General features: G+C 70.7%; 43 protein-coding genes and 3 tRNA genes (1 of these 46 running past the window's edge). 21 read left to right on the top strand and 25 right to left on the bottom strand.

The genetic code is table 11. The annotated features are described in order from the left end of the window. Positions 1-94: 94 nt before the first annotated feature. On the bottom strand, positions 95-700 hold the full coding sequence (locus tag ACFYQ5_RS09295) for a hypothetical protein (RefSeq protein WP_389195339.1): 606 nt from the start codon (positions 698-700) through the stop codon (positions 95-97). Between the two features lie 394 nt (positions 701-1094). Here ACFYQ5_RS09295 and ACFYQ5_RS09290 point away from each other — a divergent pair, with 394 nt between their 5' ends. Next, on the top strand, positions 1095-1853 hold the full coding sequence (locus tag ACFYQ5_RS09290; protein WP_389195336.1) for a hypothetical protein: 759 nt from the start codon (positions 1095-1097) through the stop codon (positions 1851-1853). A 446-nt stretch (positions 1854-2299) separates the two neighbouring features. Here ACFYQ5_RS09290 and ACFYQ5_RS09285 read toward each other — a convergent pair whose 3' ends face one another. The 4 genes from ACFYQ5_RS09285 to ACFYQ5_RS09270 form a co-directional block, all read right to left on the bottom strand. Further along, positions 2300-3217: a NaeI family type II restriction endonuclease gene (locus tag ACFYQ5_RS09285; protein WP_389195334.1), complete on the bottom strand. Its 918-nt coding sequence runs from the start codon at positions 3215-3217 to the stop codon at positions 2300-2302. A 122-nt stretch (positions 3218-3339) separates the two neighbouring features. Continuing rightward, positions 3340-6264 (bottom strand): Z1 domain-containing protein, encoded by a 2925-nt coding sequence (locus ACFYQ5_RS09280; protein WP_389195331.1) that lies wholly within the window; start codon positions 6262-6264, stop codon positions 3340-3342. Positions 6265-6315: 51 nt separating this feature from the next. Continuing rightward, positions 6316-7845 (bottom strand): ATP-binding protein, encoded by a 1530-nt coding sequence (locus ACFYQ5_RS09275; protein ID WP_389195328.1) that lies wholly within the window; start codon positions 7843-7845, stop codon positions 6316-6318. 172 nt (positions 7846-8017) lie between these two features. Continuing rightward, positions 8018-8575 carry an SMI1/KNR4 family protein gene (locus tag ACFYQ5_RS09270; RefSeq protein ID WP_389195325.1) on the bottom strand — a complete coding sequence of 186 codons (558 nt, stop codon included), beginning with the start codon at positions 8573-8575 and terminating at the stop codon, positions 8018-8020. Positions 8576-8719: 144 nt separating this feature from the next. Here ACFYQ5_RS09270 and ACFYQ5_RS09265 point away from each other — a divergent pair, with 144 nt between their 5' ends. Continuing rightward, positions 8720-11035, top strand: a complete 2316-nt coding sequence (locus ACFYQ5_RS09265) for a SpoIIE family protein phosphatase (protein ID WP_389195322.1) — start codon at positions 8720-8722, stop codon at positions 11033-11035. Positions 11036-11084: 49 nt separating this feature from the next. On the opposite strand, the gene ACFYQ5_RS09260 is transcribed toward ACFYQ5_RS09265, so the two are convergent. Beyond that, entirely contained in the window at positions 11085-11291 is a 207-nt protein-coding gene (locus tag ACFYQ5_RS09260) for a DUF4287 domain-containing protein (RefSeq protein WP_389195319.1), read from the bottom strand. Between the two features lie 288 nt (positions 11292-11579). Here ACFYQ5_RS09260 and ACFYQ5_RS09255 point away from each other — a divergent pair, with 288 nt between their 5' ends. Genes ACFYQ5_RS09255 through ACFYQ5_RS09245 form a run of 3 tightly spaced genes read left to right on the top strand, consistent with a single transcriptional unit; the run spans position 11580 to position 16335 of the window. Then, a complete protein-coding gene (locus ACFYQ5_RS09255) occupies positions 11580-12146 on the top strand; it encodes a hypothetical protein (protein ID WP_389195316.1) in 567 nt (188 codons plus the stop codon). A gap of 5 nt (positions 12147-12151) precedes the next feature. Next, positions 12152-14881 carry a substrate-binding domain-containing protein gene (locus ACFYQ5_RS09250; RefSeq protein ID WP_389195314.1) on the top strand — a complete coding sequence of 910 codons (2730 nt, stop codon included), beginning with the start codon at positions 12152-12154 and terminating at the stop codon, positions 14879-14881. Next, entirely contained in the window at positions 14878-16335 is a 1458-nt protein-coding gene (locus tag ACFYQ5_RS09245) for an extracellular solute-binding protein (RefSeq protein ID WP_389195311.1), read from the top strand. The genes ACFYQ5_RS09250 and ACFYQ5_RS09245 overlap by 4 nt, the downstream gene beginning before the upstream one ends. A 42-nt stretch (positions 16336-16377) precedes the next feature. Here ACFYQ5_RS09245 and ACFYQ5_RS09240 read toward each other — a convergent pair whose 3' ends face one another. Together ACFYQ5_RS09240 and ACFYQ5_RS09235 are read right to left on the bottom strand one after the other, a co-directional pair. Next, positions 16378-17385 carry an SEC-C domain-containing protein gene (locus tag ACFYQ5_RS09240; protein WP_389195309.1) on the bottom strand — a complete coding sequence of 336 codons (1008 nt, stop codon included), beginning with the start codon at positions 17383-17385 and terminating at the stop codon, positions 16378-16380. 87 nt (positions 17386-17472) lie between these two features. Further along, positions 17473-18894, bottom strand: coding sequence for an MFS transporter (locus tag ACFYQ5_RS09235; RefSeq protein WP_389195306.1), 1422 nt, complete (start codon positions 18892-18894; stop codon positions 17473-17475). Positions 18895-19021: 127 nt separating this feature from the next. On the opposite strand from ACFYQ5_RS09235, the gene ACFYQ5_RS09230 reads away from it, so the two are divergent. From ACFYQ5_RS09230 to ACFYQ5_RS09215, 4 genes are all read left to right on the top strand, one after another. Further along, positions 19022-19555 (top strand): winged helix-turn-helix transcriptional regulator, encoded by a 534-nt coding sequence (locus ACFYQ5_RS09230; RefSeq protein ID WP_389195303.1) that lies wholly within the window; start codon positions 19022-19024, stop codon positions 19553-19555. A 44-nt stretch (positions 19556-19599) separates the two neighbouring features. Then, positions 19600-19932, top strand: coding sequence for a DUF6412 domain-containing protein (locus tag ACFYQ5_RS09225; protein WP_389195300.1), 333 nt, complete (start codon positions 19600-19602; stop codon positions 19930-19932). Positions 19933-20018: 86 nt separating this feature from the next. After that, complete coding sequence (locus ACFYQ5_RS09220) at positions 20019-20789, top strand: YidC/Oxa1 family membrane protein insertase (RefSeq protein WP_389195297.1); 771 nt, start codon at positions 20019-20021, stop codon at positions 20787-20789. Positions 20790-20915: 126 nt separating this feature from the next. Continuing rightward, positions 20916-21776, top strand: coding sequence for a fumarylacetoacetate hydrolase family protein (locus tag ACFYQ5_RS09215; protein ID WP_389195294.1), 861 nt, complete (start codon positions 20916-20918; stop codon positions 21774-21776). A gap of 46 nt (positions 21777-21822) precedes the next feature. Here the strand turns inward: ACFYQ5_RS09215 and ACFYQ5_RS09210 are convergent, their stop codons facing one another. Both ACFYQ5_RS09210 and ACFYQ5_RS09205 read right to left on the bottom strand, forming a co-directional pair. Beyond that, the gene (locus ACFYQ5_RS09210; RefSeq protein WP_389195291.1) at positions 21823-22302 is read right to left on the bottom strand and encodes a heme-degrading domain-containing protein; all 480 of its coding nucleotides are present in this window, start codon (positions 22300-22302) and stop codon (positions 21823-21825) included. After that, on the bottom strand, positions 22299-23405 hold the full coding sequence (locus ACFYQ5_RS09205; RefSeq protein ID WP_389195288.1) for a Gfo/Idh/MocA family oxidoreductase: 1107 nt from the start codon (positions 23403-23405) through the stop codon (positions 22299-22301). The genes ACFYQ5_RS09210 and ACFYQ5_RS09205 overlap by 4 nt, the downstream gene beginning before the upstream one ends. A 56-nt stretch (positions 23406-23461) precedes the next feature. Here ACFYQ5_RS09205 and ACFYQ5_RS09200 point away from each other — a divergent pair, with 56 nt between their 5' ends. The 6 genes from ACFYQ5_RS09200 (at position 23462) to ACFYQ5_RS09175 (ending at position 29240) form a co-directional block, all read left to right on the top strand. Then, complete coding sequence (locus tag ACFYQ5_RS09200) at positions 23462-24598, top strand: ROK family protein (RefSeq protein ID WP_389195285.1); 1137 nt, start codon at positions 23462-23464, stop codon at positions 24596-24598. A 138-nt stretch (positions 24599-24736) separates the two neighbouring features. After that, positions 24737-25603 (top strand): hypothetical protein, encoded by an 867-nt coding sequence (locus ACFYQ5_RS09195; protein ID WP_389195282.1) that lies wholly within the window; start codon positions 24737-24739, stop codon positions 25601-25603. 236 nt (positions 25604-25839) lie between these two features. Continuing rightward, a complete protein-coding gene (locus ACFYQ5_RS09190) occupies positions 25840-26634 on the top strand; it encodes an HAD-IIA family hydrolase (RefSeq protein WP_359464461.1) in 795 nt (264 codons plus the stop codon). 66 nt (positions 26635-26700) lie between these two features. Further along, positions 26701-27261, top strand: coding sequence for a hypothetical protein (locus ACFYQ5_RS09185; RefSeq protein ID WP_389195279.1), 561 nt, complete (start codon positions 26701-26703; stop codon positions 27259-27261). Position 27262: 1 nt separating this feature from the next. Beyond that, positions 27263-27937, top strand: coding sequence for a class F sortase (locus ACFYQ5_RS09180; RefSeq protein WP_389195277.1), 675 nt, complete (start codon positions 27263-27265; stop codon positions 27935-27937). 277 nt (positions 27938-28214) lie between these two features. Further along, positions 28215-29240: a glycoside hydrolase family 6 protein gene (locus ACFYQ5_RS09175; RefSeq protein ID WP_389195275.1), complete on the top strand. Its 1026-nt coding sequence runs from the start codon at positions 28215-28217 to the stop codon at positions 29238-29240. A gap of 89 nt (positions 29241-29329) precedes the next feature. On the opposite strand, the gene ACFYQ5_RS09170 is transcribed toward ACFYQ5_RS09175, so the two are convergent. From ACFYQ5_RS09170 to ACFYQ5_RS09160, 3 genes are all read right to left on the bottom strand, one after another. After that, positions 29330-31264 carry a galactose oxidase-like domain-containing protein gene (locus tag ACFYQ5_RS09170; protein WP_389195272.1) on the bottom strand — a complete coding sequence of 645 codons (1935 nt, stop codon included), beginning with the start codon at positions 31262-31264 and terminating at the stop codon, positions 29330-29332. Then, positions 31261-33180, bottom strand: a complete 1920-nt coding sequence (locus ACFYQ5_RS09165; RefSeq protein ID WP_389195270.1) for a glycosyltransferase — start codon at positions 33178-33180, stop codon at positions 31261-31263. The genes ACFYQ5_RS09170 and ACFYQ5_RS09165 overlap by 4 nt, the downstream gene beginning before the upstream one ends. 323 nt (positions 33181-33503) lie before the next feature. Then, positions 33504-33577: transfer RNA gene (locus ACFYQ5_RS09160), tRNA-Lys, on the bottom strand. 178 nt (positions 33578-33755) lie between these two features. Between ACFYQ5_RS09160 and ACFYQ5_RS09155 the strand changes: the two genes are divergently transcribed. The 3 genes from ACFYQ5_RS09155 to ACFYQ5_RS09145 all read left to right on the top strand — a co-directional run bounded on the left by ACFYQ5_RS09155 (position 33756) and on the right by ACFYQ5_RS09145 (position 37595). Then, positions 33756-35036, top strand: coding sequence for a peptidoglycan-binding protein (locus tag ACFYQ5_RS09155; protein ID WP_389195268.1), 1281 nt, complete (start codon positions 33756-33758; stop codon positions 35034-35036). A 37-nt stretch (positions 35037-35073) separates the two neighbouring features. Then, positions 35074-36837 carry an SPFH domain-containing protein gene (locus tag ACFYQ5_RS09150; RefSeq protein WP_389195265.1) on the top strand — a complete coding sequence of 588 codons (1764 nt, stop codon included), beginning with the start codon at positions 35074-35076 and terminating at the stop codon, positions 36835-36837. 167 nt (positions 36838-37004) lie between these two features. Continuing rightward, positions 37005-37595, top strand: a complete 591-nt coding sequence (locus tag ACFYQ5_RS09145; protein ID WP_389195262.1) for a lytic polysaccharide monooxygenase — start codon at positions 37005-37007, stop codon at positions 37593-37595. 61 nt (positions 37596-37656) lie between these two features. Here the strand turns inward: ACFYQ5_RS09145 and ACFYQ5_RS09140 are convergent. The 7 genes from ACFYQ5_RS09140 to ACFYQ5_RS09110 form a co-directional block, all read right to left on the bottom strand. Further along, positions 37657-37730 (bottom strand) — tRNA-Lys (locus tag ACFYQ5_RS09140). A gap of 113 nt (positions 37731-37843) precedes the next feature. Continuing rightward, positions 37844-38602, bottom strand: coding sequence for an IclR family transcriptional regulator (locus ACFYQ5_RS09135; protein ID WP_389195259.1), 759 nt, complete (start codon positions 38600-38602; stop codon positions 37844-37846). A gap of 177 nt (positions 38603-38779) precedes the next feature. Next, positions 38780-39613: an ectoine/hydroxyectoine ABC transporter ATP-binding protein EhuA gene (ehuA, locus tag ACFYQ5_RS09130; RefSeq protein WP_389195256.1), complete on the bottom strand. Its 834-nt coding sequence runs from the start codon at positions 39611-39613 to the stop codon at positions 38780-38782. Continuing rightward, the gene (gene ehuD / locus ACFYQ5_RS09125) at positions 39603-40244 is read right to left on the bottom strand and encodes an ectoine/hydroxyectoine ABC transporter permease subunit EhuD (RefSeq protein ID WP_389195254.1); all 642 of its coding nucleotides are present in this window, start codon (positions 40242-40244) and stop codon (positions 39603-39605) included. Before ehuD ends, ehuA begins: the two co-directional genes overlap by 11 nt. After that, complete coding sequence (gene ehuC / locus ACFYQ5_RS09120; RefSeq protein WP_389195251.1) at positions 40241-40975, bottom strand: ectoine/hydroxyectoine ABC transporter permease subunit EhuC; 735 nt, start codon at positions 40973-40975, stop codon at positions 40241-40243. The genes ehuD and ehuC overlap by 4 nt, the downstream gene beginning before the upstream one ends. Positions 40976-40994: 19 nt before the next feature. Continuing rightward, positions 40995-41897: an ectoine/hydroxyectoine ABC transporter substrate-binding protein EhuB gene (gene ehuB, locus ACFYQ5_RS09115; RefSeq protein WP_389195248.1), complete on the bottom strand. Its 903-nt coding sequence runs from the start codon at positions 41895-41897 to the stop codon at positions 40995-40997. 217 nt (positions 41898-42114) lie between these two features. Beyond that, positions 42115-43074: a D-2-hydroxyacid dehydrogenase gene (locus ACFYQ5_RS09110; RefSeq protein WP_389195245.1), complete on the bottom strand. Its 960-nt coding sequence runs from the start codon at positions 43072-43074 to the stop codon at positions 42115-42117. 176 nt (positions 43075-43250) lie between these two features. Between ACFYQ5_RS09110 and ACFYQ5_RS09105 the strand changes: the two genes are divergently transcribed. Together ACFYQ5_RS09105 and ACFYQ5_RS09100 are read left to right on the top strand one after the other, a co-directional pair. Continuing rightward, on the top strand, positions 43251-44015 hold the full coding sequence (locus tag ACFYQ5_RS09105; RefSeq protein ID WP_389195242.1) for a decarboxylase: 765 nt from the start codon (positions 43251-43253) through the stop codon (positions 44013-44015). Positions 44016-44117: 102 nt separating this feature from the next. Beyond that, positions 44118-45218 (top strand): LLM class flavin-dependent oxidoreductase, encoded by a 1101-nt coding sequence (locus tag ACFYQ5_RS09100; protein WP_389195239.1) that lies wholly within the window; start codon positions 44118-44120, stop codon positions 45216-45218. Between the two features lie 31 nt (positions 45219-45249). Here ACFYQ5_RS09100 and ACFYQ5_RS09095 read toward each other — a convergent pair whose 3' ends face one another. Further along, entirely contained in the window at positions 45250-47091 is a 1842-nt protein-coding gene (locus ACFYQ5_RS09095) for a putative bifunctional diguanylate cyclase/phosphodiesterase (protein WP_389195233.1), read from the bottom strand. A 436-nt stretch (positions 47092-47527) separates the two neighbouring features. On the opposite strand from ACFYQ5_RS09095, the gene ACFYQ5_RS09090 reads away from it, so the two are divergent. After that, entirely contained in the window at positions 47528-48769 is a 1242-nt protein-coding gene (locus tag ACFYQ5_RS09090) for a M6 family metalloprotease domain-containing protein (RefSeq protein WP_389195230.1), read from the top strand. A 57-nt stretch (positions 48770-48826) separates the two neighbouring features. On the opposite strand, the gene ACFYQ5_RS09085 is transcribed toward ACFYQ5_RS09090, so the two are convergent. The 4 genes from ACFYQ5_RS09085 to ACFYQ5_RS09070 form a co-directional block, all read right to left on the bottom strand. After that, a tRNA-Lys gene (locus ACFYQ5_RS09085) sits at positions 48827-48900 on the bottom strand. Beyond that, entirely contained in the window at positions 48891-49589 is a 699-nt protein-coding gene (locus ACFYQ5_RS09080) for a hypothetical protein (protein WP_389195226.1), read from the bottom strand. The genes ACFYQ5_RS09085 and ACFYQ5_RS09080 overlap by 10 nt, the downstream gene beginning before the upstream one ends. A 172-nt stretch (positions 49590-49761) precedes the next feature. Then, the gene (locus tag ACFYQ5_RS09075) at positions 49762-50103 is read right to left on the bottom strand and encodes a hypothetical protein (RefSeq protein ID WP_389195223.1); all 342 of its coding nucleotides are present in this window, start codon (positions 50101-50103) and stop codon (positions 49762-49764) included. 73 nt (positions 50104-50176) lie between these two features. Next, positions 50177-50392 carry the final stretch of an AAA domain-containing protein gene (locus ACFYQ5_RS09070; protein WP_389195220.1) on the bottom strand. The gene runs 1119 nt beyond the window's last position, so only the last 216 of its 1335 coding nucleotides appear in the window; its start codon lies beyond the right edge, outside the window; the stop codon is at positions 50177-50179.

Here is a 50392-nt window from a genome sequence, read left to right as displayed (position 1 = left end):
ACACCCGCTGCAAGCCGTTCACCTGGACCAAGACCGCCGACCAGATCCTCGACAAGATCAAGCGTAAATAGACTTCAAGCACGCGACACTAGTGCTACGCCGGCCCGACGGCTTCCCGGACTGCCATCCGGGACTCGGCAGGCAGGGTCCGGTACTCACCCCAGAGGCGTTCCATCATGCTGAAGTCCCGGCGGTCCATCGCCAGCCACTGGGAAAAATGATCCCGCTCGATCTGGCTCATCTGCCCCAAGCGGCCGAGGATTCCTGCCAGGTCCGCTTGGCCGCCGCGGCCACCGATCCTGCAGCGTCGGCATTCGGTGATCATCTCAGTCACCACCTTCGCGTCCGGCTTGATGACCTCCCGCCGTGCGACGTCGAGCTGCGCCGTCTCCACGCCACCCTCGTACACCTCGCCGGCCGCGATGCCGCAGATGCGGCACAGGTACTCATCCGCCTCGAAGATCTCACGTCGCTGCGTCGCCGTGATGCTGGTGGCCGGCGTCTTGGCCTTCGACTGGCCCGGCTTCCAGACCTCGGCTCCAATAGCGATGAAGCGGTGCTCACTTGACGCGAGCGTGGGATCGTCCCTATTTGTGGCGATTTTCCATCCGCGATCCCGGAGGTCCCGCATCCTGCGGTCAATCTGCGACGTTTCGGGAAAAGCGTCGCGGAGTTCGGCCTTCGTGAACACCTCGCCCATGCCTACCTCTGTGACGAGCCAGAGTGCGCACCGGACCATCGTCCCGCGGCCCGGATCCTGCCATGGGGGAATATCCTGAGACGTCACCATTTGCCCTTCGTGTCCAGGAGTGATTTCCGGGGGCGTGATCTGACGCGGCAATTACAGCCATGGCAGACGGTGCCCCACATCCCCCATTGGACGCGCACACAAGGTGTCAGGGCAAGTCTCTTCGGGTCTTTGCGGGTGAACGCAAACACGTCTGCCGAGGTCGGAGCCTAAGTGCAAACATCCGACTCTCATGTTCGAGCAACTGCAAACAAGTTGACGTGCGGAAGGGTTCGTTCCGGGTTGCGCTGACGCTAATCCAGGAAAGACTGGATGCTACTCAACACGACCCATGCGAGGGGGGCCCATGGCTGCCGCCGGCCATGTCAATGAGCACTACTGGAAGGGATGTGACGCCGACCGCATAGCGTTCGTCGACCGCCTCCGCCATCTGCTCAGAAGTAGTCCCTACTCGATACAGGGGGCTCGCGCCAGCTTCCTGGATATACCTCTGAGCAGTCTGTCCTGCTATTGGAGCGGCCGCCGGGTGCCAGGGCAGGTCAGGCTGAAGGAGATGTACCAGGCGCTCTGCGGGGTCATAGAACCGCAGAAGGCTACTGTCACGCTCTCCGAGCTTGAGCGGCTCCGCCGCTCCGCTGCGCGGAGGAGTCGAGATGTGACTGCGGCAGTGCGCGTGTCCAGCTCTGTTTCAGTGCCTCGTGTGGACGACAGGATGCCCGCTCCTGCTGTGCCCGGCAGGATTCGTCCGGCACTTCCGGCACGGGACCGGCGTAACGCCCCGAACAGTGCGGCCGCCCAGACGATTGGTGCACTTGTTGCTGCAGAAGCCGCTGGCGAGCGCCGGACACTGCTCGGCATCGCGTGGTCCGTTAGCAAGGCCATGGCGCCCGGCGAGATCAGCGCAATTGTGGCCGAGCTGCACGACATGGGCAGGGTGGATCTCGCTGAGGCCGTCATTCTGGGGGGACGCGAGCGTGTTCAGGCCGAGGCGATAGATCTTGCTCTTACGCTGATGGGCCGAGAACTCACCGTATACGCCGAGTTGGTCATGCGAGCAGCGCTTCCGTCGGCAGGCTCCGCAGCGGATACCCGCCACCGCGCATAGCCGCGATCGGCGCGTCCACGATCTGAATCCCGCAACACCCCCGTCGTTTGGCACGAGGTGTCGTCCCTGCGGTGCACTCATGTACGTACACCTGCCCCTTCAGCGAAGCGGAGAGAACCCCATGGACAGTGCCGATGACCAGTGGACCAGTTGGTCTGAGATCACAACCCGTGTTGAGAGGAAGCGTTCCGCGGCCCCTGCGGTGTACGAGGACGGCGCTTCCTGGTCCACCATTGAATCGGTGACAGTGACCGTCGTGCGCAGCGGGAGTTCCGACAGTATGCCTCCGGAGTCTGCGCCCTGATGCGTTCCGGGCGGGGTACCGGTCGGCGCTCGTTCAGGGGAGGCGTGCTGTATGAGCGTTGACCGACGCCGCTGCGGGAGGTGCCGGAAAACGGTGTCCTCCCGCGGTTGTGCTCGTCTACTGCGGGTATCTGCTGATCGCTTCAGTGGCCTCCTCGGCCGACTTGGGCCTCTGGGAGCCGCGGTGCTACGCCGCCAGTCTCGTCTGGTTTCGCCACTACCCAGTAAACTCCGTCGATTTCGGCCTGCGGGCGATCGCCGTGTTCAGGCGTGGCGCGAACGACGCGATATGCAACGAACTCGCCTTCCCTTGGGGTGGGTCCTCCGAGGGCGCGGGCTACTGCTTGGTGGGACTGGTAGTCACCGAGGATGATGATTCCCTCTGGGCGCAGCGCCGGACGCGCGCGCCCTTTGTCTCCCTCGCGGACACGTGCCATGTAGTCGAGTTGCTGAGCAGCAGTGCGAACTACGCCGCGCCCAATTCGTTTTCCGTGCACGGAACGGAATAGTTCGCGAACGCGGGCTTGGCCCTTCTGCTTTCCTGGGATCAGGATGCGTTCTCGCGTCGCATCATCGAGATGCAGGAGGATGTTCTCTGGGAGCGTCGCATCCTTCCAAAGCCAGGTGATCTTGCTGCGGTGCTCCGCCTTGACTGTGAACTTCATATCTCTGTTTGTTCCGCCGTTGAGCCACGCACGTTCTATGCGTAGCAGCCCAGCACTCCAGCGACTCTCGTAGTCGTCAGCCCAGACGAGCAAGCATAAATGCCCTTCTGCCTCTGGTGGGATCATCCAGGCGCCGAATGTTTGGGAGTACTTGCAGTCGACGTCGATACCCTCTATGCGGTAGTCCATATCGATTCCGTCGTCGAACTCGAATTCGCGCTGCAGGTTGATCTCGACGAGTGTGCCGGCATGCGTCTTCTCGGTCTTGAACAGGGTCTTCCAGTCGTACCTGCCTGTAGCTTCACCGTTGAGGAGCTGGTCGATGGTGTCGCGCAGTACTTGCGAGAAGCGTGCGCCATCCGGATCGAGCTTCTTGAGGTGTTGGTAGACCAGCATGAGCTCAGGGTCGTCCCAGACGCCCCGTGCCGGCCCTGGAAGGTCAAACAGTGTCACTCTGGCCTCTTTTCAACGGGGGAATGTTGTTTCTGTTCTGGACTGCGACAGTGATTGAGTATCTGTCACGGCGAACCCGTGGGTACGACGGAGTCGGTAGCGCGCTGGGAGTCCTTCGCCTGGAACCTGAGCAGTCGGTTCGACGAGTTGTTTGCGGACTTCGGCGGGACCAAAGTGAAAGCGATTGTGACCGCCGACGGTTCTGCGATGCCGTCAGGGGCCGCGGCGTGAATGTCAGCGTCGCTCTTCCCCTCCACGACTGGATACAGCAGGATGACTCCTGTAGTTGGTCCCACAGGCAGGCTGGTAGCAGCGGTTCGGTTGATCAGATGCAGCGCTGCACTCCGGTGTTCCACGCCAGCGATACGACTGAAAGCCGCCTTTCCGGCCTGGCGGCTGCGCCGCACGAGCGAGAGAGGAGGTGAGCCGAGGATGCTCGCCTCGACACGGTCAGACCGTGACAACTGTGGGGCGATTACCAGCCAGTCATCTACCTTTGCAAGCTTGCCGTCGAGCTGAGACAGGTAAACGAGGTGAGGTCGGAATAGCTCTGGGCGTTCCCATTCCAGCCGGCCCATAATGCTCATGAGCTCAGAGTGGGGAACGCTACAGGTGAGCGCGGGGAAGCTCCGGGACAGCGGGCTCCGCTTGTCCGGCGGATTGGTGACCGTGACGGGACCTGTTCGGAAGGAGTCCAGCAGAAGTCGCCAGCGTTCGGTGTTCCGGCGGGTCGCGAGTGCATCCGTTGGATAGGCCGCGGGCTCGATGGGATGCCCAGGTGACCGGATCTCCACCAGCTCCGCGTTGAACATCTTGTTTCGGGCCGCCGGCTTCAGCCAGGACAGGTGCTGCGACACCAGCGGCGGGATCTGCGCCGGCGTGACCTGTGGCTTGCCGTCCACCAGAGTCGCGTACCGGCTGAGCTGGGCGCGGAACATCTCCTCGTCGCGGCAGATCGCCTCGAAGGCTTCGTACAGGTCGACCGTCTTCTTCTTGCCCAGCGGCTCCTGGCGGCCGATGAACAGGCGGACCAGGTCGCGGTAGCCGGGGCGGAAGCCGAACCAGCGGCCCATCTGCATGAGGGTGTCGGACTGCTGGGTGGTGCGGCGGTAGTACGTGACGGTGAGGCCCTCGATCGTGAAGCCGCGGGAGAGTTTGGTGCCGCCGACCAGGATCTTCCACACGTGCGGCGTACGGTCGAAGTCGAGCTCGGGCTGTTCGTAGTCGCGCTCGGTGTCACCGTTGACGATGATCACGGGCTCGCCGCCCGAGTTGATGAGTTGGCGGGCCCGTGAGACGAACGGCTTCAGGTCGTCGTACGACATGGGCGTGGGCAGGTCTTCGTCCGCGAAGCGCTGGAAGTCGTCGGCGAGGAGGGCGGCGAGGCGGGCGTGCCCTTCCTGGCCGGTGTATGCCGACCGGTGCCACATCGAGTTGATGCGTAGGGCGAGGACCGCGTGCTCGCGCTGCCGTACGGACTCGTGGACGAGCATCGTGTGGTGGCGGAACGGGCCTTCGGGAACGCCGTGGGCCGCGCGGTACAGCTTCAGCGCGCCGGTGAGGACGAAGGCGTCCAGGGCATCCTGGAGGCGGTCGCCTGTGTCGTCGTGGATGCCGCGTACGTGCGTCTCCTCGGCGGTGCCCTCGGACTCCAGGTCGTGGAAGTCCTGTACGCCCATGTAACCGGTCGGGCGGGGCAGCGAGATCAGGAAGTCCCTGGGGAAGATGTCTTCCTCGTCGCCCGGGTCGACGAAGACGTTGGCGAAGGGCGTCGCTGTGTAGCCGACGTACTGCGCGCGCGGGAGAAGAGCGAGCAGCTGCGTGATCTGGCCGTTGATGGCCTTGCGGACGACCTTGCCGTCCTCCCACTTCTTCGGGTCCGTCGTGTTCACCGACGCCTGGTCGGACTCGTCGTCGATGATGAGCGCCGGGATCTCGGAGAGGATCGGACCGATCTTCTTCAGGTCCTTGATCAGCTTGGTCAGGACCGGCGAGTTCTTCTTCACGACCATCACGCGTGCCGCGGCGTGATGCAGGTTGTCCGGGACGTACAGGGGTTGCGTACGGTCCTGCTTGTCGAACTCGAGGGCTCGGATGCCGGTTTCCAGGCTCTTGTAGTCGTTGTCGCGCGTCGTGAGGCGCTCGATGTCGAAGGAGCCCAGTGTGGACGGGCGGCCGCCGTGGCTCACGAACTTCGCCGGCCAGTCCTCGTCGTCCTGGTAGTCGACGCCGACCAGCGCGTCCGTGTCCGCCGGGTCGGCTCCGCGCAGGATGTTCTCCCGGCCTATCAGCTCCATGTCCAGGCGGCGCTGGGTCTGGCCGCGGAGAAGGTTCAGGGTGCCGCCGAGGACGATGACCAGGCGGTAGCCCGCGTCGACCGCCTTGGCTGTGACGCCCGTGAAGTTGGCGGTCTTGCCCGACTGCACGTAGCCGACGACCAGGCCGCGCGCACCGTAGGCCTCGGTGCGTGTGGGGTCGGACAGGCGCTCGACCACGGCGTGGCTCGCCTCGTCCAGGCTCGAGACGGCCGCGTCCGACCAGCCCTTGCGGCGCAGCGTCTGTTCGTAGGAGTTCCAGTAGAAGGCGCGGGCTGCCGCCGTGTCCCTGGAGTACCAGGACGTGAACTCCCTGCTGATGACCGTCGCGCCCGGCTCCTTGAAGACCGGGACCGCCTCGTCGAGCGCCTTACGGAGATCGGCGCCGAACCCGAGGCGGTTGTAGATGTCGGTGCGCCGGGCGTCGGTGCGGGCCGGGGAGGAGGACCAGTCCACCTGCTCGGCGAGGTCCCAGGCGGTCAGGGTGCGGTGCCAGAGTGCGGTGAGTTCGTCCCCGTGGCCGGCACCGACGATCCGGTCGCGGAAGTGACCCACGTGGATGTCGGCCGGTTCGTCGGCGTCGGACAGCGCGAAGGCCAGTTTGGAGAACGCCTTGGGGCCCCGGCGCATGGCCGCCAGGACGTCGCCGTGGAGGTTGAACAGGTGGTCGGTCATAACGGATGCGGCTTCCTGCGAGGAGCGGTGGGGTGGGGCGGGGAAGGGCTGTCAGCGGGCCAGTTCGCAGCGGGCCGCTGACACCAGGACGCTGTTCCACAGAGCGACGTTGTCCGTGTGGACCGCCCGGACCCGCTCCTTCTGGAAGATCTCGTTCACCATCAGGTAGAGCATGCTCTTCACCACTGGGGCGTCGTTCAGACCACCGCGCCTGCCGCCGTTGAAGGCCTGCCGGTACTCCTTGTTGAGCCTGATCTCCCGCTCCTCCCGGTCGAGTTCGAAGAACACGTCCGACGGCAGCGACTCCCAGCGGAAGGCCACCGGGTCCTCACCCTCCAGTTCCGGCAGTTCGTCCCGGAGCGTGCGCTTCAGCCGGGGGTCGAGCCCCTTGCCCGCCGGGATCACCGCCTTGCGCTGCGGCTCGGACGCGCGCCTGGCGGCCTCCCGGTACGTCGTCTGCGCCTCCTGGACGTACTCCGAGAAGGTGTGGCCTGCCGCGTCCGTTGCCTCTTCGAGCCCTCGGGCGAAGGCCGGGGTGACCGTCACCCCGTCCTTCTTGACCGTGAGGCTGAAGACGTCGTTCGTCTCGGCCGGAAGGTCGATCGCGATACGGGCCAGTACGAGGTGCCCCTCGGCGCTGCGGGTGCTGTTCCAGCCACCGGCCTGCACCAGCCGGTTGTTGCGGTAGATGTAGAAGCCCTGCCGCTCAGCGAGCGGTCCGATCCCGCGGAAGCTGACCAGCGGGGACTTCGGCTGCCAGATGTGCGCGGTCAGAGCCACGTCGCCGACGCCCTCGACGGCAGCGGTGTACGTACGCGGGTAGCCGGCCCGGCCGGGGATGCGGTAGCCGAACGGGTCGATCGGTTCCACGCCGCGGTGATCGAGCTCCTCCTTGGTCGTGACGTCCTCGACGACGATGTCGACGTTGAAGGCGCCGTCGGCCAGGAAGCGGTGCAGGTGGAGGCCGAGGTGGGTCTCCAGCTTCTCGATCGCGTCGTCGAGATAGCGGTCGGCCTGGCCGGCGGTGACGGTGTCGAACGCCCGGACCTTGTCCCAGCGGACGACGGTGCCGTGCCACTCGATCAGTCCGTCGTAACGGTCGACGAGGTCCTGGCAGTAGCCGGGGTCCACGATGTCGCAGGTGAAGTCGGCCTGGGCGCGGGACGTCAGCCACCGGCGGCCGGTGGACGGGCTGCGCTTGGTGCGGCTGATCACCGTGAGCGAATCGGCGTGCGAGAGGGACGCGGCCTTGAGGCCCGCGCCGAAGTGGCCGAGCGAGTTCTCCCCGTACTCCTGCCGGCCGCCCACGGTCATCGCGGTGTCGAGCGTCTCGTCGTTCATGCCCCGGCCGTCGTCGACGACCAGGAGGCTGACCAGACGGTCCTCGTCCCGCAGAAAGCTGATGACGACGTTGCGCGCACCCGCGTCGATGGAGTTGTCGACGAGGTCGGCTATCGCCGCCTCGAATCCGTACCCCTGGTGCGTCAGTGATTCGACGTAACGGGCGTGGGGCGGCAGCCGCTTGCTGCCGGCCGTGGGGATCTCGTACTGCCAGTCCGAGGACGGCTGGTAGGGCGGCATGGGTGTCCTCGCACAGACGGAACGGGGCCTGTGTGGGGGTGAGCGGCCCGGAGTTGGTTGTTGAATGTGATCGTATTGCAAAGGTGAGACATAGGGGAATCTCCGGTGGATTCGTCCGACAGCTGGTATATGACCGCTGCTCGGGAGCGATGGGGACCGGAGCCGCGCCGGCTCACCGGCACAGCGCGGCGATGTCCTCCTCGAAGGTGGGGAACTCCGCCCGGGCCTCGGTGACGATCTCCGCCGCCGTCCGGCGCGGTGTCGTCGCGTGGCGCTCGGCGATGCGGGTCAGGGGAGCGTCGGGGGTGGACTCGAACGTGTGGGCCAGGGCGGCCTCCATCGGGCCGTAGCCGTCGGCGAGGACCCAGAGGAAGTCGGAGAGGCTGCCCGCCACCACGCCGCGCTCGCCCTCCGAGCCCAGGAACACGACCGGCTGGTCGGTGAGGGGGCGGCCGGGGCGGGTGCGCCAGACCATGGCCCGGCCGCCCGCGCCGTCCTGGCCGAAGACGAGGTAGTCCTTGCCGTCCGCCTCGGCGTTCCCCGTCCAGCTCCGGAACAGCTCGGCCGTCCACTCGGCGGACTTGAAGTCCGTGTCCGGCTCGAAGTCGAAACAGTGGTCCTCGTCCCCGTCCTCGTCGACGACGAGGTAGTGATCGTCGTAGAAGTCCACCTTCGCCACCTCGGCCAGGGCGGCGGGAAAACGGCGGTCGTACGCGTCCGTGTCGTTCATGGCCGCAGGCTATGCGGCGCCGCTGACAACGCCCGGACTCTCCGGTAGCGGGCGGCGGACCGGGGGCCGATGCTGGTTGCGTACGTGTCCACGTGTGCGGCGGCTCGGTACCGGGCCCCGTGAGGGGGCGAAGGAGCTGGGTTCATGGCTGACGCGCCCTTGATGGTCGTGGACGGCGCCGGGGTGGTCACCGGGTGGAGCCGGGCGGCCGAGCGGCGCTTCGGGCCCGCGACCGCCGACGCGCTGGGGCTGCGCCTGATGGACGTACTGGCGAACGACAGCAGCCGGCAGGTGCGCGGGGGCGGTGAGGCGGCTGCGGGGCTGCGGCTGGAGCCCCTCGCGGGGGCGAGTTGGGCCGTCTGGGAGGCCGGCGGGGGTGCCGGGCCCGGTACGGACGGCGATGTCGTCAGCACGGCGCTGCTGGACGTGCTGTTCACGCAGGCACGCGTACGCGTCCACGTGCTCGATCCGGAGCTCCGCCTCCTGCGGATCAGCGACCCCTCCGCCGACCCCGGAACCGACGAGAGCGAGCGGTTGCGCGGACGGCCGTTCCGTGACGTGTGCGCCTTCGAGGAACCCGAGCGGGTGGAGGCCTTCGTGCGGGAGGTCCTGCGCACCGGTGTGCCCGGGGTCGAGCGGCCGTTCCGCGCCCGCTCCGACGACGTGCCCGGCATACGGCGCACCTTCGCCCTGACGGCGTTCCGGCTCCAGGAGGGGCACGGGGCGCGGCAGGGGGACGAGGGCACGGTCCTGGGGGCCGCCGTCTCGGTGGTCGATGTCAGCGAGCAGGTCAGGCGCCGGGGCCGGGACGCGGCGCTCGCGGCGGTCCGCGACAGTGTGGGCCAGACCCTGGACGTCGACGCCACCTGCCGTGACCTGGTGGAGGCGCTGGTTCCGGGTTACGTGGACGTCGGCGTCGTCGAGGTCGTCGACGCGGTCCTGCGCGGCGAGACTCCCGAGCCCGGGCCGCTCGCCCCCGACGTCCCGCTGCGGCGTGCCGCGTACGCGGGCGGCAACCAGACGGCCCACCCGGTCGGAGACGTACGGGCGGTGCCCTCCGGGACCCCCTACCAGCGGGCCCTCAACGACCTGCGGGTCCGCGTCCTCCCGCTGGAGGACGCCCCGTGGGCCGACGCCGACGCCGCGCGTGTGGGGTCCATCCGGAAGATCGGGGCGCACACGCTGCTGGTGGCGCCGCTGACGCTGCGCGGGGCGGTCCTCGGGCTGGTGAGCCTCTACCGGTGCGGTGACTCCGAGCCGTTCACCGAGGCGGACATCCCCGTGGTGGAGGCGATGGCGTCCCGGGTCGCCCTCGGCATCGACAACGCCCGGCGGTACGTGCACGAGTACACCATCGCCAGCGCGCTCCAGCGCCGGCTGCTGCCGCAGAGCCCCTCTCCCCAGCCCGCCGTCGAGACGGACCACCTGCTGCTGCCCGGCGGAGGCGCCGGCACCTGGTTCGACACGATCGCCCTGTCCGGGGCCCGTACCGCCCTCGTCATCGGGGAAGTGGCCGAGGGCGGCATCCACGCGGCCACCACCATGGGGCAGTTGCGCACCGTCGTGCACGCTCTCGCCGCGCTGGACCTGGAGCCCGACGAGCTGCTCGCCCGCCTCTACGACACGGCGGCACGGCTGGCCGAGGAACGCGCCCACCTGCCCAAGAGTGACCCGCTGCACCTGGAACCACTGGCCGCGACCTGCGCGTACGCCGTGTACGACCCGTTCACCGAGACGTGCACGGTGGCCTCCGCGGGCCATCCCGCCCCCCTCGTCGTCGAACCGTTCGGTGACGCCTTCGTGGTCGGCCTGCCCGTGGGGCCGCCGCTGGGGGCCGCGGACCGGGCCCCCGTCGCCGAGGTCTCCGTCGCGCTCCGGGAGGGCAGCCTGCTCGCGCTCCACAGCAACGTGCTGCGGGGCCACGCCCAGCACTCCTCGGGTGCGCTGCGCCAGGCGCTCAGGCCGACGGGCCGGCCGATGCGGGAACTCTGCGACGCGGTCGCCTACGCCCTGCCGGACGCCGCCGAGTTCCAGGGCGCCGCGCTGCTGCTGGCCCGGACCCACGCCATGCCCGAGGACCGGTACGCCTCCTGGGAGCTCCCCTACGACAGGACGGCCCCGGCGACCGCGCGCCGCCTGACCTCCAAGAGGCTGGCCGACTGGCACCTCGAAGGCGACACCGGCGACGCGACCGAGCTGATCGTCAGCGAACTGGTGACCAACGCCGTGCGCTACGGCCGTCCGCCGGTGGAGCTGCGCCTCATCCTCGACCGGGGCCTGACCTGCGAGATCCGGGACGGCAGCACCACCGCCCCGTACATGAAGTACGCCGGAGCGGTGGACGAGGGCGGGCGGGGCCTCTTCATCATTTCCCAGCTCGCCTCCCTGTGGGGCACCCGGTACGCCGCCGAGGGCAAGACCGTCTGGTCGGAGCAGGTGATTCCCGAGCACGGCCGCTGAGGACGGCTCCCCTGGGCGGGGCGCCTGGGCGCGCCGCCCAGGAGAGGACCTACTTGTCCTCGGCGAGGGTGTGGGCGACCAGGGCGTTGGCGTGGCCGTGGCCAAGGCCGTGTTCGGTCTTGAGCCAGGAGACGAGCTGCATGTGCGTGGTCAGGGGCGAGGAACGGATCAGGTCCTTCCACTCCGTGACCGGGCGGCCGTACTTCTTCTCGATCGCCGGGAAATAGCTTGCCGGGCCCTTGACCGCGTCGGTCATGTCCGCGTCCCCTCCGTGGAATCCCTCAGGGTGAGCACCGTGAGGTGATCGTGAGTCTCTCAGGGCTTCTGACTGCCGGCGGGCGCGAAAGTGATCGGCGGGCGCGAAAGTGATGGGTGGGCGTGGAAGTGATGGGTGGCGCGAAAGTGTCCGATGGGGCGCACAACAACCTCCAGACGGAGCTGAACAGACGGGTGTCGTGCGTCAACTGCCGTGCAATGATTCTGTGTTCAGTGAGCAGCCCCGCGCGGGCGAGGGGCTGGGACCGACGGGCCGATGGGGGCGGGCATGGCGGACGGGGCGGACACGGGCGCGCGGGTACGGCAACAGGGGCAGGAGAGAGTCGAGTTACGGATCAGCCTCATCGGGACGCATACCCGGCGTGACGACCTCGAGGCCCTGAACACCTGGCTGAAGAACGCTCCGGTCCTCGAGGACGCGCTGGCGCGGGACGAACTCGTCCTGACCCGTGAGGACTCGCTCACCCAGACCGAGGCGATGGGCGGGGAGCTGATCCAGGACATCATCCTCGTCGTCTCCGTCGAGCTGGCCCGCAGCGTGTCCGAGAACGCGTGGCGCTCCGTGGAGACCTGGCTGCGCAACCGGCGCCGCTTCGCCGACCCCGAGGAGACGCCCCGCGTGACCCTCGACGGGCCGCCCGAGGGGCCGGGCTCCGACCTGAGCCGTGACACCGGTCCCGACCCCGACCCCGACACCGACACCGGTCCCGACCCCGACACCGGCACCGGCCCTGCTCCCGAATCCGGAACCGGCCGGCCCGGGGGCCCGGAGGCCGGGCCCCCGGCCGGTGGGCACGACCGAACGCGCGGCGGCGACGAGCCCGGAGAGGTCTAGCGGCCGTGCCGCCGTACGACGCGCGCGGCGAGGAGAACAGAGCCAAGCGGCACAGAGCCGTCCTCATCGGGGTCGAGCACTACACGGGCACCCGGAACGACCTTCCGGCCGTCGCCACGAACCTCCGCCTCATGCGCGAGGCCCTGACCGCCGGCACCACCGGGGTGCTCGGCCCCGAGGACCTCGTCGTCGTCCCCACGGACGGCGGCCCGACGACCACCGTCGATCCGCTCCGGGTGCGTGCCGTGCTGACCGCTGCCCGCAAGGAGGTGACCGGGCTGCTGGTCGTCTACTTCGCCGGGCACGGCATCGTGCGCACCGACGGCAGCGACCTCAACCTCATGTTCACCGACTCCCGGGTCACCAGGGACCGGCGCCACCCCTTCGTGGACACCCTGTCCTGGCGTGACGACATCATGCCGGAGCTGCGCCGCGCCGACGCGGACTGGGTCGTCGTCATCCTGGACTGCTGCTTCGCCGGCAACGCCCTCTGGTCCTTCAGCCCCGCCGTCGGACAGAACTTCGCCCTGCTCACCGCGGCGGAGCCGGGCGTGGAGATCCCACCCGGCGACCCCGCCACCGGTACGGAGTTCACGGCCGCCCTGCACCGGCTGCTGACCACGGGAGAGGGGGAGCCGGTCACCTTCACCCGGATCGTCACCGGGATCCGCCGGGCGATGGCTCCGCTCAAGGCGGTCGACGGGCACCCGTGGATCCCGGACGAGCTGCGGCACGGCGACGACGTGGTGCTCGCACGCGCGGCGGACTCCGGGCCGCCGCCGTCTCCTCCGCCCCCACCGCCACCTCCGGAGGCCGTCCCGCAGACGGTGCCCACGACGGGGCGGAAGCGGTGGACGGCCTTTCCGCGCCGCGTGCTTCCTGCCCTGGTCCGCCGCATGACTCGGACAACGAGCCTCGTCCTGGCGGGTGTTGTCGCGCTCGCCGGGGCCGGGGCGTGGTACTTCCTGGGGCCCGAGCCGGGCGGTCACTGCGCCTCGCCACTGGAGCTGCGTGTGCTCACCGACCCTGATCTGCGGGCCACCGTGAAGAAGGCAGCCGACACCTACCTCGAGCGGGACAGCGCCGACTGCCGGACCGTCGGCATCAATGTGTACGACGCCAAGGCCACCGACGCCGTGGCGGCCCTCAGGTCCTCCTCGCTCTGGCAGGAACCGCCCGCCGACTGCCCGCCCTCCGGCGACTGCCTGCGGCCCCAACGGGACGTAGGCGCACAGCCGGACATCTGGATCCCGGCGGCCGGCAGCGCGTGGCAGCGGGCGACGGCCGAAGGCGCGGGCGGCGGCACCGCCGCCGCGACCGGCAACGGCACCGCCCCCGCGACAGGGGCCGGCGAGTCCGGCGCGGACGCGGCGAAGAGCGTCGTCGACCTCGACCGGCTGGGGTCCGTCGCCTACACACCGATGGTCCTCGGCGTGCCGGACACCATGGCGCTGGCGCAGTCCCTGCAGACCGACGACCCCCTCGACGCGATCATCTCCGGGCTCAAGAAGGGCCAGAAGGTCGACATCCTGCGCCCCGACCCCGAGGGGACCGAAGGCGCGCTGCTGGCCACCGACGCGCTCTACGCCGCCTCCGGTGCCGGGCGCGCGGCCACGGTCGAACAGGGCATGGCGCAGGTCCTGCGGCCCATGCCCTCCACCGCGCGGGAACTGATGTGCGTCCTGGCCGACGGTACGCACAACCCCCTGGAGGACCGGGCCGCGGTGCTCGTACCGGAGCAGACCCTGGCGCAGTTCAACCTGTCGGCGGGCGAGGCCGGCCGTCCCGACTGCGCGACGGAGGCGCTGGCGCACCGGGTGGCCCACTACCCCTCCGACGTGCCGATGCTCGACCTGCCCTTCGTCCGGGTCACCTGGGCCGGGGCCGACCGGGACGACGACGAGCGCAAGGCGGCCGTCGAGGACTTCTACGACTGGCTGGTCACGGACCCGGACGCGCGGAAGTGCTTCACCGACGACGGTTTCCGGGGCGTCGACACGAGCGGCCCGGCACCACCGGGCCCCGATTCGGTGCTGCGGTCCCAGGACAACACCACGGCCGTACGCGAACAGATCCCGGCGACCGGCGAGGGCACCGACGTGTCCGCGTCACTGACCGACACCCTGAGCCGCTACCGGGGAGCGCTCGGGCCCGGCCGGGTGCTCTACCTCCTCGACAACTCGACCTCGACGGCGGACGAACGGGTCTGGGACGGCACCGGCGGCGCCAAGGAGCTCGTGGCCCGCTCGATGCGCTCCCTGGGCGCCAAGGACGCGTACGGGGTGTGGATGACGGCCGTGAAGGACGGAGAACCCGCCACGGACCTCGTGCCGTTCGGCCCGCAGACCAGGGCCGGGGCGGCGCAGAAGGCCGTCACCGGTGCGCGGACCGCCGCCTTCGACGCCCGCATCGCGCCGGGCGTGAAGGAGGCGCTCGACACCCTGCGCGACGAGCCCACGGCGGTGGAACAGCCACGGCTCCTCGTCCTGGTCACCGACGGCGAGGACTTCGAGGCCGTCAAGGAGGCCGAGCGGAGGGAACTGGTCGCGAAGGCGGCGCAGTCGCCGCACGTGAGGATCGTGACGGTGTCACTGCAGAACGGGGCCTGCGCACCCGGCCGGTTCGGCGACCGGCTCGCCGACGCGAGCGGCGGACGCTGCCTGGACCCGGCCGACGACATCGCGGTCGAACTGGCGGCGGAGGTCGCCAGGACCGGTACGGGGGACGCGGAATGACCTACGGGCACCGGCACACCGGCCCTCGCCCTCGACCGGCCAGGGCGGCCGTCGTCCTCGGCGGTCTGCTCGCGCTCCTCTGCGCCGCCTGTACGGGAGGATCCGGGGGCACGCGACAGCCCGGCCAGGACGAGCAGACGGCCGAAGGGCCCATCGTCGTCGCCAGCGGGCTCGACGTCACCGGCTCCGGCAGCGTGCGCCAGCAGCTCATAGAGGAGTGGAACCGTCTGCACGCCGGGTCGGAAGCCGAGCAGGCCAAGCTCGTCGAGCTGCCCGGCGCCGCCGACCAGCAGCGCAGCCAGCTGCTCGGCGCCCTCCAGTCCGGCAGCGCACGCTACGACGTGGTGAACCTCGACATCACCTGGATCCCCGAGTTCGCCGAGGCCGGACTCATCAGCCCCCTGACCGTCGCGGAGACCGGGACCGCCGCCGACGACGAGCGCGACTTCATCCGGCAGGTCCACGCCACGACCGTCTGGAAGGACCGCTCCTACGCCCGGCCGTTCAACACCGACGTGGGGCTCCTCTACTACCGGCCCGACCTGCTGACGCGGGCCGACATCGCGGTGGACAAGCAGCCCAACGCCAACTGGACGTGGGACCAGCTCTACGCCTCCGTCAAGACCCTCGGGCTGAACCCGGTCCGCAGCGAGGACCTGTCGGGCTGGACCTCACAGCTCGAGCGCTACGAGGGGCTGACCGTCAACACCGTCGAGGCGTTCGCCGACGCCGGGGTCGAACTCACCGACAGCGAGGGGACGTACAGCTCCAGCAAGGGAGAGCTGAAGAAGGGCCTGGACACGCTCCTCGACCGGGTCGGCCGGGGCCGCGTCCAGCCCGCCGCGATCCGTTCCCACGAGACGAAGTCCCTCACCGACTTCGCCGAGGGCCGCGCCGTCTTCCTGCGCCACTGGCCGTACGCGTACGGGGCCCTGGAGGACCTGATGGACCCGGAGGAGTACGCCGTGAACCGGCTGCCGGGGAAGGCCGTGCTCGGCGGGCAGAACCTCGCCGTCACCTCGGTCACCGGCGACTCGCCCCGCGCCGGTAACGCCCGCGCCCTCATCACCTTCCTGACCTCGCGGGAGAGCGAACGCTGCCTGCTCGACGCGGGCTTCGCGGCGACCAGGGCCTCGGTGTACGGCAGCACCGCGAAGCCCTGCTGGCCCCGTGTCGCCGCCGCGCTCCGGCCCGCCGGGGACGCGCCGAAGGCGGCCGCCACGGGGGAGGGCGCGCCGCAGGGGCAGGGGCCGGAGGCGCGTGCCGCGTACATCCGGCTCCTCGGCGCGGCGCTGACCGAGGCGGTGCAGCGGCCGCGCACCCCGTACTACGGCGCGTTCACACAGGTGCTGCAGACCCATGTGCACGCGCTGCTGGCCGCGCAGAGGCCCGACACCGCCGAGGCCGCCGGGAGGCTCGACAAGGATCTGCGGGACGTGTTCGCGGGCAGGTGAGGGCAGGCCGCCCGCGAGGTCTCAGGCCGCCCGCGCGCGGTCTCAGGCCGCTCCGTGGCACTCCCGGTACGCACGCTCCGAGCCGCACCAGCACGACGCGCTGCGCGCCGGGGGCCACGGGACGGCGCGGCCCCGGGCCGCCAGCGTCGTCGCGTACTGGGGGAGCAGGTCGGGGTCGGACGGTGACGCGGCCTCCGACGCGGCGAACGCCTCGTAGGAGGGGACCGTGCCCGTCACGATGCCGAGATTCGGTGTGCCCGTGGCATGCAGATCCCGCAACGCCGCTTCCAGGCGCGCCAGATGGTCCTCGTGCGAGACGTACTCCTGAGCCAGCTCCGGGTAGGCGGTGAGGAGTTCGCGCAGCTCGTCCTCGGGCCAGAGCAGCACCGCGACCGGGAACGGGCGGGACAACGCGCTGCGGTAGGTGCCCAGTTCGGCGCGGATCCGGTTGATCTCCGCCCGCAGCTCGCCCGGGTCCGAGGAGCCGAGCGCCCACAGACGCTTCGGGTCGTGCAGCTCGTCGAGGGGGACGGCGGCCGTGTGCAGGGTGTCGGCCAGCTCGTCCCACGCGTCATGGGCGGTGCCCCGCAGCCTGCGCACCCGGTGCCGCCCGATCAGCAGCGACTGGGTGGCGTACGGGACCTCCTCGCCCGGCGTGAGGAGCAGTGTCAGCGCGGCCGAGAAGAAGTCATGGGCGGCCTCCAGCTCGTCGTGCGCCTCGAGCGTCTCCGCGGCGATCTCCCACGATGCCGCGTCGAGCGGGCCCGCGACGCGGATGCCGTCGATGATCGCGCGGGCCTCCGCCTCGTGGCCGAACTCCCACAGATTGGCCGCTTTGAGCGCTTTGACCAGGTGCGGGCGCTCGATGGTGATGTCGGTGGAGCCGAGTAGTTCGTCGTAGAGGGTGCTCGCGCGGGCGCGCTCACCGGCGAGCTCCAGATGGGCCGCGGCCTGGAGGAACAGCGGTTCGTGGTCCTCGGGGTACTGCGCCGCGGTGCGCAGCAGGCGCTCGGCTTCGGTGATGTGGTCGGCAGGCGTGTCGGGGCGCATGGACCACACGGTACTGCGGGTCGGGGGGAAGGTGAGAGGGAGCGGACCGGAGTGCTCATGAAGGCCAGGGGACGGCGGGGAGAACACTCAGCGCTCCCGCAGGAACAGCACGCCCACCGTGGCCGCGAGTGCCATGGCGGCCGACAGCAGCACCGCCCCGTCGGCGCCCGCCGGGGTCGTCGCCACCGCGATCGTCACGGCCACACCGGCCGAGGAGCCGAGGTAGCGGGCGGTGTTGTTGGCGCCGGACCCCATGGCCGCACGCTCCGGCGGCACGGACTCGACCGCGAGACGGGGCAGCGCCGCGTTGATCAGGCCGCTGCCCGCACCGGCCACGCCCAGCGCCGGGGCCAGGCGCAGCCACACCGCCGCGTCCGCGCCGCCCGGGGCACCGGTCAGGAGCCCCAGCATCGGCAGGACCGCCACCGCGTGGAGCACGAAGCCGGCCGCCAGCTGGTGCCTGGCCGTGACCCGGCCGGTCAGCCGCCGGGACTGCAGCGCCACGACGAACGACGTACCGGACCACAGGAGGAACAGCCAGGCCGCGTCGAGCGACGACAGCGAGAGCGCGTGCTGGAGCAGGGTCGGCAGATAGCTGAACAGGCCGATCACCGAGAGCCCGGTGAACAGGCCGCCCACCGCCGATGCCAGGAAGGCGCGGCTGCGCAGCAGCGACAGGTCGATCAGCGGGGCCGCCGCCCGGCGCTCGACCACGGCGAACACCGCGGTCAGTGCCAGGGCCGCGAGCAGCAGCAGGCCGACGGGAGCGCGCAGCCAGCCGTCCCGGCCGAGTGTCAGGGCCGTCAGCAACGCGGTCATCGCCAGGCCGAGCGCGGCGGCGCCGGCCAGGTCGGGGCGGCCGGCGCGGGGTGCGCGGGACTCGGTGAGCGCACGGAAGGCGAAGGCCCCGGTGACGAGGGCGCCGAGGCCCAGGGCGAGATACGTCAGCCGCCAGTCGAGGGAGCCGAGGGAACCCGCGAGCAGCGGGCCGAGCGCGATCCCGGCGCTCACGAACGCTCCCCACACCCCCATCGCCTTGATCCGGGCGTGGCCGACGGGATACGCGCCGACCAGCAGCCCGAGGCTGGTGGCCAGGATCGCCGCACTCGCGGCGCCCTGTCCGGCCCGGGCGAGGGTGAAGGTGACGGTGTCCGTGGCGAGGGCGCCGAGTGCGGCTGTGACGCCGAGGCCGAAGGTGCCGATGAGGAAGAGCCTGCGGCGGCCGAAGTCGTCGGCGAGGCTGCCCGCGACCAGCAGCAGCACGGCCAGGCCGAGCGGGGCTCCGTTGAGCAGCCAGGCCTGGGCGGCGGGCGGTGTGGCGAAGGCGGCGGAGAGGGCGGGGAGCGTCCCCATCGGCGCGGTGTAGTTCATCAGCGCGACGGTGGTGGCCGCGCTGGTGACGGCGAGGGTCGCCCCCGGCCGGTGCGGCCGGGGCAGCCGGGGCAGCCGGGCCCGCGGGGCCCGCGGGGGTATCGGGGCCGTGACGGTCTGTACGGGGTGCTGGGTCATGACGTCCCTCCGGGGATCGGCCCGCCTGGGCCCAGGCGCATCGTAGGTTCGGTGAATGAACCTACTGGGTGCGTCACGCTAGCACGAGTAGGTTCATTCACTGAACCGAAGGAGTAAAGTGATGCCCATGGCTCTCGGCAAGGACTACGCGGCACAGCAGTGCTCGATCGCCCGCGCACTCGAAGTGATCGGCGAGCGCTGGACCCTGCTCGTCGTGCGCGACGCCTGCTACGGCGTACGCCGCTACAACGACTTCCTCACCCACCTCGGCATCCCGCGCGCCGTCCTGGCCTCCCGCCTCCAGGCGCTCACCGAGGCGGGCGTCCTGACCAGACGGCGCTACCAGGAGTCACCCCCGCGCGACGAGTACGTCCTCACCGACAGCGGCAAGGCGCTCTGGCCCACCCTGCGCTCCCTCGGCCTCTGGGGCCGCGAGCACATCGAGGGGACGCTCCCCATGCGGTTCTTCTTCCACGCCACGTGCGGCACCGAACTGGGGGCGTACGGACAGTGCCCGGCCTGCGGTCACATCGGCGTACCGCTCGAGGACGTGGAGATGCGGCCCGGCCCCGGACTCGACCCCGACCCCGACGACCCCGTCAGCCGCGCGCTGCTCGGCCCCCGCCGGCTCCTTCAGCCGCTGGACACCGATCGTGTATAACGGCTGAAGGACACGTACGCGCGCGAAGCGAAGGGGGAGGGCCGATGAACGACGACATGAACCGTGTACGCCGTGCGGTCGCCCGCCTCTTCCGCCCCGCCGCCTTCCTCGTCCTGTTCCTCACCGAGGTCCTGCTCACCGAAGGCGGCAGCCTCTCCGCCGCCGTCGCGCTCGCCGCCACCGCGGCCGCCGGCTCGGCGCTCCTCGTCTGCTCCGTCATCAGCGCCCGCTGCGCCGCCCCCGTACCCCGTACGAGAGTGCGCACCGCCATCCGCGACCGCGAGAAGCGCACCGCGTTCCTCCCGCAACGGGACCCCGACGCCCGGGGACGCACCAGGCCCCGAGCACCCGGCCACGCCCTCCTGACGGCCGCGTAGAGGGCGCACCTTCCACGACCCTCTGCGCGGGTCGTCCTGCCGAGTTCCCACTCCCCGGCACGACGAGACCCCCGGAGGGCTCACCCATGTCCGCATTCATGTCCGCCTTCGCGAGCCTGGTCGGCGCATTCGCCGACCTGCTCCAGCCGTTCTTCCAGCACGCGTCCACCGCCGCCGCGATCGTCCTCTTCACCGCCCTCGTACGGCTCGCCGTGCACCCCCTGTCACGGGCGGCGGCGCGCGGGCAGAAGGCCCGCACCAAGCTCCAGCCGCAGATCGCCGAACTGCGCAAGAAGCACGCCAAGAACCCCGACCGGATGCAGAAGGCGCTCATGGAGCTCCACGCGAAGGAGAAGGTCTCACCCCTCTCCGGCTGCCTGCCGAGCCTGCTCCAGATGCCCGCCTTCTTCCTCCTCTACCACCTCTTCTCCAGCCAGAGGATCGGCGGCGACCCCAACTCGCTGCTCGGTCACGAACTCTTCGGCGCCCCGCTCGGCGAACGCTGGCACAACGCGCTCGCCGACGGCGGCCCCTTCGGCGAGCAGGGGCTGGTCTACCTCGCGCTCTTCGTGATCGTCGCCGCCGTCGCCACCTTCAACTACGGCCGCACCAAGCGGCAGATGGCGGCGAACCCGATGACACCGGCCACCGGCCCGGACGGACAGCCCGTGCCCGGCATGGGCGCGATGACGAAGGTCATGCCGCTGATGTCCTTCCTGACGCTCTTCTCCGTGGCCTTCGTGCCGCTCGCCGCCGCGCTGTACATCGTCACCAGCACCACCTGGACGGCGCTCGAGCGTGCCTACCTCTACCGGGAGACCCCGGCCACCGAGGCCGTCGTCGCGCCCGCCGTGTAGAGGGCGACGGGTCCAGTGTGTGAACAGGGTCTTGCGGAGTGATCCGATGTCTTGGAGGATCGGCCAAGCCTTTCGCTGGCCGCAACCCATCGACGGGCTCGATCTCGACCAAGGGGAGATGGACCGTTGAAGCTTCTTCGCGTGGGTACGGCGGGCTCGGAGCGCCCCGCACTGCTGGACCGTAACGGGATCTTGCGTGACCTTTCGGGCCTCGTCACCGACATCGACGGCGAGCTCCTCGCCGACGCCTCGGCGCTGGCCCGGGTGAGGGAAGCGGCCCAGACGCCCGACGTCCTGCCTCCGCTCGACGCGGACGGACTGCGGGTCGGGCCGCCCCTCGGCCGGATCGGCAAGGTCGTGTGCATCGGGCTGAACTACCACGACCACGCCGCCGAGACCGGGGCGGCGATCCCGGAGGAGCCGATCCTGTTCTTCAAGGCCCCCGACACCGTCGTCGGCCCCGAGGACACGGTGCTGGTGCCGCGCCGCAGCCGGAAGACCGACTGGGAGGTCGAACTCGCCGTCGTCATCGGCCGCACCGCCCGCTACCTCGACTCGGCCGAGGAGGCGCTCGGGCACGTCGCCGGCTACGCCGTCTCGCACGACGTCTCCGAGCGGGAGTTCCAGATCGAGCGCGGCGGCACCTGGGACAAGGGAAAGAACTGCGAGACCTTCAACCCGCTGGGCCCCTGGCTCGTCACCACCGACGAGGTGCCCGACCCGCAGGCGCTGCCGCTGAGGCTGTGGGTCAACGGGGAGCTGAAGCAGGACGGCACGACGGCCGAGCAGATCTTCCCGGTCGGCGAGGTCGTGCGCTACCTGAGCCACTTCATGACGCTCTACCCGGGTGACGTCATCAACACCGGCACCCCGGCGGGCGTGGCCATGGGCCGGCCCGAGCCGAAGCCCTACCTCCGCGCGGGGGACGTCGTGGAGCTGGAGATCGAGGGACTGGGACGCCAGCGCCAGGAGCTCAAGGACGCCTGAGACGAACGCGGCACGGCCGCCGGGACACCCGGCGGCCGCACCGCCCTCAGTCCCGGGGGCGCGCCGTGAACTGCTCCAGCGCCTCCACCACCAGCGCGTGGTCCTCCGCCTGCGGCAGGCCCGAGACGGTGACCGAGCCGATCACGCCCGCGCCCTCCACGGCGATCGGGAACGAGCCGCCGTGCGCCGCGTACGTGTCCAGGTCCAGTCGCGAGGACTCCTCGAACGTGGTGCCCTTCGCCCGGAACCGCGTACCGACCAGGTAGGAGCTCTCGCCGTACCGCTCCACCACCTTCCGCTTCCGCTCGATCCAGGCGTCGTTGTCCGCGCTCGAACCCGGCAGCGCGGCATGGAACAGCTGCTGGCCGCCCCGCCGGATGTCGATCGCCACGGGGGCGTGCCGCTCACGGGCCAGCGCGACCAGCAGGCCGCCCAGCGCGTACGCGTCGTCGTAGCCGAAACGCGGCAGCGTCAGCCGCCGCTCCTGCGCGATCAGCTCGGAGATGGTCGGCGCGCCGGTGCTCATGCGTGCTGCTCCTCGTCGTGGTGGGGAAGGAGGGTCACGGACACACCCTCACGGGCCGAACGCCGCGCCGCCTCCAGGACATCCAGTGCGGCGGCGGCCTGCAGCGCCGTCACCGGGTTCTCGCCCTCGCCGCGCAGGGCGGAGGCGACGGCCGCGTAGTACGCGGGGTAGTCACCCGGGAGCGTACGCACCGGGTCGCCGCCGCCGGTCTGCGGAGACTCACCGGAACCGATCCGGCCCCACAGCTGGTCCGGCTCCTCGCCCCACGGCACACCGGCCGCCGGACGCGCGCCCTCGCGCAGGGCGGCCTCCTGCGGGTCCAGGCCGTACTTCACATAGCCCGCCTTCGAGCCGAGCACCCGGAAACGCGGTCCGAGCTGCGCCGTGGTGGCGCTCACGTACAGATGTGAGCGCACCCCGCCGACGTGTGTGATCGCGATGAAGGTGTCGTCGTCGGCCGCCGCACCCGGGCGGCGCACGTCGGACTCCGCGTACACCTGCACCGCGGGCCCGAACAGGGTGAGCGCCTGGTCGACGACATGGCTGCCCAGGTCGTACAGCAGCCCGCCGATCTCCTCCGGGTCCCCCGACTCGCGCCAGCCGCCCTTCAGCTGCGGACGCCACCGCTCGAAACGGGACTCGAAACGCTGCACCTCACCGAGCTCGCCGTCCTCGATCAGACCGGTCAGCGTGAGGAAGTCGTTGTCCCAGCGGCGGTTCTGGAACACCGAGAGCAGCAGTCCGCGCCCGGCGGCGAGCGCCGCCAGCTCGCGGGCCTCGGTGGCCGTACCGGCGAGCGGCTTGTCCACGACCACCGGAAGCCCCGCCTCCAGCGCCGTCCTCGCGAGCGGGACATGGGTCCTGTTCGGCGAGGCGATCACGATCAGGTCCAGCTCGCCCGCACGCGGCCACAGCTCGTCCGCCGAGGCCGCCAGGCGCACGCCGGGGAACTCGGCGCGGGCCTGCGCCTGCCGCTCCTCGTTCGACGTGACGACCGTGTCGAGGACGAGGCCCTCGGTCGCGGAGACCAGCGGGGCGTGGAAGACGGAACCCGCCAGGCCGTAGCCGACGAGCCCGACGCGGAGAGGAACGTTGGCAGTCATGCCGACCACTTAAGCAACGCTGTTGCCAAAGTGCAAGCGATGGAGACAATGGTGCGGTGAACAGGAGCAACAGCAGGAGCGGCGGGGCGAACCTGCCGGCCCTGCGCCACCACAACGCGTCGCTCGTCCTCGACCTGCTGCGCGTGGCCGGTGAGCGGGGCATCAGCCGGCTGGAACTCGCCGAGCACACCGGACTCACCCCGCAGGCCGTCAGCAAGATCACCGCCAGACTCCGCGCGGAGGGCCTCGCCGCCGAAGCGGGCCGGCTCGCCTCCACGGGCGGCAAGCCCCGCACCGTCCTGCGACTGGTCCCGGACGCCGGATACGCCGTCGGGCTCCACCTGGACCGCGACGAGCTCACCACCGTCCTGGCCGACCTCGCCGGCACCACGATCGCGACCCGGACCTTCCCGCTCGACCTCGGAGCGCCGGCCGCCGAGGTCCTCGCCACGGCCGCCCACGCGGTGCAGACGGTACGGGCAGACGCCCCCCGGGCCGAGGACCGGCAGGTCTTCGGCGTGGGAGCCGCCCTGCCGGGGCCGCTGGACCACCGCGCCGGGGTGCTGCACCGGGTCACCGGCTTCCCCCAGTGGGACGGCTACCCGCTGCGCGACGCCCTCGCCGAACGCACCGGGCTGCCCGTCGTCCTCGACAAGGACACCAACGCCGCCGCCCTCGGCCTCGCACTGCGCGAACGCGCCGAGGCCGACTTCGCCTATCTCCACCTGGGCACCGGCCTCGGCGCCGGGCTCGTACTCGGCGGGGCCGTGCATCGCGGAGCCCGTACCGGCGCCGGAGAGTTCGGCCACCAGACCCTCCAGCTGGACGGCCCCCCGTGCGACTGCGGCGGGCGCGGCTGCATCGAGGCGCTCTGCCTCACCGCCGCCGCCCGCGGCGACATCGCCGAGGCGGCCCGAGTCCTCGGGGCGGGCGCCGCCAACCTCGTCGGACTGCTCGACATCGACCGGGTCGTCCTCGGCGGCCGTACCGTCGCCGCCCACGAGGACGCCTATGTGAGCGGGGTCTGCGCCGTCATCGAGGAGCGCGCCCGGCGGGAGGGCGTCACCACCGCCGTTCCCGTCACCGTGGCCGGCGGCGGCGACCGCCCCGTCGCCGAGGGAGCCGCCCAGCTCGTCCTCGCCCCGCTCTTCGGCCGGGCCGGCGAGGCCGAGGAACGGGGCGAACAGGGCTGATCGGGCGGATTCCTGCGACCGAACGGGCGGTGTCCACCGGTCGGCGGTGGCCTCTCCCGCGCGCGCGTGACAGCGTCGTCCGCGGCAGCCGGCAGCCCTCCGCGCCGGTCGTTCGCGAGCAGCGAAGGGTGTTCTCCGATGGGTCCCAAACCCCCCGTACGGCCACGCGACAGCCGTGTCTTCTCCACCCTCGGGACGTTCGGGCTGGCGGCCGGATTCGCCGTACCGGCCGTCCTCCTCGCCGGTACCCAGGCAAGTGCCGCACCGGCGGCCCCCACCGCCGTCGTCGTCGCCGACGACCAGCCGCCCACCTGCGGTGAGCCGGAGGCCGAGCGCTTCCCGATCGAGACCCGGATCCACGGCGGCCCGGACACCTACGCCTCCGGCGGCGGTTACGGGACCTGGTACCTCGACCTCACCAACACCACGTCCGAGCGGTGCGCGGCCATCCACCCGGTGCTGGTGCTCACCGACGAGGACCGCACGCTCACCCCCTCCCGGATCCAGCTGGAGTTCTCCGAGCGGACCGATCCGGACACCCGGCACCGCGTCGCCTGGGAGACCACGGAACGGCACGAACAGATCGGCGTCTTCGGCGGCGGCGAGGACGACGACTTCCCCGGCTTCACCGTGCCGGCGGGGGACACCGTCACCGTCCAGGTCCGGATGGCCTTCACCTCGGACACCGAGCCCGTGCGGGTCACGGCCAACGCGGCCGTCGTACAGCGACTGGCGGCGGCGGAGGAGGGTGACGGCGACTGGGTGGGGGAGTCGGACGACTACACCTTCGACATCGTCGAGGGAGCCCCCGACGGCGGTACGGACCTGGAACTCACCGGCCCCGGGACGGACACCGGCGAGGACAGCGACCCGGGAGCCTCCGAACTGGCCCGCACCGGGCAGGAGGACCAGGCGGCCGCCGCCGGCCTCGCGTCCGGTGTGCTGCTCGCCGGCGGTGTGGCCGCGCTGGCGGGGGCCCGGAGGATCCGCCGCGTACGGGACTGACTGGCAGGGCCTCCCGCGCAGCGCCACGTTCCATGCGTGTGTATCTGCCACCGTCACGTCGTGGACCTTCCGACGAACGCCGCAGGTGACCGGCCGGTGAAGATCAGCTGTCTGCGTCCGGCCGGTTCCGCCGACCGAGGCGGTCAGCCTAAAATCAGGGCGTCGGCGCTGCACAACGCGGTGTCGCCGGCGTCCAGCACCTCGAGTGCACAGCGCGTACGGCAGGAGCCCGTCACATGGCAGAGCGCAAGCCGATCGAATCCTGGCTGACCGACATGGACGGTGTCCTCATCCACGAGGGCACGCCGATCCCCGGGGCCGACGCCTTCATCAAGCGGCTGCGGGATTCCGGGCTGCCGTTCCTGGTCCTCACCAACAACTCCATCTACACCGCCCGCGACCTGCACGCGCGCCTCAAGCGCATGGGCCTGGACGTGCCCGTGGAGAACATCTGGACCTCCGCCCTGGCCACCGCGCAGTTCCTGGACGACCAGCGGCCGCGCGGCACGGCGTACGTCATCGGCGAGGCCGGACTCACCACCGCGCTCCACGACATCGGCTACGTCCTGACCGACCACGAGCCCGATTACGTCGTCCTGGGAGAGACCCGGACCTACAGCTTCGAAGCGCTCACCAAGGCGATCCGGCTGATCAACGGCGGCGCCCGCTTCATCTGCACCAACCCGGACGAGACCGGCCCGTCCGCCGAGGGCCCGCTGCCCGCGACCGGTTCGGTCGCCGCGCTGATCACCAAGGCCACCGGGAAGGCGCCGTACTTCGCCGGCAAGCCCAACCCGCTGATGATGCGGACCGGGCTCAACGCCATCGGCGCCCACTCCGAGACCTCCGCCATGATCGGCGACCGGATGGACACCGACGTGCTCGCCGGTCTGGAAGCGGGGATGCAGACCTTCCTGGTCCTCACCGGCCTGACCACGGAGGCCGACATGGACCGCTACCCCTTCCGGCCCTCCACGGTCGTCGACTCGATCGCGGACCTCGTCGACCTGGTCGACCTGCCCGTGGAGTAACCCGACCGGTCTCCAGCGGATGCGGGACGCCGCCCCACGCGTGAACCTTCCCTCAGGAGGTTTACGATGCGTTCACTGCACCTCACGTTCTGTGCCGCGGTGGTGGCCGGGACGATAGCCCTTCCCGCGTCCGCCGCACTGGCCGAATCCGAAGCAGACCCCAGGGACGAGAAACGTTCCGGAACGGTCTCCGTCAGCCCGTCCCGGGTGTCCCCCGGCGGGGAGGTGGAGCTCCGGGTCGACGTCTGCGGCAAGGGCAGGTCGGCCCGCGGCAACTCCGAGGCCTTCGCTTCCGAAGCGCGCTTCGAGCCGGCCGACGGCAAGGGCCTCGTCGCCGAGGCCCGGATCCGCTCCGACGCCGCACCCGACGACTACGAGATCTGGGTGACCTGCAAGGACGGCCACGGCAAGGCCACCGGCACGGTCACCGTCGTCCACCACGGCCGTCCCTCGCCCGTCGCCCCCGTGCGGGCCGGCGGCGGAGGCGCCGCGCTGCTCGCCGAGAAGGCCGCGGCCGATGAGGGCCCCGGTACCCGGCACGCGGTGATCGGCCTCGGACTGGGCGCCGTCGCGGCCGTCGCCGTCGCGTTCCGCAGCGCGCGACGCCGCCGCCCGGCGCAGCACTGACATGTCCGCCCCGGACCGTCCCGCCGGAACCGGACGCCTGCTGACCGGTGTCGCCTGGGCCGTACTCCTGCTCGGACTGTGGCTGTGGGGCCGTGCGGCCACCGCCGGCAACTCGGCCCCGACGACCGGTGACGTCGCGGCGGTCGGACGCCCCCTGGGCGTACCGCTGCCGCCGGCCCACGATCCGCTCGACGGCGCCGCGCCGCAGCGGGTCGAGATCCCCTCCATCGGCATCGAGGCGACCGTCGTACGGCGCGGGCTGGACGACGAAGGGGCGATCGAGCCCCCGCCGTTCGCGACGCCGGGCGCCGTCGGCTGGTACGCCGAGGGCACCGAGCCCGGTACGGAGGGCGCCGCGCTCTTCGTCGGTCATGTCGACACCGAGACGAAGCCCGCCGTGTTCTACGGGCTCAGCGCCGCGAGACCGGGAGAGAAGGTCCGGGTGAGCCGGTCCGACGGGAAGGTCGCCGAATTCACCATCGACGACGTCCAGGTCTTCACCCGGGAACGCTTCGACGCGCAGAAGGCGTACGGGCCGCGCGAGGACGGGCGGGCCGAGCTCCGGCTGATCACCTGTGGCGGTACGTACGACCACAAGACCCGTGCGTACACGGCCAATGTCGTCGTCTCCGCGTACCTGACGGCGGAGCACAGCCCGGAGAAGGACCAGCTCTGACGTCTGCCCCACAGGGCACCCCGGCCCGGTCGGCGCTCGATCCCTCTCGGAGCGCCGACCGGGCCGGTCCTCGACCGCGGTGTCCGGACCGCGGGAGTGATCCGGTCACGACGCGGGAGGTCGGGGTGTTCGTACTGAGACGACACTGTAGGCCGACGCTGTGTGGCCTCCGGCGAGTTTTCGGCAAGATGTCCTGATCCGGGCGGGAGCGTCCGGGGCCCGGATCGCTGTGCCAGGATGGATTCGACCGGCAGTGCATCGGCGCAAGGGGGAGTGGATGTACGGCAGTTACACCGGACGGATACCGGGTGCGGTGGCCGGGGCGGCCGCGATTCTGCTGCTGGCAGGGTGTTCCTCGTCCGGCGACGGCTCGTCCGACGACGGAGGGAAGGACGCACCGGCCACGGTCGATCAGCAGCCCAAGGGCGGCGACCCGTACTGGGTCAACCCCGACGGCAGCGCCGCGCGGCAGGTCGCCGCGTACGTGAAGGACGGCGAGAAGGCGAACGCCGAGCTGATCCGGAAGATCGCCGAGCAGCCCGTGGGGGAGTGGATCAGGCCGGAGAACCCGCAGGAGGCCGCGAAGGGCTTCACCGAGGCGGCCGAGCGGGTCGGCAGGGACGCGCTGCTCGTCCTCTACAACATCCCGCACCGGGACTGCGGCCAGTTCTCCCAGGGTGGGGCAGCGGACGGCGACGAGTACCGGGCATGGCTGGACGGTGTCGCCCAGGGCATCGGTGACCGCCGGGCCACGGTGATCCTGGAGCCGGACGCCCTGCTGCACCTGGTGGACGGGTGCACCCCGCAGGAGTTCCACGAGGAGCGGTACGACCTGCTCAAGGGCGCGGTCGAGCGCCTGAAGCAGCAGCCGGGGACCACGGTGTACGTGGACGCGGGCAACGCGGGATGGCAGTCGCCCGACGCACTGTTCGAGCCCCTGCAGCGGGCCGGGATCGCGGCGGCGGACGGCTTCGCGGTGAACGTGTCCAACTTCCGGACCACGGCCGCCAGCACGGACTTCGGGAAGCAGCTGTCGGCGAAGGTCGGCGGCAAGCCGTTCGTGATCGACACCAGTCGTAACGGCAACGGCCCGTACGACGGGGGCGACCCCGCGGAGAACTGGTGCAACCCGCCGGGCCGCGCGCTCGGCGAACCTCCGACGACCCGGACCGGCGAGGAGCTCGTGGACGCCTACCTGTGGATCAAGCGTCCGGGGGAGTCCGACGGTGACTGCAAGGGCGGCCCCAAGGCCGGGGACTGGTGGCCGGAATACGCGCTGGGGCTGGCCCGCGCCACGAAGTAGGCGGGCCGGCCCGGGGGTGGAGATCCGCGCCGGAGGATCAGGATCCAGGGATCCAGGGATCCAGGGATCCAGGGATCAGGGGACCAGGATCAGGGGATCTCCACCCACATGCCCTCCGAGGGTGTGCCCTCGGCGTCGGTGACGAAGAGCATGTACCAGCCGGACGGCACCAGGGCCCGGTTCTTCGGGACGGTCACGGTGATGCTGCCGGCGGACTTCTCCACGTCCAGGGCGATCGACCGCTGGTCGGTGTCCGTGACGTGTGTGACCGCACTCGGGCGCATCAGCTTCGCCGAGGCGATCGAGGGGGCGTGCCGGGTCGTGAACAGACCCGTCCCGCCACGGGAGACGCGCTTCGGCCCCGCCGTCAGTTCCGGACGCCCGTCGCGGTACAGATACGGCGGCGTGTAGATCTCGATGCGCTGCTCGAACGTGCCGGGCCGGGTGTTCGCCTCGTCGGAGTACAGCGAGTCGGAGCCGAAGATCATGACCCGGCCGTCGGGGAGGAGCACGGACCCCGAGTGGTAGTTGCGGCCCACCGCCGGGTCCGCGACCCGCCGGTAGGTGTCCGACTCCGCGTCGTACAGCCTGGCCTGCAGGATGTCCGAACCGCCGCGCCCCCGGTAGTCGTTGGAGCCGCCGGTGACCAGCAGGGAGTCGTCCGGGAGGAGCGAGGCGCTCGGATAGCGGGTGCCTTCGGAGAGGCCGGCGCCGTCTGTGAAGCGCGGGTCGTCCTCCGTCAGGTCGACCAGCCGTGACTTCTCGCTGGACCTGTCGGACTCACCGACCCCGCCCCCGCCGATCACCAGGTACCTCTCGTCCTGTGCGGGGGGCAGCCGTACGGTCGCCGAGGTCTCCATCCTGTCCGGGTCGCTGAGCCCGGGGATCTTCTCGAAGGTGTTCGACTCCAGGTCCCAGACGCCCGGGTCGCGGCCCACGTCGGCGGGCCCGTAACCGGCGTTGGAGCCGGAGTAGAAGAGCTTGCCGTTGTTCATGAGGAAGACGGCGGGATAGGTGGGGAACCTCCGGACGATGCCGGTGTACTCCCACTTCCGGGTCTCCGGGTCGTAGATCTCGTCCTTGCCCGGCACGATCTGCCCGATCTCGTCCAGCCCGGACAGGGAGAGGACCCTGCCGTCCTCCAGGGTGGTGAGCGTCGGGTACCAGCGGGCCTCGTTCATCGGGTCGACGCTGATGTACTTCTCGGCCACCGGGTCGAATTCGTAGGCCTCCTTGACGCCCTGGAAGTCCTTCTTGTCGAGGGCCAGCTTCTGCGCGATCCCGTAGACGTTGCGGCTGTCGGAGCCCGTGAGTCCCGAGATCCGGTAGTTGTCCTCGGTGCCCGTCTCGTACTTCGTACCGGACTTCTGCGCCTCGACGTAGATCCGGCCGAGCCCCGGGTCGTTCCGCAGGAACGCCCCGGTCTCCCTGTCGAAGACCTTGGTGGCCTTCTCCACCAGCACCGGGTCCTTGGAACGGTACGTCTTGCCGTTGTCCCGGCCGGTGAAGCTGGTGCCCGCGGGCAGCGTGATCGGCTTGTCCGGGTTCTCGTTGTGGACGATCATCAGGCCGCCGGCCTTGGTGACATCGCCCTCGAGCTTCTCGTACCGCTTCGTGCCTCCGGCTATGAGGAGCTTCCCGTCCGGCAGTTGGGTGTGCCCGGCGCAGAACATGTCCTTCGGTGTGGCGATGTTCTTGTAGGTGTTCTCCGCCGGGTCCCACAGCACCGACCGGAAGCTCTTCGCGTCGAAGTTCTTCTGGTTGTTGCCGGAGCCCGCGACGAGCAGCACCTTGCCGGTGTGCAGCAGTGCGGCGTGGATCGTGTTGATCCGGAATTCGGACGGGACGTCGAGGAAGTCCCAGTGACCGTTCTCCGCCTTGTAGTCCTGCTGGTTGATGGCGTACTCGTGGTAGCGCTCGGTGCTGAAGCGGTACAGCCACGGCCCGTTCGCCCCCGCGAGCGCCAGAACCACCGCCGTGCCGATCGCCAGGCGGCGGGTACGGCGGCTCGGACGGTACTTCATCGGCTACGTCCCCCAAGGGCGATCTGCACGGTGTCTTCGTTGCTCGCCCATGAGGGCTCGGCCCGAGGAGTGGGCTCGGGGGCCGGTACCGGTGGCGGCGAGGGCGGTCCCGCGCGGCGCATCTTCCGCTCGGCGCGGACCGTGTACCGCCAGCCGATGATGGGCGCGGCGGTGATCAGCAGCGCCAGACAGGCCCAGGTGAGCATCGCCGGGTGGCTGTGCCCGAGGACGAAGGACGCGGCGATCGATCCGCCGAAGACCAGGATGAAGAAGAGGTGGATCCGGAAGGTGCCCAAGAGGGTGTCCGGGCTGGACGAGTCGCCCTTGGGCGTCACCACGAACGAGCTCTTGCGTCGCAGCACCGCGTCCATCAGAGAGCGGGCGTAGACGGGTGCGGAGAGCGCGGACATCGCCATGCCGGCGAGGCCGCCGGAGCCCTCGGGCTCGTGCGGCGAGACGTTGTGGCGGCGGTTCCAGATGTAGAGGCCGATCTGGAGCGCCGAGGCGTTGCCGTACAGCATCATCCAGATCACCGGGTCGATCTGGACACCGGAGGCCCCCATGCCGAGGAACAGGGCGCAGCTCAGGGCGGCGAGGATCCAGTTCATGGCGGACATCGGGTAGAAGATGATCATCATCGTGTAGTTGAAGAGCTTGCCCGCAGGGAGCGAGAACCAGCCCTTCCAGTACTGCTTGAGGATCGTCTCGTACGTGCCCCGGGACCAGCGCAGTTGCTGGGTGAAGAAGTCGGTCCACGCGGTCGGCCCCTCGCCGACGGCCAGGACGTCGGGGGTGTAGACCGAGCGCCACTTCCTGCCGGTGAGCGGGTTGCGGTGGCGGTGGATCTCGAAGCCGGTGGCCATGTCCTCGGTGATCGAGTCGTAGAGGCCGCCGATCTGCTTGAGGGCCGAGATGCGCACGGCGTTGCTCGTGCCGACGAACATCGGGGCGCCGTAGCGGTTGCCCGCCCGCTGGATCAGTGCGTGGAAGAGGAACTGCTGGGACTCGGCGGCCTTCGTGACGAAGGTGTCGTAGTTGCCGTAGACCTGCGGGCCGATGACGAAGCCGATGTCCGGATCGCGGAAGTAACCGAGCATCCGCTCCAGGTAGTTGGGCAGCGGGATGTGGTCGGTGTCGACCGAGGCGAAGAAGTCGTACGCGTCACCGTGCGCGTCGAGCCAGGCGTTGTAGTTACCGTGCTTGGTCTTCGCCCGGTGCGGGCCCTCAGCCTGGTTCCAGTGGGCGACGCCCTTGCGGGAGAAGTGGTGCACGCCCAGCCGGGCGCAGACCTCCTTCACGGCGGAGTCGTCGCCCTCGTCGAGGAGCCAGACGTGCATCTGTCCACGGTGCCGGATCCGCACGGCGGCCTCGAGTGTCTTCGTCACCATCTCCAGGGGCTCCTTGCCCGGGACGAAGGAGGTGAGGAAGGCGACCCTCGTGCCGCTCTCCGGGATGACGGGCACCGGGTCGCGGGCCACCAGTGTGGCGTGCGCGTTCGACAGGACGTTGAGTGTGCGGAAGAGCTCGATGAGGCCGATCGACACCAGCATCACGATGTCGAGGACGAGCAGGGTGTCGTTCTGGAGGTTCGGGTCGCGTTCCGTCCAGTGCTCGGGCTGCATGAGCCACGCGAAGAGGCCCAGCGAGACGAGCGGTGCGGCGCCCAGCAGCAGGGCGGCGCGAATGCGGTGGGTCTCCTGCGAGAGGAGCGAGCGGTAGCGCACCGTGTAGGGCCGGTCGGGGTCGGGCTGGGTCAGAGGCCCGGCGAGCCGGCTGTAGTGCTCGTAGTCGTAGCGCGGCAGCGCCTGCTTCGGCTGCCGTCTCGGCCTCCCGGCGCGCGGCTGCGGAGGTAACCGCAGCTGGACCGTCCGGGCAGGGTCGTTGTGCTGCCGGTCGCCTGACGGCGTCGACGTCATGGTCATCCCCCCGCACGCAGGTCACCCTGCGTGAATTCTGCCTGTGCGTACGTCAGCGGGGTCCCCACCCCGCCCTGAAGCAGATCTTCGCTCCCCCCGGCCGGAGGACCCGTGGATCCCTCGGACGACACCAGGTCAGGTTGTCCGATACGCGGCGTGAACGCAAGGGTGAAACAGGCTGTTTACCAGCCATACGTGCGATTTGATGGAATACCGTGAAGGAGGCGCACAGGCGTGACGGAAGGCGCCCCGGGGGCGCTTCTGGGGCGGAACGGACGCAAGCGAGGCCCCTTCACGCGTGGTGAAGGGGCCTCGCTGTTGCGTGCGCCGTCAGGGACTCGAACCCCGGACCCGCTGATTAAGAGTCAGCTGCTCTAACCAACTGAGCTAACGGCGCCTGCTGACCTGGAGAACTTTACCCGACGTGCGGAGGTGTTCCTGACCAATCCCCCTCTCGCGCGGCCTGTCGGATGGTCGTTTTTTCCCTTTAGTCCGTCACCATGAGATATGTCGGGAAGGTTGAGAACGCTGAGTCACGGAAGATCTGGACGACCGCCGTGGGGAAGAGGAGTCGCATGACTGTGCCGGTCTTCGAGGAGTACGAACCCGCGGCCGACTGCGGTTGTCCGGGCTGCGCCCGACGGCGTCGTACGGCAGCCGCGCTGCCCGTCCGCCACGGCGGGCACCCGGCGGCGCACGGTGCGCGGCGGGTGCTCGTCCTGGTCACCGCGGCGGGGGTGGTCCTGTCCTGCGGGGCCGGCCAGGCCGCCGCCACCGGGCGCGACGCCCGTGCCGACACGGTGGCCGACCCCCAGCCGGGCACCCCGCAAGGCACGGTGGGGCCCCTGAACAGCGGCGGAGCCACGGGGTCGGCCGCCCCCACGGACACGGCGCAGCGCACGACGACCCGGGCCGACATCATCACCCGTGCCAAGAAGTGGGTGACGGCGAAGGTCCCGTACGACATGGCGGCGTACTGGTCGGACGGCTACCGGCAGGACTGCTCCGGCTTCGTGTCGATGGCCTGGAACCTCGGCACCAACGAGTGGACCGGCAGCCTCGCCGCCTTCGGGACGAAGATCGCCCGGGCCGACCTGCAGCCCGGCGACATCCTCCTCTTCCACAACCTGGCCGACCCCTCGGTGGGGTCGCACGTGACGGTCTTCGGCGGCTGGACCGACCACACGCACAGTCACTACCTGGCGTACGAGCAGGCCCGCCCGAACGCGCGTGAGGCGACGACGCCGATGGCGTACTGGACCAACTCCTCGCAGTACGTGGCCTACCGCTACAAGGGCATCGTCAGCGGCGCGAGCGGCAGTGGCTCGGCCACCGCGTTCCCCGGGTCCGGGACGTTCGGTCCCGGGGTGGACAACGCGTACGTCACCCGGCTCGGGCAGCTGCTCATCGCCCAGGGCGGCAAGCGCTTCTACGAGCAGGGCGCGGGGCCGCGCTGGAGCGACGCGGATAAGAGGGCGACGCAGGCGTTCCAGCTGGCGCAGGGCTGGAAGGGCGAGGACGCGGACGGCATCCCCGGTCCGGGCACCTGGAGCCTGCTAATCCAGGGCACCGGGCACAAGATCCCCGCCGCCGGGTCCGGCGGCACCCCGAGCGGGACCGTGGCGTACCCGGGGAAGGGCTTCTTCGGACCCGGGCTGTCCAACGGCCACGTCCAGCGGCTCGGTGCCCAGTTGCTGAGCAAGGGATACGGAGAGCACTACGCGACGGGCCCCGGCCCGCGCTGGACGGAGGCGGACCGCCGCAATGTCGAGGCGTTCCAGCGGGCGCAGGGCTGGAGCGGGAGCGCGGCCGACGGATACCCGGGGCCGGAGACATGGCGACGGCTCTTCGCGTGACGGCTGAAGTGACGGAACGGACATGACGGAGGCGGGAATGCGATCCACGGAGAACGTACGGGGCGAGTGGGACGAGCTGGGCGAGCGGGACGCGCGGGTGGTCCTGCCCGGGCCCGGTGCGGGGGACGCGCAGCGAGAGGCGCCGGCCGGGGTGCCGCCGGTGGCGGAGCCGGAAGAGGCGAGGGCGCCTGTCGGGGCCGCGGTGGAGGTGCCCGCGGTGGGGGACGACGACATCCCGGCGGATCTGGGGCCGGCCCTGGACGCGGTGGCCGTGGTGGGCCCGACCGCCCCGGCCGTCGGCAGGGTCCCGGCTCACATGGGCCTGGATATGGACCTGGACGTGGGTTCGGACCCGGCGCCTGCCCCGGCCTTGCCGGACCTGGAGCCGGCTCCACGCCTGGAGGTGCCGGCTCTGGAGCAGGAGCAGGTGGACCCGGAACCGGACCCGGCGCCCGGCCCAAAGCCGCTTGACGTGGACCCGGTGTCCGCCCCGGGGCCGGCCCCGGAGGAGGTCGCCGACGCGGTCCCGGAGGCGGAGCCCGTCCCGGCGGGGCTCGGGAGCGGGCCGGAGGACGGGCCGCCGGATCTCCGGAAGCCCGTGTCCGGCGGGGTCCCGCTGTCCACCGGCGAGGGGCGCGCCCCGGCGGCGCTCACCGGCGGGGCCGCGAAACCGGGCGCCTGGTGGGGTGCCGGTCCCAGGCGGCCCGTCATCGCCACCGAGACCACCGCGCCCATCCCCGTACACCTGCTCTTCCGCGACGACGGCCACGACGGCGAGCCCGCCGGTACGGGCGGCACCGCTGCGGGGAGCGGCGTCGAGCGGAGGCCCGCCGACCGCCGTCCGCCGCCGCCGCGTTCCCCTCGGGTGCAGGGACCCACCCGGCCCGCACCCCTCGCCGACCCCCGGCTCACCGAGCGGCCGGGACCCGTCCTGCCCGGCTGGTCCGCGCTGCTCACCTCGGCGGCGGGGGCGGTCGCCGTGCTCGCCGTACTGGGGTGGCACGGCGCGCTGCCCGCCGCCGTGACCGGCCGCCTCGGACTGGGCGCGCGTCCGTACCACGGCATCGGCACCGGGACCTGGGCGCTGCTCGCGCTGCTGGCGGCCGTGGCGCTGTTCGCGCTCTGCGGTCTCGGGCGGGGCCGGGCCGGACACGCCTCCGTGCTGACGCTCTTCGGCGACTACCGGGGCAGCGCCCGGCGCACCGGCCTCCTGTGGATCTCCCCGCTCCTGCGGCGCCGTCGGATCGACGTACGCCTGCGGCACTGGCGCAGTGAGCCGCTGCCCGCCGTGGACGCGAGCGGCACCGCACTGCGGGCCGTGGTCCTCGTCGTCTGGCGGGTGAAGGACACCGCCCGGGCCACGCTCGGTGTCGCGGACCACGAGAGGTATCTGGGCGACCAGGTGGAGGCGGCGCTGGCCCGAGTGCTCTCGCAGCTGCCCGCAGACGCCTTCCACGAGGACACCCGCACCCTGCGCGACGCGGAGGCGGTGGGGGACGCGCTGACCCGGATGGTGAAGGCGGACTGCGTGCCCGTGGGCATCGAGGTGTACTCCGCGCAGCCGACCAGGATCGAGTACGCCCCCGAGGTCGCGGCGGTGATGCAGCGGTGCCGGGTGGCCGCCATCGACGCCAGGCACCGTGACGGAGTGCTGACCTCCGTGGTCGACGCGGTCGACGACACGGTCGGCCGGCTGACCGCGCGCGGCATCGTCGAGCTCGACGCCTACGAACACAAGGCCCTGGTCAGGGATTTGACCGTGGCCTTCTACACCGGCCGGAGCGGCGGAGAAGGGGTCTGACCGCTACCGGTCGCACGGGGGACGCGCCGAAACCCGGTGCACATGGGGATGGACATGTACATGCCTTGTCAATAATCTGGACTTGGTCTAGACCGCAAAGGTGCGCGCGCATCACAGCTCGGATCATCCCCAGAACATCCCCCCACGTTCTCGAGGAGCGACACAGCATGCGGAAAAGGGCAAGCGCGGCCGTCATCGGCCTGGCGATAGCGGGCGTCTCCATGTTCGCGACCGGCAGTGCCAGCAGCCACGGCTACACGGACTCACCCATCAGCCGTCAGAAGCTCTGCGCCGACGGCGCCGTCACCGGCTGCGGCAACATCCAGTGGGAACCGCAGAGCGTCGAGGGCCCCAAGGGCTTCCCGGCGGCAGGACCGGCGGACGGCGCGATCTGCGCCGGCGGCAACAGTGGTTTCGCTCAGCTCGACGACCCGCGCGGCGGCAACTGGCCCGCCACCCAGGTCACCGCCGGGCAGGGCTACAGCTTCCGCTGGCAGTTCACCGCCCGGCACTCCACGAGTGACTTCCGCTACTACATCACCAAGGACGGCTGGGACTCCACCAAGCCGCTCACCAGGGCCGCCCTGGAATCGCAGCCCTTCATGACGGTGCCGTACGGGAACCAGCAGCCCCCGGCCACCCTCACGCACCAGGGCGCCATGCCGACCCAGAAGACCGGGAAGCACGTCATCCTGGCCGTCTGGAACGTCGCGGACACCGGCAACGCGTTCTACGCGTGCTCCGACGTGAAGTTCTGATTCGCGGCACAACGCACAGTGGGTGGTCTCCCCGGAGGGAGACCACCCACTGTGGTGTCTGTGCGCCGTCAGGGACTCGAACCCCGGACCCGCTGATTAAGAGTCAGCTGCTCTAACCAACTGAGCTAACGGCGCCTGCTGACTCGAAAATAATACCTGGTGCTCAGGGGTGCTGATGACACGTGCCCGCCGGACCGGCGGTATCCACGCGTGGCGTAGGCCACAGAGCCGGGCTCACGCGTCGCGGCTCAGAGGGCCAGTGACAGGAGGACCGGTGCCGCGCGCCGGTTCAGTGTGGCGGCCGCGGCCCGCAGCCGGTGCGCGTGCTCGATCGGCAGGGAGAGGGCCAGGCATCCGGCCGACGAGCCCGCCGTCAGCGGAACGGCGGCGCACACCGTGCCCACGGCGTACTCCTGCAGATCGAGCACCGGTACCGTCGCCGGCTGGCTGTCCAGCTTCGAGAACAGCACCTTCTCGTTCGTGATCGTCCGCGAGGTGAGCCGGGCGATCCGGTGCCGGGCCAGATGGTCACGCCGGCCGTTCTGGTCCAGCTGGGTCAGCAGGCACTTGCCGATCGCGCTGGCGTGCGCCGCGGAACGGAAGTCCACCCACTCGTTGACGGCGGGCGTACGGGGGCCGTCGGCCACCTGCGTCACCCGGATCTCCCCGTCGACGTAACGGCTGACGTAGACCGCCGCGCCGACCGAATCCCGCAGCTGTACCAGCGACTGCTGGAGCTTCGCTTCCACGGCCCGTCTGCGGGCGGCGCCCGAGCCGAGCTCCAGGAGCGAGGAGCCGATGATGTACGCGCCGTCGGCGACCTGCTCGACGTATCCCTCGCGGCGCAGCATCAGCAGGAGGGGCCTGAGGTGCCCGGTCGGCAGCCCCGCTTCGCGGGAGATCTGGGTGTCGGTCACCCCGCTGCCGTGGGTGGACACGGATTCGAGCACACGTAAGGCGTACTGCACCGAATGGAACGGCGCCTTCGGCTCGGGCTTCAACGCCACGGTTCCCCCCTTTAGGGCATGTGCCAGGTCGTGACCGTAAGCTCACGACCCACGATAGTCGCCACGTGGCCGATATGAAGGGGCTGTCGGGGAGTTGGCGGTGCGCCCCGGCTCCGCGAGCCGGGGCGCACCCGATCGGCATATGCCTAGGGCACGAGCGCTACGCCGAAGGTGAGGTCACAGCACCGCGTGGAGGAAATCGCGCGTGCGTTCGTGCGCGGGATCGGTGAATATCTTCTCCGGAGAACCGGACTCCACGACCCGCCCCGCGTCGAACATCAGGACCTTTTTCGACACGTCCCGGGCGAAGTTCATCTCGTGGGTCACGCAGAGCATCGTGATGTCGGTGTTCCGCGCGATGTCGCTGAGGAGCTCCAGCACGCCCGCCACCAGTTCCGGGTCCAGCGCCGACGTCACCTCGTCGAGCAGCAGGATCTCCGGCTGCATCGCCAGCGCGCGGGCGATGGCGACGCGCTGCTGCTGTCCGCCGGAGAGCTGGGAGGGGTGGGCGTCGACCTTGCCGGAGAGCCCGACCAGGTCGAGCAGCTCCCGGGCCCGGGCCTCCGCCTCGTCGCGGTCCGTCCCCAGGACGTTGACCGGCGCCTCGGTGATGTTCTGGAGGACCTTCATGTTCGGGAAGAGATTGAACTGCTGGAAGACCATCCCGATCTTCTTCCGGGACCTGCGCAGTTCCTTCTCGCCCGCGGGCTTCAGCGAGCCGTCCGGCTTGCGCACGTGCGACAGCGGCGAGCCGTCCACCCAGATCACGCCGTCGCTGACCTTCTCCAGCGTCATCAGCAGCCGCAGGATGGTGGTCTTCCCCGAGCCGCTCGGTCCGATCAGGGTGACGTGCTCGCCGCGCCGCACGGTGAAGTCCAGCTCGTCCAGGACCACATGGTCGCCGTACCGCTTGACGACCTTGTCGAAGCGGACCAGTGGCTCCACTCCGGCCGCCTTGCCGGTGGGTACGGCGTCCGCGGGCTCCTTCAGGGGGGCAGAGTCAGTGGCCAAGGCGCTTCTCCAGCTTTCTCATCAGCAGCGAGGTGGGGTAGCTCGCGACCAGGAAGACCAGGCCCGCGAGCGTGAATGCCTCGGTGTACGCGAAGTGGTCCGCTCCGTACTTCCGGGCCTCGAAGACCATTTCCTGCACGGTGATCACGGCGAGGAACGGAGTCTCCTTGAACATCGAGATGGCGTAGTTACCGAGGGCGGGCAGCACGTTGCGCACCGCCTGCGGCAGGATCACCGCCTGCCAGGTCCGCCGGGGAGACATCGAGAGGGCCCGGCAGGCCTCCCACTGGCCCTTGGGCACGCCGTCGATCCCGGCCCGGTACACCTCGGAGGTGTAGGTGGCGTAGTGGATGCCGAGCACCACGACGCCGATGGTCAGCGGTTCCACCGAGGTGAAGACGGCGGCCGCGCCGACCAGCTGGACCAGCAGCGGGGTGGAGCGGATGAACTCCATCACCGCCTTCACCGGCACCGTCACGAAGCGGGACGGCGCCCGCCCGGCCACGGCGATCGCCAGGCCCAGCACCGCGGCGACGAGCGTGCCGAGCACGGTCGCGAGCAGTGTGACCCGGAATCCTTCGAGCAGCAGGGGAAGGGCTTCCCCGACGGCGTCCCAGTCGAATGTGTTCACCGGGCACCTCCGGCCGTCGTGGCGGGCTCCGCACTGCGCGTCTTCAGCAGGCTCCCCACGCCGGTGTGCAGGCCGAGCCGTCGTTTGGCGGTCCGCTCCAGCAGGTTCATCAGCAGGGTCAGCGCGTAGGCGAGGACGAAGTAGACGGCCAGCAGCGTCAGATAGGCGGTGAGGCTCTCACCCGTGCGGTCGCGGATCGTCTGGATCACGGTCATCAGGTCTGCCGCGGAGAGCAGCCACAGCAGCGGCGTGCACTTCAGCAGCTGGATCAGCAGGTTGGTGAAGGACGGGATCATCTGGACCCAGGCCTGCGGAAGGATCACCTTCCGCATCCGGTGGAAGGGCGTCATGTTCAGCGCCACCGCTGCCTCGTACTGGGCGCGCGGCACGGAGTTGATCGCGCCCCGCACGACCTCGGAGCCGTACGCCCCGTAGTTCAGGCCGAAGGCGACGACGCCGCAGAGGATCGGCGTCAGTTCGTAGCCCGTCAGCTGCGGCATCGCGTAGTACAGCCAGAACAGCTGGATGTAGAGCGAGGTGCCGCGGAAGAACTCCACGACGGTCCGGGAGACCCCGCGCACCAGGAGCAGCCTGCTGCCCGCCGCCAGGCCGAGGGCGAAGGACAGGAGCAGGGCGAGCAGGGAGCCCAGGACGGTGGCCTGGACCGTCACCCACAGACCTGCTCTGACCTGGGGAAACTCATCGAGGAGTGTGGAGAAGAAGTCACTCATACGGTGTGCTCCGCCCTCGTCAGCCCTTGCACAGATCGGCGGTCTTCAGCGTGGCCGGCGGGAGTTCCGTGGCGCCGAAGCCGTACTCCTGCAGCAGGCTCACATAGCGCGACCTGTCGGAGACGATCTTCTTGAGCTCGCGGTTGAAGGAGTCCCGCAGCTCCTCGTTGCCCTGGCGGAACACCGCGCCGCCCGGGGAGAACTGCTTCACACCGTCCAGCTCGGGGACGAACGCCTCGGTGACCTCGGTGTCCGGGTTGGTCTTGGTGAGCCAGCGCAGCGAGATGCCGGTGAGCAGGAAGGCGTCGATCCGGCCGCCCTTGACGGCGTCCGCGCCGTCCTGCGGCTTCTGCAGCGTCTTGATCTTCGCCTCGGCGATGCCCGCCCCTTCGGCGTACGAGCCCTCGACCGCACCGGACATCACGCCGATGGTGGCCCCGGCAGCCTTCGCGGACGCGAGGTCCGTGAGCTTCTTCGGGTTGCCCTTCTTCACCATCATTGCGGTGGGGGAGATGAACTCGGGCTCCGAGAAGAGGGCGTTGGCGCAGCGCTCCGGGGTGATGGCCATGCCCGCGCTGACCACGTCGTACTTGCCCGCCTGCAGGCCCGGGATGAGACCGTCCCACTCCGAGAGGGTCGGCTTCAGCTCGTCGACGCCGAGCGCCTTGAATATCTCCCGGTGCAGGGTGGGGGCCTCGCCCTTGAGCTCCTTGCCCTCCATGTAGCCGTACGGGGCCTCGTTGGCGTACGCGACCCGGACGAAGCCCTGCTCGCGGAGCTTGTGGAGGGCGCCCTCACCGTTCGCCGCGCCGGCGTCGGTCTTGCTGCACGCGGAGAGCAGACCGGGGACGACGAGCAGACCTCCCACGGCCGCCGTTCGATTGAGGAAGCCCCGACGGGACAGGTGAGGGAAGTCAGCCATGGTTCGCAATCTCCTGGAGAAATGGGGGTGCCGAACAGTCCGGACAGAGTGGGCACCTGCCCGATCCAGGGCGCCTATGCAGCAAGCGCTCCCATGTAACCGAACAGTGGCCGGAGGGTGACCTTCCCGTGTCCCGCCATGGGCGCAGGGCGACAGCCGGTGCGCGGGGCGTGTTCCCCGCAGGGCGCGCCTTCATGAGCGCCCGTCATGCCCGATATCAGGACGGGATGTCAGGAGAAGGCACGTAACCGCGCTGTATGTCGACCACGTTGGGCAGTGGCTGTCCGGCTGCCCACTGCTCGTACATCGAGACGAACTGCTCGCCCAGCCGGTCCCGCCAGCCGGCCGTGTCGCCGCTCATGTGCGGGGAGACCAGCAGGCCGGGGAGGTCCCACAGCGGGCTGGACGGCCCCAGTGGCTCCTCCTGGAACACGTCGAGCGCGGCGCCCGCGATCCAGTGCCTGCGCAGTGCGTCGGCCAGATCCTCCTCGACGGTCAGCGGACCGCGCCCCACGTTGATGAAGTGGGCGGAGGGCTGGAGCAGTCCGAAGAAGCGGGCGTCGAACATCCCGCGTGTCCCGTCCGTCAGCGGGGCGGCGGCGATCACCCAGTCCGCACCGGCCGCCAGCCGGCCCAGGTCCTCGACGCCGTGGATCGTGCGCCGCGCCGTACGTCCGACGAGCGCCACCTGGACGCCGAGGCCGTGCAGCAGCCGCATGATCTCCCGGCCGACGGGGCCCGCCCCGACGACCACCGCGCGGCTGCCGGCGAGGCCCCGGGTCTCCCGGTGGCGCCACCTGCGCTGCCGCTGGAGCTCCAGCGTGCGGGGGAGGTCCTTCGCGAAGGCGAGCACCAGCCCCGCGACGTACTCGGCGATCGGCAGCTCGAAGACGCCCCGGGCGTTGGTGACGACGGTGGGGGAGGCGGCCAGTGCCGGGCAGAGCAGCCGGTCCACCCCGGCGCTCGCCGTGTGCACCCAGCGGGGGCGCGGGCCGTCGCCGGGCCAGGCCTCGCGGACGGCGTCGGAGGTGAAGTCCCAGACGAGCAGCACGTCCGCGCCGGGCAGCTGCCCGGCGAGCGTCCGCTCGTCGGCGTACCGGACGACGGCCCGGCCGGTCAGCCGGCCCAGGCGCGGTGACGGGTCGGTGTCCAGGACGAGGATCACGGGAGTGGCCATCAGGAATGACCACGCTCGCACCGGTGCGTACGCCCGTCAACAGGGCCTCGGCCTCGCGGGAGGAACCGCTGGTCACACCCGCTGCGGGCGGCGATATGGGGCCATAAGGGGAATACTTGTCCCAGGCAGGGGCAGCCGACTGAGGCAGGACATCCCGACGTACGGGAAGGATGGACATGACGACCGTAGGACTTCTCTACCCGGGCCACGCCGCGGAGGACGACTTTCCACGGACCGAGGTCATACTCGACAGCGACATCAGGGTGCCGCTCTTCCACACGGACATCGACGAGGACGCCCGCAGGGTCGAGAACCTCCGCGCCGCAGGCGCGCCGGACCGCCTGAACGCCGGTGTCGAGGAACTGCGGATGGCCGGCGCCGAAGCCCTGGTCTGGGCCTGCTCGGGCGGCAGTTTCGCCTTCGGCTGGGACGGGGCGCACACGCAGGCCGCCGGGCTGGCCAGGGCCGCCGGGCTCCCCGCGTCCAGCACCTCCATCGCCTTCGTCCACGCGGTGCGTGAGCTGGGCGCCTCCCGGGTCGCGGTCGCCGCGACCTACTCCGAGGACATCGCCGCCCTCTTCGCCGGCTTCCTGGAGTCCGGCGGCGTCGAGGTGGCCGCCACCCGGGGCGGCGGCATCATCACGGCGTCCGCGGCGGCCGCCGCGGACGTGGAGCTCGTGAAGGAGCTGGTCGTGGCCGGTGACCACCCCGACGCCGAGGTGGTGCTGCTGCCCGACAACGCCCTGCACACCACCGCGCACGTTCCCGAGCTGGAGGAACTCCTCGGAAAGCCGGTCCTCACCGCCAACCAGGTGGCGGTCTGGGAAGGCCTCCGGCTCGCAGACCGCCGCATCTGGGCTCCCACCCTCGGCACCCTGTTCGCCACCCGCGAGCCCCCGCTGGGCGCCACCGAGCCCCGGGGCATCGAGGTGCGCGAGTAAGGGGTCGCGGACAGGCCGGGAGCCGTCGCCCGGGAATAAGCGGAGCCATCCTCCTGTTGGCACCCTCCGGTACCCAGACGCACCACCGGAGAGGCCGAACACGTGGACGAGAACCGAGGCGACCAGATTCGCGGCACAGCGGGCGGGACGGCCTCCGTACCCCTCTCCGTGCTCGATCTGGTGACCGTGGGCCAGGGCCGCACGGCGACCCAGGCCCTGCGCACCAGCGTGGACATCGCCAAGCTGGCCGAGAGCCGTGGCTTCCACCGCTTCTGGGTCGCCGAACACCACTCCATGCCCGGCGTGGCCTCCTCGTCCCCCGCCGTGATCCTCGCGCACCTGGCCGCGCACACCGAGCGCATCCGGCTCGGCTCCGGCGGCGTGATGCTGCCCAACCACGCCCCCCTGGTGATCGCCGAGCAGTTCGGCACCCTGGAGGCGATGGCCCCCGGCCGCGTCGACCTCGGCCTCGGCCGGGCGCCCGGCACGGACGGCGCCACCGCGGCCGCCCTGCGCCGCACGGACCGGCTGAACGAGGGGGCCGACGACTTCCCGCAGCAGCTGGCCGAGCTGACCCGCTTCCTGGACGACGACTTCCCGGACGGGCACCCCTACGCCCGTATCCACGCCGTCCCCGGTCCCGTGCAGGCCACGTCACCCGGCGGCGTCCAGTCCGCCGCCCGTCCGCCGGTCTGGCTGCTGGGCTCCTCCGGCTTCAGCGCCCGGCTCGCCGGTGTCCTCGGCCTGCCCTTCGCCTTCGCCCACCACTTCTCGGCCCGCAACACGGTGCCGGCCCTGGACCTGTACCGGGAGTCCTTCCAGCCCTCCGCGGTGCTCGACGCCCCCTACGCCCTCATCGGGGTCGCGGCGCTGGCCGCCGACGACGAGCGCGAGGCCCGGCGCCAGGTGCTCACCGGCGCGCTGTCCATGGTCCGCCTGCGCACCGGTCGCCCGGGCCTCGTGCCGAGCCCCGAGGAGGCGGAGGCGTACGACTTCAGCCCCATGGAGCGCGAATTCGTCGACGGCTGGCTGAAGGACATCGTCCACGGCACGGCGGACGAGGTCCGTGGCGGCCTGGACGACCTGGCCAAGCGCACGGGCGCGGACGAGCTGATGATCACGGCCAACGCGCACGGCGGCGAGGCCAGGCTGCGTTCGTACGAGCTGATCGCCGACGCGTACGGGCTGCCCGGCGCGAGCTGACCCGGTCCGGACCGGCCGTCCGGAACACGTTCTATCTCTCCGGTGGCCTCGTGCCGATCAGTTCGGCGATCCGTTCCGGGGCCACCGCACGTGAGTACAGCCACCCCTGCCCGGTGTCACAGCCGATCCGGCGCAGCCGCTCCGCCTGGCCCGAGGTCTCCACGCACTCCGCGGTGACCGTCAGGCCCAGGCGGTGCGCCAGCTGCACCATGGCTTCGACGATTGTCTCGTCGGCCGGGCTGGGGTGCGCGCCGTCCTCGTAACGGAACCCGCGTACGAAGGAACCGTCGAGCTTCAGCACGGACACGGGCAGCCGGCTCAGATAGGCGAGGTTGGAGTAGCCCGTACCGAAGTCGTCGATCGCGATACGGACCCCCATGTCGCTGAGCGCCTGAAGCACCCGCAGCGGCCGGCCCGCCGAGCCCATGACCGCCGATTCGGTCAACTCCAGTTGCAGCAGCCCGGGTTCGAGTCCGGTCTCGGCGAGGATCTCCGCCACGTCGGCGACCAGATCGGAGTCCCGGACCTGCCGCACGGCCACGTTGACGCTGATGAACAGCGCGGGCATGTCCGGGTGTTCCAGCTGCCAGCGGCGGGCCTGGCGGCACGCCGTGCGCAGCACCCACCGGCCGAGCTGGACGATCGTGCCGTCCTCCTCGGCGATCGGCACGAACCGGCTCGGCGCCAGCAGCCCGAACCGTGGGTGATTCCACCGGACCAGGGCCTCCACACCCCGTACGACCTCGTCCGCCATGCCGACCAGCGGCTGGTACTCCAGCGTGAACTCGCCGCGTTCGACGGCGGGGCGGAGCGTGGAGGAGAGCGCCTGCCGGGTCATCCGGTGTGCGTTGCGCTCGGGGTCGAAGAGGGTCCAGCGGGCCCGTCCGTCGGCCTTGGCCCAGTACAGCGTGGTGTCCGCGGCCTGCATCAGGGCGGTGGTCGAGGTATTCGCCGAGGTTCGCTCCACCACCCCGATCGACGCGGAGACCGACAGTCGGTGCCCGGACACCTCGAACGGCCGCTGGAGGGCCGTCAGCACCGAGCGGGCGAGATCGGCGAGCTGCTCCGGACCCGAGGAGTCCTCCACCAGGATCGCGAACTCGTCACCGCCGAGGCGTGCCACGAGATGGCTGTCGTCGTGCCGGCCGTCGGCCTCGGCGCAGTGGGTGAGCCGTCCGGCCACCGCGGTGAGCAGCCGGTCGCCGATGCGGTGCCCCAGGGTGTCGTTGACCGCCTTGAAGCCGTCGATGTCCAGGTAGCAGAGGCCGATCCGGCCGTGCCGGGGCGATGACGTCCCGTCCGGGACCGGTGGGGTCTCCAGGGCGGTCGCGAGCCGCTCGAAGAACAGCGTGCGGTTGGGCAGCCGGGTCACGGGGTCGTACATCCGGAGATGACGCAGCCGCTCCCGCAGCTCGCGCCGGTCACTGATGTCGGCGACGGACAGCAGTACCCGGCCCGCGCCCTCGGCCACGTCGCCCATCCGCACGACGGTGACCTCGGCCCACAGGGGCCGGCCGCCGGCCTGCTTGAGCCGCCGGGTGCACAGGAACCGGGGGCGGGCACCGCGCAGGACCTCGTTGTACGCCCGCAGGGCGGGGCCGTCCGACGTGAGACCGACGAGACCGGCCGCGGACCGTCCGGCGAGGGTCGCGGGCTCGGCGCCGAGCAGCCCGCCCAGCGCGTCGTTCGGCCTGACGATCCGGCCGCGGTGGTCGACGACGGCCATCGGGAGAGCGGCCGCCGTGAACGCGGCGCGGTAGTCACGCAGCTCGGTGAGGCTCGCTCTCTGATGATCACACCGTGTGACGTCCGAGGGTCCGGCGCCGGAGGTCGTGCCCGCTCGGGGAATCGGCCCTTCGGAGGTTCCGCTCACCGCTCGCTCCCGCTGTGCAGATCGTCATGAACAGGTGTGGCCGGGCAGGGGCGTGGAGCGGAACGCCGCGCCAGAGGCGGGAACCACGCGGGAAAGCGAGGTGAAGCATAGAGGGTGGTGCGGCGACCGTTCCAGCGCCTCCGTCGTTTCGGACACGCGGACCGCGCGTGGCCGATGCCTGTCCGGCGCTTGCCATACGTGTGTCCCACAGGAGGCATTCTTATGTGATTTGACAGCAGATGATCACTTTTGCATCGATACGGTTGATTCAAGTTCCAGAGTGAGCGATTGTGACTGTCTGTGAGTGTGGTCATCCGTCTCCGGGCGATCACTCTCGGCCCCCGATGACTCGTGTGGGGCAGCACAACAGGGCGTACGACCCCGGATCGGCACAGGGTGAGGGGGGAAGTCCCGCATTCGCCACCCGGAGGTAGATGTGCCGCGTCAGCACGGACCCGGGGGACTGGAGAAGCCGAGTCTGCGCAGTGCGGCGGCCGCTCTCACGTCCCTCCTGGCGCTCGCCGCCACCGGACTCGTCGCCGGGCCCGCCGTGGCTGCCTCACGGGACGCCGGACCGTGCGCCCTGCCCCGGACGGCGGCGCACCACTCCCTCGGCCTCGACACCTGGAACAGCGCCTACCCGCGCCCCGACCACCGCCTCGACGCGGTCATGGTCTTCCTCTCGTTCCCCGACTCCGATCCCGTGGTGACCCCCGAGGTGCTCGCCGCCGACTACTTCCCCTCCACCACCCGCTTCTTCCGGCGCGCCTCGTACGGCAGGTTCACCCTGCGCCCCCACCCCCAGCGGCAGTGGACCCCCATGCCGCGCCCCTCCACCTCGTACGGCATACAGCGCGACTGGGGCTCCGAGCGCCGCAGCGACTACCTGCGTGACGCGATCGAGGCCGCCGACGAACGGACCGACTTCTCCGGGTACGACATCGTCTATCTCGTCGCCGACCCGGACGCCCCCGGTGTCGACTCCGACGCCACCAAGGTCGTCAACTTCGACCGGCCGGTGCGCGCCGACGGCGCGGACATCCGGCGTGTGGTCACCGTGTTCGAGGAGCACCCGCCGGACCGTAACGTCCTCGCACACGAGACCGGACACGTCTTCGACCTGGCGGACCTCTACCACCGGCCGGAGGACGGGAAGGGCGACTGGGACACCTACGTCGGCGACTGGGACGTGATGGGCAGCCAGTTCGGGCTCGCCCCGGACCTGCTCGGCTGGCACAAGTGGAAGCTCGGCTGGCTGGAGGGCGAGGAGGTCGTGTGTGTGCAGGGCGCGGCCGACCTCACCCTGGAACCCATGGCCGGGGTGCCCCTGCCCGGCGCGTCCCTCGGGACCCGGCTCGCCGTCGTCAGGACCGGAGCGGACAGTGCGCTGGCCATCGAGGCCCGCGGCGCCACGGGCAACGACCGGACGACCTGCGCCGAGGGAGTGCTCGTCTACCGCATCCACAACGCGAAGCCGTCCGGCGGCGGCCCGGTGGAGGTGCTGGACACCCACCCCGACTCCGACGCCTGCTGGGACCGTTCGGTCTACCCGCCGCTCGCGGACGCCCCGCTCCGGGAGGGTGAGCGCTTCACCGTGCCCGGGGAACGCATCCGTATCGACGTCGCCGACCGGACCCGGTCGGGGGCCTGGACCGTCCGGGTCGCCACCGGCGTCTGACCTGCGCGGGCGCGCACGAAGAAGCCCCTCGCTTCCGCGAGGGGCTTCTTCTGTCTGTGCGCCGTCAGGGACTCGAACCCCGGACCCGCTGATTAAGAGTCAGCTGCTCTAACCAACTGAGCTAACGGCGCCTGCTGACGTCGTAGACATTAGCACCCGGATCGGCGGGAGGAAAAATCGAATGACCGGTGGTCGAAGGGGCCGCCGACCTGCCCACCCGTACACACGCCCAGAGCAGCACGTCCGGGCCCGGCAGCCAGGGGCTGCGGGTGTCGGGGGCGACCACCCAGCGGGGCCCGCCGGTGTCCGCGCCGCCGGTCAGGGGCGGGACGGTGACCGCGTCCCCCGTGCCGTGACAGAGCATCGGCGGCAGGGCGCCCCGGTGTCCCCGGGAGCCGTCGGCGCCACCCGTGCCCCACTCCTCCCACGCCAGCAGAGACGGCAGCCGCTGCGCCGTGCCCGGGGAGGCGAACAGCAGCATCCGGCCCCGGTGTGTGGCGACGGGGCCCGACCCCGGACCCTCCGCCCAGAGCTGCTCCAGCATGCGCCGGCCGAACAGCGCCGGCACGTTCACGACGTCGAACGCGGAGCCGCACGGCAGGACGCCGGGGGCGGCGGGATGGGCCTCCCACCGCGCGAGCGTGCCGCGCGGGCAGGGCGAAGCGCCCGCCAGCCACGCGGCTCCGGACGCCGTGACCTGAGCTGCCCTGTCGTCGGCCCGGTGGTCGGCGCGGTCCCGCAGCAGGGCGAAGATGTCGACACCGGGGTGCGGGGCGGTAGCGGTCCGCAGGGTCGTTTCGTCGTTCAGCCATGCGCTCATGGCGTCATGTCTACCGGCCGTGACACTCCTGTTCCTCAGAGTTGCCGAAAGCCGTACAGGGCGCCGGGCAGCGGGGTATCTTGCCCGACGGCATATGCCACGGGTGTACCCGCAGTGACGTACGGTCGTGCGGTTTCAGGACCGTTCCGGCGTCCCCCCACCGTGCTGGAGGTCAGGGCGCGGGGCTGTCCAGCAGGGACCGGCCGAACTCGATCATCTTCTTGGCGTAGTCCTCGGTCCACTCCGCGCGCTCGGCTATGTCCGCGGGCGTGAGCCGGTCGAACCGGCGAGGATCGGCGAGCTGCGCGGCGGCCACGGCCTGGAACTCCACGGCCCGGTCGGTCGCCGCCCGGAAGGCGAGCGTCAGCTCCGTCGCGCGGGCCAGCAGCTCGGTCGGGTCCTCCATCGACTCCAGGTCGAAGAAGTGCTCCGGATCGGCTGCCGCCTCCGACGGCTCGAAGAGCAGCGGCGCGGGTCGCAGCCTCTGCCGCTCGTTCCGCTCGGGTTGTGCCATGTGGTGTTCCTCCCTCGTACGGCCGGACGGCCACCTTCCATTGTCCAGCCCGGCGCAAGAGCGCTGCCCAGGATCAGGGCGTCCAATGCACGCGATGCTCGGCGAGGTGGGCGAGGACCGCGTGGTTCGCCTCCCAGCCGTCGGGGAACTTCACCGTCACGCCCAGCTGGACCGGCTCCGTCGACGGGTGCTCGTCCAGCAGGTCCGCCACCCCGGCACGGCACACCACGACGCACGCGTGCCGGTGCCGCGAGGCCAGCACGCACAGGCGGCCCGTCTCCAGATGGAA

This window comes from Streptomyces sp. NPDC005794 (assembly GCF_042871445.1).
Classification (GTDB): domain Bacteria; phylum Actinomycetota; class Actinomycetes; order Streptomycetales; family Streptomycetaceae; genus Streptomyces.
Note: the sequence above shows the minus strand (reverse complement) of the source record. Positions and strands in the feature narration are given on the sequence as shown.

Bases quoted from the DNA above. Each gene is read 5' to 3' on its own strand.
- ACFYQ5_RS09220 (WP_389195297.1), top strand. From the start codon at position 20,019: ATGTCCGCATTCATGTCCGCCTTCGCGAGCCTGGTCGGCGCATTCGCC.
- ACFYQ5_RS09295 (WP_389195339.1), bottom strand. From the start codon at position 700: ATGGGCGAGGTGTTCACGAAGGCCGAACTCCGCGACGCTTTTCCCGAA.
- ACFYQ5_RS09210 (WP_389195291.1), bottom strand. From the start codon at position 22,302: ATGAGCACCGGCGCGCCGACCATCTCCGAGCTGATCGCGCAGGAGCGG.
- ACFYQ5_RS09105 (WP_389195242.1), top strand. From the start codon at position 43,251: ATGACGACCGTAGGACTTCTCTACCCGGGCCACGCCGCGGAGGACGAC.
- ACFYQ5_RS09155 (WP_389195268.1), top strand. From the start codon at position 33,756: ATGACTGTGCCGGTCTTCGAGGAGTACGAACCCGCGGCCGACTGCGGT.
- ACFYQ5_RS09240 (WP_389195309.1), bottom strand. From the start codon at position 17,385: ATGCGCCCCGACACGCCTGCCGACCACATCACCGAAGCCGAGCGCCTG.
- ACFYQ5_RS09075 (WP_389195223.1), bottom strand. From the start codon at position 50,103: ATGGCACAACCCGAGCGGAACGAGCGGCAGAGGCTGCGACCCGCGCCG.
- ACFYQ5_RS09150 (WP_389195265.1), top strand. From the start codon at position 35,074: ATGCGATCCACGGAGAACGTACGGGGCGAGTGGGACGAGCTGGGCGAG.
- ACFYQ5_RS09285 (WP_389195334.1), bottom strand. From the start codon at position 3,217: ATGCTGGTCTACCAACACCTCAAGAAGCTCGATCCGGATGGCGCACGC.
- ACFYQ5_RS09190 (WP_359464461.1), top strand. From the start codon at position 25,840: ATGGCAGAGCGCAAGCCGATCGAATCCTGGCTGACCGACATGGACGGT.
- ACFYQ5_RS09270 (WP_389195325.1), bottom strand. From the start codon at position 8,575: ATGAACGACACGGACGCGTACGACCGCCGTTTTCCCGCCGCCCTGGCC.
- ACFYQ5_RS09280 (WP_389195331.1), bottom strand. From the start codon at position 6,264: ATGACCGACCACCTGTTCAACCTCCACGGCGACGTCCTGGCGGCCATG.
- ehuB (WP_389195248.1), bottom strand. From the start codon at position 41,897: ATGGCTGACTTCCCTCACCTGTCCCGTCGGGGCTTCCTCAATCGAACG.
- ACFYQ5_RS09080 (WP_389195226.1), bottom strand. From the start codon at position 49,589: ATGAGCGCATGGCTGAACGACGAAACGACCCTGCGGACCGCTACCGCC.
- ACFYQ5_RS09110 (WP_389195245.1), bottom strand. From the start codon at position 43,074: ATGGCCACTCCCGTGATCCTCGTCCTGGACACCGACCCGTCACCGCGC.
- ACFYQ5_RS09165 (WP_389195270.1), bottom strand. From the start codon at position 33,180: ATGACGTCGACGCCGTCAGGCGACCGGCAGCACAACGACCCTGCCCGG.
- ACFYQ5_RS09195 (WP_389195282.1), top strand. From the start codon at position 24,737: ATGGGTCCCAAACCCCCCGTACGGCCACGCGACAGCCGTGTCTTCTCC.
- ACFYQ5_RS09265 (WP_389195322.1), top strand. From the start codon at position 8,720: ATGGCTGACGCGCCCTTGATGGTCGTGGACGGCGCCGGGGTGGTCACC.
- ACFYQ5_RS09175 (WP_389195275.1), top strand. From the start codon at position 28,215: ATGTACGGCAGTTACACCGGACGGATACCGGGTGCGGTGGCCGGGGCG.
- ACFYQ5_RS09255 (WP_389195316.1), top strand. From the start codon at position 11,580: ATGGCGGACGGGGCGGACACGGGCGCGCGGGTACGGCAACAGGGGCAG.
- ACFYQ5_RS09185 (WP_389195279.1), top strand. From the start codon at position 26,701: ATGCGTTCACTGCACCTCACGTTCTGTGCCGCGGTGGTGGCCGGGACG.
- ACFYQ5_RS09290 (WP_389195336.1), top strand. From the start codon at position 1,095: ATGGCTGCCGCCGGCCATGTCAATGAGCACTACTGGAAGGGATGTGAC.
- ACFYQ5_RS09275 (WP_389195328.1), bottom strand. From the start codon at position 7,845: ATGCCGCCCTACCAGCCGTCCTCGGACTGGCAGTACGAGATCCCCACG.
- ACFYQ5_RS09170 (WP_389195272.1), bottom strand. From the start codon at position 31,264: ATGAAGTACCGTCCGAGCCGCCGTACCCGCCGCCTGGCGATCGGCACG.
- ACFYQ5_RS09145 (WP_389195262.1), top strand. From the start codon at position 37,005: ATGCGGAAAAGGGCAAGCGCGGCCGTCATCGGCCTGGCGATAGCGGGC.
- ACFYQ5_RS09235 (WP_389195306.1), bottom strand. From the start codon at position 18,894: ATGACCCAGCACCCCGTACAGACCGTCACGGCCCCGATACCCCCGCGG.
- ACFYQ5_RS09230 (WP_389195303.1), top strand. From the start codon at position 19,022: ATGGCTCTCGGCAAGGACTACGCGGCACAGCAGTGCTCGATCGCCCGC.
- ACFYQ5_RS09245 (WP_389195311.1), top strand. From the start codon at position 14,878: ATGACCTACGGGCACCGGCACACCGGCCCTCGCCCTCGACCGGCCAGG.
- ACFYQ5_RS09180 (WP_389195277.1), top strand. From the start codon at position 27,263: ATGTCCGCCCCGGACCGTCCCGCCGGAACCGGACGCCTGCTGACCGGT.
- ACFYQ5_RS09260 (WP_389195319.1), bottom strand. From the start codon at position 11,291: ATGACCGACGCGGTCAAGGGCCCGGCAAGCTATTTCCCGGCGATCGAG.
- ACFYQ5_RS09205 (WP_389195288.1), bottom strand. From the start codon at position 23,405: ATGACTGCCAACGTTCCTCTCCGCGTCGGGCTCGTCGGCTACGGCCTG.
- ACFYQ5_RS09225 (WP_389195300.1), top strand. From the start codon at position 19,600: ATGAACGACGACATGAACCGTGTACGCCGTGCGGTCGCCCGCCTCTTC.
- ehuC (WP_389195251.1), bottom strand. From the start codon at position 40,975: ATGAGTGACTTCTTCTCCACACTCCTCGATGAGTTTCCCCAGGTCAGA.